This window comes from Trujillonella endophytica, from assembly GCF_900110555.1.
In the GTDB taxonomy this organism is placed as follows: domain Bacteria; phylum Actinomycetota; class Actinomycetes; order Mycobacteriales; family Geodermatophilaceae; genus Trujillonella; species Trujillonella endophytica.
The window spans coordinates 57,672-115,040 of record NZ_FOEE01000011.1 but is presented as its reverse complement, the minus strand read 5'-3'; the positions used below and the strand labels follow the sequence as shown (position 1 = coordinate 115,040).

Below are 57,369 nucleotides of genomic sequence, written 5' to 3'. Positions count from 1 at the left end.
AGTAGAGGGAGCAGCCCGCGTCCGGCTCGTCGACGTAGACGCCGAAGGGCCCGATCGGCCGGTAGCCCGCGCTCTCGTACAGCCCGATCGCCTCCGGCTGGAGCGGACCGGTCTCGAGCCGCAGCGTCGTCCAGCCGCGCTCGCGCGCCGCGGCCTCCAGCGCCGTCAGCACCGCGCGGGAGATGCCGCGGCCCCGCGCACCGGGCACGACGTACATCCGCTTGACCTCGGCGGCCCCGGGCTCCAGTCGGCGCAGGGCGCCGCAGCCGACCGGCGTCCCGTCCGCGTCCCGCGCGACCAGCAGGACCGCGACGTCGGCCGCCGACGGCGGGGTGCCCGGCTCGGTGTCGCCCTCGTACCGGGCCCGCAGCTCCTCCTGCTGGGCGGCGACAAGGGCCTGCACCTCCGGCTCGTCCCAGGCGGCGGGGACCAGCGCACACGTCGATGAGGTCACCGCGTGATCATCACAGGCTGATCCCGTGCAGCAGCAGGGCGGCCAGCTCTCGATAGGCGGCGGCGTCGGACAGCCCGGTGGCGCGCCCGGTCTCGCCCCGGCCGATCCGGAACATCAGCGTGGTGACCGTGTCGGCGACCAGCGCCGGGTGCACCTGCCGGAAGCGGCCGGCCGCCACACCCTCGGCGACGAGCTCGCGGATCCGCTCGGCGGCCAGCGCGGTGTGCCGCTCGTACACCTCCCGGCCGGGTGCGAAGCGCTCCAGGTCCCGGCGGAACGCGGGGCCGGCCGGGGCCAGCGCCCGCGCGACCGCGGTCAGGTAGGCGGTCACCCGCAGCGCCGGGTCGTCCTCGTCGACGGCCTGCGCCTCCACCGTCGCGGCGGCCTTGCGGAAGAAGTGCCGCACCACCCGCGCGGCCAGCTGCTCCTTGCTCCCGGCGAGCGTGTAGAGCGTGCTCTTCGAGCAGCGCAGGCGGACGACGAGGTCGTCGAGGGTGAAACCGGTGAACCCCTCGGCGAGGAAGAGGGCCTCCAGCTGGTCGAGCAGCTCGGCCTGGCGCGCGGTCAGCACCCGCTCGCCCGCCGCCTCGGCCTCCGCCGACATGCCCACCTCCCGGATCGGCGTGCCAGCATCCTCCAGAACGAGAAGCAGTACTGGCGTACCGTTGCCAGTACTGTCGCCCTGCCTGGAGGTCCCGTGCCCGTCGACCGCGAGCTGCCCACGACCGAGGCGGCCGACCTGATCGCCCTCACCCGCGAGATCGCCGACGCCGAGCTCGCCCCCAAGGCCGCCGCGTACGAGCGGGAGGAGCGTTTCCCCCGCGAGGTGTTCACGCTGCTGGGCGAGGCCGGCCTGCTCGGCCTGCCCTTCGGCGAGGACGTCGGCGGCGGCGGCCAGCCGTACGAGGTCTACCTACAGGTCGTCGAGGAGCTGGCGGCCCGCTGGGCCAGCGTCGCGCTCGGGGTCAGCGTGCACACCCTGGCCTGCTTCCCGATCGACAACTTCGGCACGGCGGCGCAGCGGCGCGACCGGCTGCCGGAGATGGTCGGCGGCCGGCTGCTGGGCGCCTACTGCCTCTCCGAGGCCCACGCCGGCTCCGACCCCGCCGCGATGCGGGCGTCGGCCAAGGCCGACGACGCCGGCTGGACGGCGTCCGGGGAGAAGGCCTGGGTGACCCACGGCGGGCATGCCGACTTCTACTCGACGTTCCTGCGGACGCCGGACGACGGCGGTCGGGCGATCTCCTGCTTCCACCTCACCCCCGACCTGGCCGGCCTCTCCGCCGCCCGCCCCGAGGAGAAGATGGGGATGACCGGCTCCACCACCGCGGCGATCCGGCTCGACGACGTCCCCGTGCCGGCCGACCGGCTGGTGGGCGAGCGCGGCCGCGGGCTGGGCATCGCGCTGGCCGCGCTGGACTCCGGCCGCCTCGGCGTCAGCGCCGTCGCCGTCGGCCTGGCCCAGTCCGCCCTCGACCTGGCCGTCGCCTACGCCCTGGAGCGGGAGGCGTTCGGCAGGCGGATCGTCGACCACCAGGGCGTGGCGTTCCTCCTCGCCGACATGGCGGCCGCGGTCGAGTCCGCCCGCGCCACCTACCTGGTCGCGGCCCGCCGCAAGGACGCCGGCAAGCCCTACGCGCGGCAGGCGAGCATCGCCAAGTTGATCGCGACCGACGCCGCCATGAAGGTGACCACCGACGCCGTCCAGGTGCTCGGCGGCGCCGGCTACACCCGCGACCACCCCGCCGAGCGCTACATGCGCGAGGCCAAGGTCATGCAGATCTTCGAGGGCACCAACCAGATCCAGCGCATGGTCATCGGCAAGCACCTCGCCCGGGAGGCGTCCCCCGCCGCCGGCTGACCCCGGGGCAGGAGCGCGGAATTGCCCGGGGGCAGAAGCGCGGAATTGCCCGGGGCAGAAGCGCGGGATTGCACGGTCGGTGGATGCGGGACGGCGATCCCGGCGGTCACACTGGTCGCATGCCCGAGCCGCACCTGCGCGCCGCCGACGCCGACCGCGCCGCGGTGGCCGACCTCCTCGGCCGGCACATGACCGCCGGGCGCCTCACGGTCGCCGAGTACGAGGAGCGCCTCAGCGGCGCCTACGCCGCGAAGACCTACGGCGAGCTCGACGAGCTGACCACCGACCTGCCGGCGCTGCCGGCGGCCCCCGCGGTACCTGCGGCGTCCGCGCCCGCCGGCCCGGCCGCCGGGAAGGCGGCCCCCGCGAGCGGCTGGGCCTGGGCGGCCTGGGGCGGGAGCCGCGCCGCCGCGTGGGCGAGCTGGCTGTCGACCGCGGTGCTCGTCACCGCCATCTGGCTCATCACCTGCCTGGTCTCCGGCGAGTGGCTGTACCCGTGGCCGATCTGGGTGGTCGGGCCGTGGGGGGCGGTCCTGCTCGCGCAGACGCTGTCCGAGGGCCGCGCGGACCCCGGCGGACCCCGGCAGCTGCCCTCCTGACCACCGCGTCGGTGCGTGCGACGGGGCCGGGTGGTCCCTAGGCTCCGGCCATGACCGTGGTCGTCGGCTACGTACCGGGCCCCATCGGGGAGGCGGCGCTGCAGGCCGCGCTGGCCGAGGCCGACCGGCGCCGCGAGCCGCTGCTCGTCGTCAACGTCGGGCAGCCCGATGCCGCGAACGACCCACGGTTCCTCGACGAGGGCGAGCGGATCCGGCTGGCCGACCGCCTGTTGTTCGAGGGCGCCGCCTTCGAGATCGAGCAGCTGGTCCGCGGCAGGGAGGCCGCCGAGGAGCTGGTGGCGGAGGCCGAGCGTGTCGACGCCAGCCTCATCGTCGTCGGGCTGCGGCGCCGCAGCCCCACGGGAAAGCTGCTGTTCGGCAGCCAGGCGCAGCGGGTGCTGCTCGACGCCGACCGCCCGGTCCTGGCGGTGAAGGCGCCGCACTGAGGCCGGGCGGGCGGAACACCCGAACGGGGCGGACACCGGCGGGGGAACGCCGACGGTGACGCAGGTCATCCCTATGCTGCGCCGCATGACCGTCGTCGTCGGCTACGTGCCGAGTGCTGAAGGACGGGCCGCGCTGGACGCGGCCATCGAGGAGGCCGCCCGCCGGGGCGAGACGCTCCACCTGGTGAACGTCGGCCAGAGCGACGCCAGCAACGACCCGAAGTTCCTCGACGAGGGCGAGGTCGAGCGGCTGCGCGGCCGGCTGGCCGAGGCCGGGGTCCCGTTCGAGATCGAGCAGCTGGTGCGCGGGCGCGACGCGGCCGAGGAGGTCGTGGACGCCGCCGAGCGGATCGGCGCCACCCTCGTCGTCATCGGCATGCGGCGCCGCAGCCCCACCGGGAAGCTGCTGTTCGGCAGCCAGGCCCAGCGGATCCTGCTCGACGCCGACTGCCCCGTGCTGGCCGTCAAGGCCACCCGCTGACCTCTGCGCACCCCGCACCGACCCCCACAACGACGACGAGCCGGCCCCTCGAGGGGCCGGCTCGTCGTGCTGGTGGGCAAGGGGGGACTTGAACCCCCACGTCCTTTCGGACACACGGACCTGAACCGTGCGCGTCTGCCATTCCGCCACTTGCCCGGACGCACGACGACATTAGCAGCCACCTGGGGAGACCCCGGCAACGGGTCGGGCGGCGAGGTCGCTCCCGGGGAGTCGCGCCTTCCTGACCGGTCGCGCCGCTCGTGCCCGGCTACGATCACGGTTGGCCGGACGTCGGCGCCGAACGAGCCTGGAGGAGCGACTGTGGGCGTGCTGCAGCGCTTCGAGCGGCGACTCGAGGGGATGGTCGGGCTGGCCTTCGCCCGGCTGTTCAAGGGCAAGGTCCACCCCGCCGAGATCGCCAAGGCCCTGACCCGCGAGGCGGACGAGCAGCGCTCGGTCCTGGGCGAGGGGCGGGTGCTCGCGCCGAACGTCTACGACGTGCGACTGGGGCGCGCCGACTTCGACAACCTCGCCGAGTGGTCCGAGCAGCTGGCCGCCGAGCTCGCCGACATGGTCGCCGAGCACGTCGGGGCCGAGGGCTACCAGCTGTTCGGCGAGGTGCAGGTCCGCCTGGAGCTCGACGAGTCGCTGCCCACCGGTGTCTTCGAGGTGGGCTCGCACGTCGCCGATCCGGCGCGCCCGGGCTCGCGCGTCGACGCCGTCCCCGTCGGGACGGGCATGCCGCCGCCCCCCGGCGAGGGGGTGCCGCCGCTGCCGCCGCTGCGCGCGCGGATGGCCACCGACACCGGCCGCCAGCACCCGTCGTCCGTCGTCGGGCGGGCCGGCTCCAACCCCGGCGTCACGCACGTGCTGGTCGTCGACGGCCCCGGCACCCGGCACGAGCTGACCACGGGCCGCAACGTGATCGGCCGCGGCACCGACGCCGACATCCGGCTGCCCGACACCGGCGTCAGCCGCAAGCACGTCGACGTCGTGCTCGACGGCGGGATCGCCCACGTCGAGGACCTGGGCTCCACCAACGGCACGCTGGTCAACGGCCGCCGGATCACCCGGCAGGCCCTCGCCGACGGCGACGTCATCCGCATCGGCCACTCCGTGCTGGTCTACCGACAGGACGGCACGTGAGTGAGCTTGCGAGCTCACCCCGGGGCCACAGCAGTGAGCTCGACACCCCACGCAGGACGGCGACCCGGTGACCGCCGAGATCGTCCTGCAGATCTTCCGGTTCGGGTTCCTCCTGCTGCTCTGGCTGTTCATCTTCGCCGCGTTCCGGGTGGTCCGCGCCGACCTGTTCGGGGGGCGGACGGGGCGGGTGGCCTCGGTCCCGCCGCGCGCGGCCGCGCCCGGGCGGCGCAAGAGCAAGGGCCCCAAGATGCTCGTGGTGACCGCCGGACCGCTCGCGGGCACGCGGATCACCCTGGGCGACCAGCCGATCCTCATCGGCCGGGCCGACGACTCCACGCTCGTGCTCACCGACGACTTCGCCAGTTCCCGGCATGCCCGGCTGACCAACAGGGGCGGCCAGTGGTACGTCGAGGACCTGGGTTCGACCAACGGCACCTTCCTGGACCAGCAGCGGGTGCAGGGGCCGCTGCTGGTGGCGCCGGGCCAGCCGATCCGCATCGGCCAGACGGCGCTGGAGCTGCGTTCGTGAGCGGACGGAGACGTGGGCACCGCAGCGAGGGACGATCGAGGAGCGGGCCATCCCGCGGGAGCGAACCGTCGAGCAGAGTGAGCTCCGACCCCGAGAGGATCCGGCTCCCATGACCCTCGCGCTGCGCTATGCGGCCAGGTCCGACCGCGGCCTGGTCCGCGGCAACAACCAGGACTCCGTCTACGCGGGTCCCCGCCTGCTCGCCGTCGCCGACGGCATGGGCGGGCACGCCGCCGGCGACGTCGCCAGCAAGGTCGTCATCGCGGCGCTGGAGCACCTCGACGAGGACGCCCCGCCCAGCGACATGCTGCAGGCGCTGCGCGCCGCCGTCTTCGACGGCAGCGAGCACCTGCGCGAGGTGATCCGCGAGTCGCCGCAGCTGGAGGGGATGGGCACGACGCTCACCGCCGTCCTGTTCGCCGGCGGCCGGCTGGCGCTGTGCCACGTCGGCGACTCCCGGGCCTACCTGGTGCGCGACGGCGAGCTGAGCCAGATCACCCACGACGACACGTTCGTGCAGACGCTGATCGACGACGGCCGCATCACGCAGGAGGAGGCCAACCACCACCCGCAGCGCTCGCTGCTGCTGCGGGCGCTGAACGGCCAGGACGTCGACCCCGACCTCTCGATGCGCGAGGCCCGCGCCGGCGACCGCTACCTGCTGTGCTCCGACGGCCTGTCCGGCGTGGTCAGCGAGGAGACGATCGCCACCACCCTCCAGGAGCCGGACCCGCAGTCCTGCGCGGACCGGCTGATCGAGCTCGCGCTGCGCAGCGGTGGCCCGGACAACATCACCGTCATCGTCGCCGACGTCATCGAGGACGACGGCTCCGGCGTCCTCATCGAGCCGGTCGTCGACGGCGCCGCGGGCGCGAACATCGGGCAGCGGGCCGTCGACCCCGGCTCGGCCGCCGGCCGGGCCGCCCTGGCCGACCCGCCGCCGCCCCCGCCGCCGGCCGCCGCCTCACCGCCGGTCGTGGCCCCGCGGAACCGCAAGCGCACCCGCCGCCGCTGGTGGTCGGCCCTGCTGGCGCTCGTGGTGCTGGCCGGAGCCGCCGTCGGCGCCTACGCGTGGGTGCTCGACCACTGGTTCGTCGGCGTCGACGAGGGAACCGAGACCGTCGCGGTCTACCGCGGCATCAACGCGTCGATCCTGGGGTTCGACCTCTACCGCGAGGAGTCCGACAGCGGGATCGCCGTCGCCGACCTCAGCCAGGACCTGCGCGGCAAGGTGACCGACGGCATCGAGGTCGACGACGAGCAGGCCGCCGAGGAGCGCGTCGACATGCTCCGCGAGCAGTCGCTGCCGGTGTGCGAGGAGGAGCGGGAGGAGCCCCCGCTCACCGAGACGCCGGCGACGGAGTCCCCGCTCGAACCGGGCGCCCCGCTGCCGCCCGTGACGGGGGACCCCCTCGGGACGACCCCCAAGTCCTCGGCGCCCGCGCCGTCCACCGGCGCGTCGTCCTCCGGCGAGCCCGCATCGTCGTCCGGCTCGGGACGGGACTGCCGGGAGGCGGAGTGATGTCCGGCCCCTCCACCGACCCCCGGTCGGCCGGAGCGGGCCCGGCGGCGGCGCCCGCGCCGACCAGGCGCGGCACCGAGCTGGTCATGCTGGGCTTCGCGATCGTCATCACCCTGGCGGCGCAGGCGATCGTCGACATCACCCTGACGCAGTCGCTGCGCCCGGAGCTGGCCACGTTCGGCGGCTGGTTCACGGCGCTGTGGGTGGTCATGCACCTGGTGGTTCGCCGGTTCGCGCCCTACGCCGACCCGTTGCTGCTGCCGGCGGTCGCGCTGCTGACCGGCCTGGGGCTCACCATGATCCACCGGCTGGACCTCGCCGGGGACCAGGTCGGCGCCGCGGCCACCCGCGAGGACGCCCCCGTCCAGCTGGTCTGGGCCACCCTCGGGGTGGCGCTGTTCGTCGCCGTCCTGCTGGTCGTGCGCGACCACCGGATGCTGTCCCGCTTCGCGTACACCCTGGCCCTCGTCGGCCTGTCGCTGCTGGCGCTGCCGGCGCTGCTGCCGGCGTCCATCTCGTCGGTGAACGGCGCCAAGATCTGGATCCGCCTCGCCGGCTTCAGCATCCAGCCCGGCGAGTTCGCCAAGATCTGCCTGATCATCTTCTTCGCGGCCTACCTGGTCGACAAGCGCGACGTCCTCGCGCTGGCCAGCCGGCGGGTGATGGGGCTGGAGCTGCCCCGGGGGCGCGACCTCGGGCCGGTCGTCGTCGCCTGGATGCTGTCGATCCTCGTGCTGGTGTTCGAGCGCGACCTCGGCAGCTCGCTGCTGCTGTTCGGCATCTTCGTCGTGATGCTCTACATCGCCACGGAGCGGGCGAGCTGGCTGGTCATCGGCGTCGGCCTCTTCGGCGCGGGGGCGTTCCTGGCCTACCAGCTGTTCGGCCACGTCCAGGTGCGCGTCGACACCTGGCTCGACCCGTTCGCCTACCGCGACACCGGCGGCTACCAGCTGGTCCAGTCGCTGTTCGGCCTGGGCACCGGCGGGCTCTTCGGCGCCGGCCTCGGCGGCGGGCGCCCCGACGAGGTCCCGGTGGCCAAGAGCGACTTCATCGCGGCCGCCCTCGGCGAGGAGCTCGGGCTGTTCGGCCTGGTCGCGATCATCGTCGTCTACCTGGTGCTGGTCGAGCGTGGGCTGCGCAGCTCCCTGATCGTCCGGGACGCCTTCGGCAAGCTCCTCGCCGCCGGCCTGGCCTTCGCCATCGCGTGGCAGGTGTTCGTGGTCCTCGGCGGCGTCACCGGGCTCCTCCCGCTGACCGGCCTGACGACGCCGTTCGTCGCCTACGGCGGCTCGTCGCTGGTCGCCAACTTCGCGCTGCTGGCCATCCTGGTCCGGATCAGCGACGCCGCCCGCCGGCCCGCCGCCGTGCCCGCGCCGCCGGGGACCCCGCCGCGGGCGACGCTCGGAGAGGCCCCGACCGAGGTGGTGCGGCCGTGAACGCACCCCTGCGCCGGGTGGCCATCAGCGTGCTCGTGCTGTTCACGCTGCTGATCGTCAACGTCAACTACATCCAGGTGGTCCGCTCCGAGGAGCTGCGCGGCGACGCGGGGAACCGCCGGGTGATCATCGAGGAGTACGAGCGGCAGCGCGGCTCGATCGTCGTCGACGGCACCGAGGTCGCCCTGTCCACGGAGACCGACGGCGACCTGACGTTCCTGCGGCAGTACCCCGCCGGACCGCTCTACGCCGCGGTGACCGGCTACTACTCCTACCTCTACGGCGCCAGCGGCATCGAGCGGGCCGAGAACGACGTGCTCACCGGGGACGACGCCCGGCTGTTCACCCAGCGGCTCAGCGACATCCTCACCGGGCGCAACCCCTCCGGCGGCGACGTCGTCCTCACCCTCGACGCCGAGGTGCAGGAGGCCGCGATGGCCGGCCTGGAGGGCGTCACCGGTGCCGTCGTGGCGCTGGACCCGGACAACGGCGCGATCCTGGCCATGGCCAGCACCCCCACCTACGACCCGAACCTGCTGTCCAGCCACGACAGCGCGGCCATCCGCGACTACGCCGCGGAGCTCGAGGCCGCCGACCGCGATCCGCGGCTCAACCGGGCGATCAGCGACAACTACCCGCCCGGCTCGGTCTTCAAGGTCGTCGTGTCCGCGGCCGCGCTGGCCAGCGGCGACTACACGCCCGACACCGTGATCCCCGCGCCCGACCTGCTCACGCTGCCCGGCACCTCCACCACCCTGGAGAACTTCGGCGGCTCCCGGTGCGCCGCCGGAGAGGCGCAGCCGCTGATCGACGCGCTGACCATCTCCTGCAACACCGCCTTCGCCCTGCTGGGCATCGAGGTCGGCGAGGACGCGCTGCGGGAGATGGCCGAGGCGTTCGGCATGGACGGCGAGGGCCTGGAGATCCCGCTGGAGACGGCGGGGAGCAGCATCGGCGACATCGAGAGCGACGCCGCCCTGGGCCAGTCCTCGATCGGCCAGCGCGACGTCCGGATGACCCCGCTGCAGGCGGCCATGGTCGCGGCGGCGGTCGCCAACGACGGCACGCTCATGACGCCCTACCTCGTCGACCAGCTCCGCGCCCCGGACCTCACCGTCCTCGAGCAGACCAACCCGGAGGAGTTCTCCCAGCCGGTCTCCCCCGAGGTCGCGGCGCAGCTCACCGAGATGATGGTCAGCGTCGTCGCCGAGGGCAGCGGCCGAGCCGCCCGCATCCCCGGGATCGAGGTCGCGGGCAAGACCGGCACCGCCCAGGTGTCGGAGGACGTCGCCGACCACACCTGGTTCATCGGTTTCGCGCCGGCCGACGACCCGCAGATCGCCGTGGCGGTCTTCGTCGCCAACGGCGGGGGTACCGGGGGCGACGTGTCGGCGCCCATCGCTCGTTCGGTGATGCAGGCCTACCTCGAGGGACAGGGCGACTGATGGCGCTGTCGACGGGCACCGTCCTCGCCGGGCGGTACGAGATCACCAGCCCCATCGCGACCGGCGGCATGGGCGAGGTGTGGCGCGCGCGCGACCGCGTCCTGGACCGCGTGGTGGCCGCGAAGGTGCTGCGCAGCGAGTACACCGGCGACCCGAGCTTCGTCGCCCGGTTCCGGAACGAGGCCCGGCACACCGCGGCCCTGTCCCACCCCAACATCGCCTCGGTCTACGACTACGGCGAGACCGACGACGAGCGGAACCCGGGGCAGCGCCTGGCGTTCCTCGTGATGGAGCTCGTCGAGGGCCAGCCGCTGGTGACGATCCTGCACGAGGAGGGGCGCCTCCCCGTCGACTGGACGCTGCACGTCCTCGGCCAGTCCGCCGACGGCCTGTCCGCCGCGCACGCCGCCGGGGTGGTCCACCGCGACATCAAGCCGGGCAACCTCATCGTGCGGCCCGACGGCGTCGTCAAGCTGACGGACTTCGGCATCGCCCGCGCCCGCGACGCCACCCCGCTCACCAAGACCGGCATGGTCGTGGGCACCGCCCAGTACCTGTCCCCCGAGCAGGCGCAGGGGTTCGCGGTCACCGCCGCCTCCGACGTCTACTCCCTCGGCGTCGTCGGCTACGAGTGCCTCACCGGCTCCCGCCCCTTCGACGGCACCTCGCAGGTGGCGATCGCGCTGGCGCACATCAACCGGCCGCCGCCGCCGCTGCCCGCCGACGTCCCCCTCGCCGTCCGCCAGTTGCTGGAGCGGGCGCTGGAGAAGGACCCCGAGAGCCGCTTCGACGACGGCGCGGCCTTCGCCGCGGCGATCCGCGCGGTGGCCGCCGCCGTCGGCAGCCGGGCGCCGGCCGGCACCACCGCGGGGGCGGCCGCGGCCGCCACCACGCAGGTCGTGACCATGCCGGTCGACCAGGGGCCTGCCGACGAGCCGAGCACCCAGGTCCTCGACGCGATGCCGGCGTCGGCGGGCGCGAACACCTCCGGCCGCCCGCTGCCGCCGCTGCACGGCCCCCCCACCGGCGGGGACCGCCGCTTCGACGCCGAGCCGGCCCGGCCCGCGCCCCGGAGCCGGCGCTGGGTGTGGCTCGTCGCCGCTCTGCTGGCGATCGCCCTGCTCGCCGGACTGGCGTGGATCGTGTTCGGCGGAGGGGACGGCGACGGCGGCGGGGACACCCGCAGCAGCGGCGCGTCGACGTCCGCTCCCTCCACCTCCGCCCCGGCGGGCACCCTGTTGCTGGACACCGGCGCGCTCCTCGGGGAGGACGTCGACGACGCCACCGACCTGCTGACCGGTCAGGGCTTCACGAACGTCACCCGGCAGGAGGCCACCGAGCAGCAGCTGCTCGGCTACGGGCAGCAGCTGGCGGCCGGCGAGGTCGCCGCCGTCAGCCCGCCCGGCGGCCAGGTCGCCGCCGACACGCAGGTCGTCCTCTTCTTCGCGGCCGAGGCCTGGTCCCCGCCGGAGACCGGCGGCGGCGAGGAGACCGACGACGGGAGCGAGCCGACGGACGACGGCCCCGCGGACCCGGGGACGCCGACGACGACGTCCCGTTCCTCGACCTCCTCGACCGCGGTCGAGTCCTCGGCGTCGTCCGCGCCGAGCTCCTCCTCGTCGCCGCCCGCCGGCTCCACGGAGCCGGGCACGACCCTGCCCCCGGCGACCTCCACGGCGCCGCTCCCGCCGGCCGAGCCCGAGGCTGCCGGGTCCGCTGGGGCGGAGGGTGCGGCCGGGTGACCAGCACCTCTCGCGTCACGGCCGGAGCCTCCGTACCGGTCGATACCCTGGCCGACGGCGCCGCCCCCGGCCGCCCGAACCGCCCCCACCCCGTCCGAGAGGACCCGCGATGACCACCCCCCCGGTGCTCGGTGAGCGCTACGAGATCGGCGGGGTGCTCGGCCGCGGTGGCATGGCGGAGGTGCACCGCGGCCGCGACACCCGGCTCGGTCGCGAGGTCGCCGTCAAGGTGCTGCGCAGTGACCTCGCCCGTGACCCGTCGTTCCAGGTCCGGTTCCGCCGGGAGGCGCAGGCCGCCGCCTCGCTGAACCACCCGGCGATCGTGGCCGTGTACGACACCGGCGAGGACCGCACGCCCACGGGCAACACTCCCTACATCGTCATGGAGTACGTCGAGGGCGAGACGCTGCGCGACGTGCTCCGCCGGGAGGGCGTGCTGCCCCCCGAGCGGGCCATGAGCCTGGCCGCCGACATCTGCGGCGCCCTGGACTTCAGCCACCGCAACGGCATCGTGCACCGGGACGTGAAGCCCGGGAACGTGATGATCACGCCGGCCGGCGCGGTCAAGGTCATGGACTTCGGGATCGCCCGCGCGGTCTCCGACTCGGCCGCCACGATGACCTCCACGGCGGCCGTCATCGGCACCGCCCAGTACCTCTCCCCCGAGCAGGCCCGCGGCGAGGGCGTCGACGCCCGCTCCGACGTCTACTCCCTCGGCTGCCTGCTGTACGAGCTCGTGACCGGGGCGCCGCCGTTCACCGGTGACTCACCCGTGTCGGTGGCCTACCAGCACGTCCGCGAGGACCCGCGGCTGCCGTCGTCGATCAACCCGGCCATCGCGCCGGAGCTGGACTCGATCCTGCTCAAGGCGATGAGCAAGAACCCGGCCAACCGCTACCAGTCGGCCGCGGAGATGCGCAACGACCTGCTGCGGGCCCTGGCCGGCCAGCGGGTCGAGGCCACCCCGGTGCTGGGCGAGGCGGAGCGGACCGCCGTCATCGGCGCCGTCCCCTCCGGGCCCGGCCGCCGAGGGGACGACTGGGACGACGAGGACGCCGCGGCCCGCCGCAGGCGCAACCGGATCATCGCCGCCGTCGTCGGGGTGCTCGTGCTGATCGCCGCCGTCGTCGGCATCGCCCTGGCCCTCGGCTCCGGCGACGACGAGGATCCCCCCGCAGCCGCGACGACGGTGACCGTCCCGGCGGGTCTGGTCGGCATGCCGCAGGCCGACGCCGAGGACGCGATCGAGGCCGTCGGCCTGGTCGTCGGCGAGCCGGTGCCCCAGGAGGTCGCCGACGAGGAGCGGGTCGGCGTCGTGCTCGACAGCAACCCGGCCAGCGGCGCCGAGGTCGACGAGGGCAGCGAGGTCGTGCTGACCGTCGGCGTCGCCCCGGACACGGTCCCCGTGCCGTCCGTGGTCGGACTCGACCAGGTGCGCGCGCAGAGCGCCCTCGAGGACGCCGGCTTCAGCCGCATCAACACGACCCAGGCCGACTCCCTCGAGGACGAGGGCACCGTCATCGGGGTCGACCCGGCGGAGGACACCCCGGTGACCCCGGACACGCCGATCACCCTCTCCGTCTCCGACGGCGACGCTCCGATCCCCTCGGTGTCCGGCGACCAGGCCGCGGCCACGCAGGCGCTGCGCACGGCCGGGTTCAGCATCATCACCATCGAGGAGGTCGAGGACGCGGCGGCGGCCGGCACCGTGCTCGGCACCACTCCCCCGGCCGGCCAGCAGGCCACCGCGCAGAGCGAGATCGTCATCCGGGTGTCCACGGGTCCCGCGGAGCCCGAGACGATCGCCGTCCCCTCGATCACGGCCGGGTCGCCGGCGGCCGCCGCGCTCACGACCCTGCGCAACGCCGGCTTCACCAACATCGCCGTCGTCGACACGGACGGCGACGAGACCTCGCCGGAGGGCGCGACGTTCGTCCGGACCGAGCCCGCCGCGGGCAGTCAGGCGGCTGCCGACGACCGGATCCGGCTCGTGGTCCAGCCGCCGACCAGCAGCGGGCCGACGGGCTGACCCGACACGTGCGCCGGGATCAGGGAACCTGATCCCGCGGCGTCCTCCCTCACGTCCCACGGTGAGGGAGGACGCTCGATGATCAGGGGACCTGATCCCCGACGCGGGGACTAGGCGCTGACGGTCGACAGCCTGCGGGCGCCGGCGGACGCGGCCTCCACGAGGGCCGGGTCGGGAGCCTGACCGCAGGTGGCCAGCCAGGTGGCGAGCATCTGGTGGCCGCCCTGGGTGAGCACCGACTCCGGGTGGAACTGCACGCCCTCGATCGGCAGCTCCCGGTGGCGCAGGGCCATGACGATGCCGGACGGCGTGCGCCCGGTGACCTCGAGCTCGTCGGGCACGGAGGCGAGGTCCACGGCCAGCGAGTGGTACCGGGTGGCGGTGAAGGGCGAGGGCAGCCCGGCGAGGACGCCGACGCCGTCGTGCACCACCTCGCTGGTCTTGCCGTGGAGCAGCTCGGGCGCCCGGACGACGTCGCCGCCGAAGGCCTCGGCGATGGCCTGGTGGCCCAGGCAGACACCGAGGACCGGCGTGCCCGCCTCCGCGGCGGCCCGCACCATCGGCACGGTGACCCCGGCGTCGGCGGGCGTGCCGGGGCCGGGGGAGAGCAGGACGCCGGCGACGTCGAGGTCCGGCAGCTCGTCGACGGTCACGGCGTCGTTGCGCCGCACGATGCAGCGCACCCCCAGCTGCCCCAGGTACTGGACGAGGTTGTAGACGAAGCTGTCGAAGTTGTCGACGACGAGGACGGGCCTGCTCACGGCACCTGTGTACCAGGGGTACCCGGTCCGGTCCCCGCGCTCATCCGCCGACGGGGGTGGCGTACTGCATCGCCGGGGTGCCGCTGTGGGCCGGGAGGTCTACGGCGACCAGGCCGCGGACCGAGAAGCCGAGGCCGAACGCGGCCACGGCGTCCTGGAAGACCGCGACCTGCGGCGAGGCGGCCAGCTGGTCGACGAAGGTCTCGACGTCGCCGATGGCGGTGACCACGAACGGCGGGGAGTACGTGCGCCCCTCCAGCAGCAGGACGTTGCCGACGCAGCGGACGGCGCTGGTGGCGATCAGCCGCTGGTCCATGATCGCCACGCCGTCGGCCCCTCCGGCCCACAGGGCGTTCACGACCGCCTGGACGTCGGACTGGTGGATGACGACGTCGTCCGGCCGGGCCCCGCGGGGGAGGGAGCCGTCGGGCAGCCGGGGGGCGTCGTCGAGGGTGATCCGCACGCCCGGGCCGGTGAGCGCCTCCATGCCGGCCGAGAGGGTGAGCGACCGCCCCTCCTCCTGGGCGGCGGCGACCGCCCCGTTCTGCGTCGCCGTCTCGTCGGTGAGCCGCTCGACCTGCGCCTGGAGCTCCCGCGCCTCCGCGCTCTGCTCGGCGAGCGCGGCCCTGCGCTGGGTGATCAGGCCGGACAGCTCGAGGACCTCCCCGCCGCGCAGGTCGGTCCCGCGCGCGGTCTGTCCCGACGTCGCGAACAGCAGGCCCGCCGCCAGGGCCACGATCGGCACCAGGGCGGCCCAGGCCGACCGCGGGCGCCGTGTCAGGCGCCGCAGCAGGGCCGGCACGGCGCGCAGGCGGTTCGCGAACACGCCGGGCACCTCCTCGCGGGTGGCGGCGGACTCCCCGAAGGGGCGGTCGACCGGCGTCGGTGACCCACCGACGGCACCCCGCAGCTTAGGCTGGGGACAGAGCCGGCCGGCGGAGGCCGACCGGCGTCCGGAGGGAGCAGCAGCGGTGCCGAAGTCCAAGGTGCGCAAGAAGTCGGCCTACACGCCTCCCCCGAGCACCCTCCAGCCCGGCGCCGCCCGCGCACTGGCCCCCAGCCCGCGGTGGTACGCGCCGCTGATGGTCGGCCTCATGCTGATCGGCCTGCTGTGGATCGTCGTCTACTACGTCGCCGGCGACGACATCGCCTTCATGGCCGACCTCTCCGCGTGGAACTTCGCGATCGGCTTCGGTGCGATGGTGGCCGGCCTGGTCATGTCGATGCGCTGGCGGTAGCGGCTCGCGCTGCCGGCTCCGAGGCCCTCGTTCCCCCTGGGGACGGGGGCCTCGTGCGTTCCTGCCCGGGGATCTGTGCACAGCCACCCCTGTTGTCCACAGGTCGACTCGGCGCTGGATACCCAGGGTTGTCCACCGGATGTGGAGAACGCATGTTCGAACGCACTGCTCTGACCTGCGAGTTCGCGGTCGCTGAGACGGGTGTGACGGGGAGGACGGCCGAGTAACTACACCCCTGTGCTTCTGTCCCCAGCTGTGTACCCACCTGTGGAGAAGTCGACTTGACGCCGCCGACAGGCCGCTGACCTGCGACGGAGCGTCACGCCACGACCCCGCTCCGGTCACCCCGGTGGACGTGGACGACCCGGGGTCGTCCACCCTGGGGACATGCAGTGGTCGGCACGGCCGGGGACCGCCCTGGCGCTCGCCGGTGCCGGCGTGGCCCTGGGGACGGCGGCGCTGCTGCTCGAACCCGTCGGCCGCGTGCTCGTCGGCGCTGCCGCGGCCCTGCTGCTCGTCCTGGCCGCGCGGTCGGCGCTGCTGCGGCCGCGGCTGTCCGCCGAGGCGGGCGGGGTCGTCGTCCGCAGGCTGACGGGCCGGGTCCGGCTCCCCTGGGCGCAGCTGCGCGTGCGGGTGCGCGAGACCCGCCGCGCCGGCCTCCGGTCGCAGCTGCTGGAACTGGACACCGCCGCGGGCTCCGACGACGCCGGCGTCCTCGTGCTGCTGGGGCGCTGGGAGCTCGGCGCCGATCCCGCCGACGTCGCCCGCGCGCTGGAGGCGCGGCGCCCGGCCTGAGTCGTCAGAAGTCGAGGACGGCCAGCGTCGGCACGGTGAGGGCGGTGACGCACAGGACGGCGGTGAGCAGCAGCAGGCAGAGCCCTTGCCACTCGGTGCGCCGGCGGGCCAGCACGACGATCCCCGCCGCCACCACCCCGACGACCAGTCCACCGAGGTGGCCCAGCAGCGAGATGCCGGGGACCAGGATGCTGACGGCGAGGTTGAGCACCAGCAGCGTGACGATGCCGCGGACGTCGCCCCGCGAGGTGACCGCGAGCACCCCGAAGGCGCCCATCAGGCCCCAGATCGCCCCGGAGGCGCCGGCCACGGGGACCCAGGGGTCGCCGAACAGCGAGACCGCCACGGAGCCGCCAAGGGCGGAGAGCAGGTACACGGCCAGGTAGCGCCAGCGCCCCAGCGCCCGCTCGAGCTCGGAGCCGAACAGCAGCAGGGCCAGCATGTTGAGCGCGAGATGGGTGATCCCGATGTGCAGGAACGCGGCGGTGAGCAGGCGCCAGTCCTCGCCGCCCTCCTGCACCAGGGCCGGGGCCAGCTGGAGGTCGAGGAACAGCGACGAGCGGTGGTTGTCGAGGGGGCGCTCGCCATCGGCGTACGCCGAGACGGCCGTGGCGACGAACATCGCCACGTTGACCGCGATGAGCGTGAGGGTGACGACGCCCCACTGCCGGCCCGCTGCGCGCACGGGGGGCGTGCCGCGCGGCGCGGGCACCGACGCCCGGCCGGCCCGGATGCACTCCGGGCACTGGAAGCCGACCGACGCCGAGGTCATGCACTCCGGGCAGATCGGCCGGCCGCAGCGCACGCACGCCACCCCGGTGGCCCGGTCGGGGTGCCGGTAGCAGGTGGACGGCGGCGGCGCGGGCCGGAACTCCTCGTCCCGGCCCGCACCCCCGGCGACGGGTGGCTGGGTCAGCTGCGCTGCACCTCGACCGACTGGATCACGACGTCCTCCACCGGCCGGTCCTGCCGGCCGGTGCGCACCGCGGCGATCGCGTCGACGACGTCGCGGCTGGCCTGGTCGGCCACCTCGCCGAAGATCGTGTGCTTGCGGTTCAGGTGCGGCGTCGGGCCGACGGTGATGAAGAACTGCGAGCCGTTGGTGCCCGGGCCGGCGTTGGCCATGGCCAGCAGGTAGGGCTTGCTGAAGGTGAGCTCGGGGTGGAACTCGTCGCCGAACTGGTAGCCGGGGCCACCTATGCCCTGCCCGAGCGGGTCGCCGCCCTGGATCATGAAGCCGGCGATGATCCGGTGGAAGATCGTGCCGTCGTACAGGCGGTCTGTGGTCTTCTCGCGGGTCGCCGGGTGGGTCCACTCGCGGCGGCCCTCGGCCAGGTCCGCGAAGTTGGCCACGGTCTTGGGCGCGTGGTCGGGGAACAGGTCGACGGTGATGTCGCCGTGGTTGGTGCGCAGGACGGCACGCCGGGCGGGAGAGGTCGCTTCGGTCACGACCTCCACTCTCCCACCGCGGTGGCGGGGCGGGGCATCCGGGCGCCGTCGCCGAAGCCCGGCCCGGGGCGGAGCCGCTGGTCGAGCTCGCCCTCGTGTGCGACGAACTGTTTCGTCTCGGAAGTCTCCGGAACCGTGTCGGCCGTGCTAGACAGCGCGTCGCACCTGCCGAGGGGGAACTCGAAGGGAATTCCATGCACACGCGTTCCGCGACGACCCGGCGGTGGGCGAGCCTCCTCGTCCTGACGGTGACCGCCGCCCTGACCGTCGCCGGTTTGGGCCCCGCCCCGGCCGCCGCGGCCGGCGAGGCCTCGATCACGGTGTCGGACGTGACCGTCGTCGAGGGCGACTCCGGAGAGCAGGAGGTCCCCGTCACCGTCGCCGGCACCTGCCCGGTGGCGGAGGGCTGCGTGGTGACGCTGACGGGCGTTCCCCAGACCGCGACGGACGGCAACAACGGCTGGGTGCCGGACGTGGACTACGTCGTCGAACTGCTCTCCCAGTCGGGCACCACCGTCGGGCCGGGAGCGTTCACGCTGCCCCTCTCCCTCTACGTGATCGGGGACGAGCGCCCCGAGGCGGACGAGACGATCACGCTCGTCGCCAGCCTCCTGAACCTCCTGCCGGGGCCCTTCGGCTGGACCGAGTTCGCCACGGCGGCGTCGTCGACCGGCACGATCGTGAACGACGACGGACCGCGGGCCCCGGCCACGGCGACGATCGAGGCGGTCTCCGGCGGCGGGCAGGCGATCACGTCGAACGCGGCCTTCCCGCAGCCGCTGGTCGTCCGGGTCACCGATGCGGCCGGGCTGCCGCTCGCCGGCGTCCCGGTCCTGTTCAACGTGACGTCGGGTCCGGCGTACTGGATCTCCATCACCCTCCCCCAGCGGTCCGCCGTGGCCGTCACCGGCGCCGACGGCACGGCCACCGCACCGGAACTGGCGGCCGGATACGTCCGCGAGGCCGGTGTCCTCTCCGCGCCGGTGACCGTCACGGCCATGGCCGAGGTCGCCGCCGCTGCGGCGACGTTCACCGCGACGGTGGCGAACGTCAACCTCTACGCGGCCGCCGGCGACGGGCAGACGGCCGTCGTCGGGAGCTCGTTCACCCACCCCCTCGCCGTCTCCGTCAGCAGTGGCCAGGGGTACCGGTTTCCCGGCGTCGAGGTCGAATTCGCCGTGACCAGCGGATCGGCCTCCTTCGGCGGGGGCACGCCCGGCACGACGGTCACGGTCGTCAGCGGCACCGACGGCGTGGCCACCGCGCCTCCGCTCGTCGCCGGAGCCACGCCGGGGCCCGTCACGGTCCGCGCCTCCGCCGTCGGTTCGCTGCAGACCGTCGACTTCACCGCGACCGTGGAGGCGGCACCCGTGCCCGATCCGGTGGCGGACATCCGGACCACGATCAGCGTGCCGACCACCGCCGCCCCCGGAACTCCGGTCACCGTGCGGCTGACGGTGACCAACGACGGCCCGATCGCCGCCACCGCGCTCGGCGCCGCCATCCGCCTGCCCGGCGGGGTGTTCCCGCTGCACCTCGGTGGCGGGCTCCCGCTCCAGGGGGGCTACGTCCTGTTCGGCCGCCCGTCGCTGGCTCCGAACCAGTCCGTCACGTTCACCGTGGCCGTCCGCGTCAACCCCGGCACCCGCGGCACCCTCGCGTTCTCCGGGGGCGCGACGTCGTGGTTCGTGCCGGACCCGGATCTGACCGACAACAACGCCTCCGCCTCGGTGACGGTGAGCGCGCCCCGCTGATCGGCACGCGTCCTCCGGCCCCGCATCCGACCGGCGCCAGAGGACGCACCGCGAGGGACGCGGGGTCCACCCCGTCGTATGTTGCCCGGCATGAGCGCCGTTCCCGGAGCAGAGGTCAGCGGACCTGTCCTCGGCGAGCGCCCCCCGCACGGAGCGCCGCCCGCCGAGGTCCTCGCGGCGCACGCCTACGTGTGCGAGGAGTTCCTCATCGCCGGCGAGGCGACCGCGTACGCGCACCCCGACGACGCCCCGCCCACGGCCGACGGGCTGTGGACCGCCGTACCGGTCGCGACGGCGCCCTACCGGACCCGCATCCTCGTGATCCGCCCCGCCGACCCGGCGGCCTTCACCGGCACCGTCTTCCTGGAGTGGCGCAACGTCTCCGTCGGTGCGGAGCGGCCGGCACCCGATGCCGGCGAGCTCTACCGCGGCCACGCCTGGGTGGGGGTGAGCGCCCAGGTCGCCGGGATCTACGGCTCGCCGAGCCGCCGGGCCCGGGCGTCGCGTCAGGCGCCGCTGCTGGACGCCGATCCCGAGCGGTACGGAGGCCTCGTCCACCCCGGCGAACCGGCGAGCTTCGACATCTTCTCCGCCGCTGCCGCGGCCGTGGGACCCCGGCGGTCGGCGGACGTCGACCCGCTGGGCGGACTGCCGGTGGCCCGCGTGGTCGCCATGGGGGGCTCGCAGTCGGCGATGCGGCTGTGCGCCTACGCCAACGCCGTCCACCCGCGGCACCGCGTGGTCGACGGCTTCCTGCTGTCGGTCTGGGAGGGCCGCGCCCCGCAGCTGGACGCCGACACCGATCCCCTCTACCGCCGGACGACGGTGCGCGCGGACCTCGACGTGCCCGTGCTGGTGGTCAACAGCGAGTTCGAGGTGTCGGCGACGGCGGACCTGGAGCTGCAGGACACCCCGCTGCGCCGGGTCTGGGAGATCGCCGGGGCCCCGCACGGGATCAGCCGCGCGATCCCGCCGACCGCGGACGGGGCGTGGGGGCCGAACCCCGTGAGCTGGGTGCCCGTGCGCGACGCCGCCCTGCGCGCCCTCCACCGGTGGCTGACCGTAGGGGAGCCGCCCGCACCCCAGCCGCGGATCACGCTGGCCGGCCGGCCCACTCCGCGCATCGTGCGGGGCGAGGGCGGCAACGCGTGGGGAGGGATCCGGCTGCCCGAGGTCGCGGTTCCCGTGGCGGAGTACCGGGGGCGCAAGGGCGGCACCGGGAGCGCGCCGGTCCTCGGCGGGCGGCGGGCCTACTCCGACGCGCTCGTCGCCCAGCTGTACCGCTCCCGCACGGAGTACGCGACGCTGTGGGAGCAGGCGGTGGAGGACCTGGTCGACGCGGGCGTCGTCCTCCCCGAGGACGCGCCGGCGATGCGGGCCCGGGGCGTGGAGGTGGCGGCGACCCTGCCGCTGACGTGACCGGGGGCGCCCATCCGGGCCCTCGGCCGGCAACCTCAGGGCCGCTTGGCCACGTAGTAGTTGTTGAGGATGTCCCCCTCGACGTGCCGGACCTCGATGTCGGTGAACCCGGCCTCGCGCAGCATCGTCAGGGCGAGTTCCTCCCCCCACGCCGCGCCGAGACCGTCACCGTCCAGCGCCAGGGACACCGTCATGCAGTGCATGCACGACACCGTGTAGAGGAACGGGCCGAGCGGGTGGTCCAGGTTGTCGGCGACGTGGCTGGCGGCCTGGATGTCCACGCACAGGAAGGTTCCGCCCGGCCGCAGCAGGTCGTGGATCCCCCGGAGCACCCGCGCCGGGTGGGCCTGGTCGTGCACCGCGTCGAAGGCCGTGACGAGGTCGAACGCCGAGGGACCGGTGAGCGTGGCCGCGTCGCGGACCTCGAAGCGGACGTTGGACAGCCCCTTGGATGCGGCCTCCGCGGTACCGACGGCGACGCCCTCGGCCGAGAAGTCGAAGCCGACGCACCGGCTCCTGGGATAGGCCTCCGCGAGGAGGTTGAGGGCGTGGCCCGAGCCACAACCGACGTCGGCGACGTCGATGCCGGCGGTCAGCCGCTCGGGTAGCCCCTCGACCAGCCGGACGGTGACGTCGAGCAGCGTGGCGTCGAACACCGCCGCGCTCTCCTCTGCCATGAGGCGCTGGAACTCCGGGTAGGCGCTGTAGGGCACGCCTCCGCCCGACTCGAAGCTGTGCACGACGTCGTCCTCGACCTTGCCCAGCAGGGAGACGAACTGCGCGAACGACGCCAGGTTGTCCGGGCCGGCGGCCCGGGTCAGAACCGCAGCCCGCTCCGGCGGCAGGTGGAAGGTGCCGCTCTCGCGGTCGTGGTCGACGATCCTGCCGGTCGCCATGGCACCGAGCCACTCCCGGACGTACCTCTCGTGCAGGCCGGCCGCGGCCGCGATGGTGGCGCTGTCGGCCGGCTCGAGGCCGCTCATCGTGTCGAACAGCCGGGTCCGGTGACCGATGCTGATCATCAGAGCCAGCATGCTCGAGTTGAGGACACCGAGGACATCCCCGGCGAAGGACTCGGTGGGGCCGACCTCGGAGGCGGCCGGCTGCGAGGCCACCTGGCCGACCAGATCGGGCGTGGACGCGGACGTGGCGGACATGGGGAACCCCCTCGGGCGATGACCCCCCGCAGCAGCGTCCACGCTCCTCCGGCGCCCTCGCCGGCACAAGCACTCCCACCCGTCGAGGAGGAGGGGTGGAGACGAGGGGAATCGAACCCCTAACCCCCGCCTTGCAAAGGCGGTGCTCTGCCAATTGAGCTACGTCCCCTGGATCCGGCGAGGAACCGCCGGACGGGATTCAGCGGGTGGTGGGGGTGCTGACCGCCTGGGGGCCGGTCGTCGCCTCCGACCACAGGTCGGCCTCGCTCTTGCCGGTCGACCGCTTGCGGACGGCGGCGACGGCGGCCGCGACGACCGCGACCAGGGCGATTCTCTTGATCACTCGGCTCCTCCTCGAAGGACGCCGCGGCCCCTGTCCAGCAGGGGCCGCGGGTACCGGTGGACGCCGGTGGACCGGCACACGGGTGGGCCTGGGAGGACTTGAACCTCCGGCCTCATCCTTATCAGGGATGCGCTCTAACCGCCTGAGCTACAGGCCCGTGGACCTCGAACAGCGTACCTGGCCGGGCGCGGCCATCCGGGAGGGGGGTCCTCCTCAGTCGCGCTCGGAGAGGGTGACCTCGAGGCCGCCGACCAGGTCCGAGCACATGTTGTAGATGAACGCCGCCACCGTGCACAGCGCGGTCATGAGCACGATGTTGATCGCGCCGATGACGGCCGCCCCGCCGAAGACGATGCCGGGCGTGATCGCCTGGCCCCCGCCGGAGTCGTCGCCGGACTCGCTGCCCAGCTGACCGAACAGGTCGTTGAGGGTGTCGAAGACGCCGAGCCCGGACAGGACGCCGTAGAGGATGCCGACGGCGACCATCCAGATGAAGAACAGCGCGATCGACAGCACCAGCGAGATCTTCAGCGCCGACCACGTGTCGATGTGCCGCAACTGCAGGCGGGCCCGGCGGGGACCGCGCGCCTTGCCCTTGCCGGCCGGCCGCGTGGCGCCGTTGCGCCCCGCCGCTGCGACGCCGGCACCGGTCGCGGGGGCGACCGGGGCGCCGGCGAGCGGAGCGCCCCCGGTGGCCGGGGCGTCGGCGGGCCGACCGGCGGTCGGGGCGTCGGTGGCCTCACCGGGCCGGGCGCCGGTCTGCACCGCACCCTGCGTCCGGTCGCTCATGCTGGTCTCCGCTCCCCAGCGGCTGTCGCCGCCGCTCCGCGCCTGAGCATCCTCCGGTGGACGCCCGGAGGCGCCTCGAGCGCCGGTCACTACGTGGTCATCGGGCCGGCCGCCCCCGGGTGGCCCCTCGGGACCCCCGGGGCCTGCTGCCCTGCCTCCCACCCTAGGCGGCGGGCTCGTCGTTGTCCGTCGTACGCGCGATAGCCACGATCGACACGTCCTCCGGCAAGTTCATGAGCTTGACGCCCATCGTGGCCCGGTCCTTGTTGTGCCGCACCCCGTTGACCGGGGTGCGGATCACGCCGCCGCCGGAGGTGATGGCGTAGAGCTCGTCGCCGAGCTGCACCGCGAGCGCCCCGACCAGCGACCCCTTGCGCGCCTTGGGGTCGGCCGTGAGCACGCCCTTCCCGCCCCGCCCCTGGTTGGGGTAGTTCTCGATGCCGGTGCGCTTGGCGAAGCCGCGCTCGGTCGCGACGAGGACGTCGACGCCCTCCTCGACCACCATCATCGAGAGCAGGGTGTCGTCGGCGGACAGCGAGATGCCACGGACGCCCTCGGTGGCGCGGCCCATCGGGCGCAGCGCGACGTCGTCGGCGGTGAACCGGATCGACATGGCCTTGCGGGTGACCAGGAGGAGGTCCTGGTCCTGCTCGATGAGGACGGCCCCGACGAGCTCGTCGCCGTCGCGCAGGTTGACGGCGATGACGCCGCCCTGGCGCGGGGAGTCGAAGTCGGTCAGCCGGGTCTTCTTGACCTGACCGCGGGCCGTGGCCAGCGCCAGGTACGGGGCGACCGAGTAGTCCTTGATCTGCATGACCTGGGCGATCTTCTCGTCCGGCTGGAACGCCAGGATGTTCGCCACGTGCTGGCCGCGGGCCGTGCGGTTGGCCTCGGGCAGCTCGTAGGCCTTCGCGCGGTACACCCGGCCCTTGTTGGTGAAGAACAGGATCCAGTCGTGGGTGGAGCCCACGAAGAAGTGGTCGACGATGTCGTCCTGCTTCAGCTGGGCGCCCATGACGCCCTTGCCCCCGCGCCGCTGGGACCGGTAGAGGTCGCTCTTCGTCCGCTTGGCGTATCCGGTGCGGGTGATGGTGACGACGACCTCCTCCTCCGCGATGAGGTCCTCCATGGAGACGTCGCCCTCGTTCGCCACGAACTGGGTGCGCCGGTCGTCGCCGTACTTCTCCACGATCTCGGTGAGCTCGTCGCGGACGATCTGCCGCTGCCGCTCGGGCGAGTCGAGGATCGCCTGCAGTTCGGCGATCCGGGCCTCGATCTCGGCGAGCTCGTCCATGATCCGCTGGCGCTCGAGGGCGGCCAGGCGGCGCAGCTGCAGGTCCAGGATGGCGACGGCCTGGATCTCGTCGACCTCGAGCAGGTCCATCAGGCCGGTGCGCGCGGCGTCGGCCGACGGGCTGCTGCGGATGAGGGCGATGACCGCGTCCAGCTGGTCGAGGGCCTTGGCGTAGCCGCGCAGGATGTGCGCGCGCTCCTCGGCCTTGCGCAGGCGGTAGCGGGTCCGCCGCTGGATGACCTCGATCTGGTGGTTGACCCACTGGCGCACCAGCTCGTCGAGCCGCAGCGTCCGCGGGACGCCGTCGACGATCGAGAGCATGTTGCAGCCGAACGAGGTCTGCAGCTGGGTGTGCTTGTAGAGGTTGTTCAGCACGACCTTGGCGACGGCGTCGCGGCGCAGCGTGATGACCAGCCGGCGGCCCACGCGGTCGGAGGACTCGTCGGCGATCTCGCTGATGCCCTGGAGGCGCCCCTCCTTGACCGACTCGGCGATCGACTCGGCGAGGTTGTCGGGGTTGACCTGGTAGGGCAGCTCGGTGACGACCAGCTGGACCCGCCCCCGGGAGTCCTCCTCGACGGTGACGACGGCGCGCATGCGCACCGAGCCGCGGCCGGTCCGGTAGGCGTCGTCGATGCCGTCGCGGCCGACGATCAGGCCGTGCGTCGGGAAGTCGGGCCCCTTGACCCGCTCCATGCAGGCGGTGAGCGCTTCCTCGGCCTCGGCCTCGGGGTGCTCGAGCATCCAGAAGACGGCGTCGGCGACCTCGCGCAGGTTGTGCGGCGGCATGTTGGTCGCCATCCCGACCGCGATCCCGGCCGAGCCGTTGACCAGCAGGTTCGGGATCCGGGCCGGCAGGACGAGCGGCTCCTGGGTACGGCCGTCGTAGTTGGCCTGGAAGTCGACGGTCTCCTCGTCGATGCCGGAGAGGATCTCCATGGCCAGGGGCGTCAGGCGGCACTCGGTGTAGCGCATGGCGGCCGCCGGGTCGTTGCCGGGCGAACCGAAGTTCCCCTGGCCGTCGATCAGCGGGTAGCGCATGGACCAGGGCTGGGCCAGCCGCACGAGGGCGTCGTAGATCGCCGAGTCACCGTGCGGGTGGTAGTTACCCATGACCTCGGCGACCGGGCGGGCGCACTTGACGTACCCGCGGTCCGGGCGGAAGCCCTGGTCGTACATCGCGAACAGCACGCGCCGGTGCACCGGCTTGAGGCCGTCGCGGACCTCCGGCAGGGCGCGGCCCACGATCACGCTCATCGCGTAGTCGATGTAGCTGCGCTGCATCTCCTGCTGGAGGTCGACCGGCTCGACGCGGTCGCGGGCAGGTGTCTCCGTCACGGTTCAGATCTCTCGGTTCGGTGGCACAGGAGTGGGGGTCCGCCGGCTCAGACGTCGAGGAAGCGGACGTCCTTGGCGTTGCGGGTGATGAAGCTGCGGCGGGCCTCGACGTCCTCGCCCATGAGGATGCTGAAGATCTCGTCGGCCGCGGCGGCGTCCTCCAGGGTGACCTGGCGCAGGATCCGGGTCTCCGGGTTCATCGTGGTCTCCCACAGCTCGCTGGCGTTCATCTCGCCGAGCCCCTTGAACCGCTGGATCATCTCGTCCTTGACCTTGCGGCCACCCTCGGCGCCGGCCTTGACGACGGCGTCGCGCTCCTTGTCGCTGTAGGCGTACTCGTCGCCGACCTTGCCGCCCCACTTGATCTTGTACAGCGGCGGCTTGGCCAGGTAGACGTACTGCCCCTCGACCAGCGGGCGCATGAAGCGGAACAGCAGGGTCAGCAGCAGCGTGCTGATGTGCTGGCCGTCGACGTCGGCGTCCGCCATGAGGACGATCTTGTGGTAGCGGAGCTTCGAGATGTCGAACTCGTCGTGGATGCCGGTGCCGAAGGCCGTGATCATCGACTGGACCTCGGTGTTCTTGAGGACCCGGTCGATGCGCGCCTTCTCGACGTTGATGATCTTGCCGCGGATGGGCAGGATCGCCTGGTACATCGAGTCGCGCCCGGACTTGGCCGAGCCGCCGGCCGAGTCGCCCTCGACGATGTAGACCTCGGAGTTGCGCGGGTCGGTGGAGCGGCAGTCGGCCAGCTTGCCCGGCAGCCCGCTGACGGTGAGCAGGCTCTTGCGGGCGAGCTTGCGGGCGTCCTGCGCGGCGCGGCGGGCCCGCGCGGCGGACGACGCCTTGGTGATGATCGTCTTGGCCTCGGTGGGGTTGGCCTCGAACCAGTGCCCGATCTGCTCGTTGCAGACCCGCTGCACGAAGCCCTTGACCTCGGTGTTGCCGAGCTTGGTCTTGGTCTGGCCCTCGAACTGGGGGTCCCCGAGCTTCACCGAGACGATGGCCGCCAGGCCCTCCCGGATGTCGTCGCCGGTGAGCTTCTCGTCCTTCTCCTTGAGCAGCTTCTTCTCGACGGCGTACCGGTTGACGATCGAGGTCAGCGCCGCGCGGAAGCCCTCCTCGTGGGTGCCGCCCTCGTGCGTGTTGATGATGTTGGCGAAGGTGTGCACCGACTCGGAGTAGGCGTCCGACCACTGCATCGCGACCTCGAGCGACATCGCCGTGTCGTTCTTGCCGGTGCCCTCGGCCGAGAAGCTGATCACCGAGCGGTGGATCGCCGTCCGGCGCCGGTTGATGTGCGCGACGTAGTCGACCAGGCCGCTGTCGTAGCGGTAGGTGATCTCGGTCGGCTCGAACGCCTCGGCCTCGTGGCCGGGCTGCGGCGCCGCCTCGGCGAGGGTCACCTCGTCGGACAGGCCGGTCTCGGCTTTGCTGTGCCCTGGTCGCTCGTCGCGCAGGACGATGGTCAGGCCCTTGTTGAGGAAGGCCATCTCCTGCAGGCGGCGGTTGATCGTGTCGAACGAGTACGTGGTGGTCTCGAAGATGTCGCCGTCGGCCCAGAACGTGATCGCGGTGCCGCGCTTGTCGGTCGGCGCGACCTCCTCGAGCGGGCCGGGCTTCGCGTAGGCGTAGCTCTGCTTCCACTCGGTCCCGCGCGTCCAGACGTTGACGTCCAGGCGGGTGGACAGGGCGTTGACCACCGTGACGCCGACCCCGTGCAGGCCGCCGGAGACGCCGTAGCTCTTGCCGTCGAACTTCCCGCCCGCGTGCAGGACGGTCATGATCACCTCGACGGTGGGCCGCTTCTCGACCGGGTGCATGTCGACCGGGATGCCACGACCGTTGTCCTCGACCCGGACCCCGCCGTCGGCCAGCAGCGTGACCCGGACCGTGTCGCAGTAGCCGGCCAGCGCCTCGTCGACCGCGTTGTCGACGACCTCCCACACCATGTGGTGCAGACCGCGCTCACCGGTGGACCCGATGTACATGCCGGGGCGCTTGCGCACGGCCTCCAGGCCCTCGAGGACCGTGATGGAGGAGCCGGAGTAGTCGTTCTCGGTCGTGCTGTCGGTCTTCGGTCGAGCGACCACGTGGGACCCTTCTGTCGCGCAACCGGCGGCACGGGCGACCCACTGCGGTGGGGCACTCCGGGGGCACACGGGGGCACTGAGCCGGTTGCTGGCGGTGTTCACCCTCCAGACTACCGGGTCCTATGACAGGAACGACGCCGTCCACGCCCTCAGCGCGTTCCTGCGCCACTCGCGACCCTCGCTCCACCACGGGACCACCCCCCGGGGGGAGCGGGACCTCCGGGGGCCGCTGGGCCCGCCGCCGCGTCAGTTGCGCGGGCCGTGCGGCGCCTCGCCGCCCAGGTGCGCCGGGTCGAACCCCGACGGGCCGCCGCCCGTGCGCTTGTTGACGAACACGGTCACCAGCCACAGGAGGACGCCGATCGCCAGGAGGACACCGGCGATGCGGTACTGCTCGCCCTCCCGCCCGGAGAAGGGGGTGGCCAGGAAACCGCAGGCCAGGGCGCCCACCACGGGAAGGACGGTCGGGGTGCGGAAGTGGTCGGCGTCGACCGGGTCCCGGCGCAGCACCAGGACGGCGACGTTCACGACGGTGAAGACGATCAGCAGCAGCAGCGCCGTCGTCCCGCCGAGGGCGGGGACCTCGCCGACGAAGGTGATCAGGCCGAACGCGAGCGCGGTGGTGAACAGGATCGCGGTCCAGGGCGTCCGCCGGTGGGGCAGGACGCGACCGAGTTGCGGCGGCAGGACCCGCTCCTTGGCCAGGCCGTAGACGAGCCGGCTGGCCATCAGCATGTTGATCAGCGCCGTGTTGGCGACGGCGAACATCGTGATGACGCCGAAGAGGCTGAGCGGGAAGTCCGGCGCCCCCGCCTCCACGACCCGCAGCAGCGGCGGGGTGTCGGGGTCCGACAGCTGGTCGGCGGGGACCAGGGCGATCGCCGAGATGGAGACCAGCACGTAGATCAGGCCGGTGATGAGCAGCCCGGTCAGCAGCACCTTGGGGAAGATCCGCCGCGGTTCCTTGCACTCCTCGGCCATGTTCACCGAGTCCTCGAAGCCGACCATGGCGAAGAACGCGAGGCCGGTCGCGGCGATGACGCCGGCCAGCACCCCCTTGTCGCCGGTGTCGAACTCGGTCACCCGGCCGAAGTCGCCGTCCCCGCCGAACAGCGCCCAGGCGCCGACGCCGATGACGATCAGCAGGCCCGAGAGCTCCACGCAGGTGAGCACGACGTTGCTCTTCACGCTCTCGCCGACCCCGCGCAGGTTCACCGCCGCGACGAGCGTCATGAAGCCGAGGCCGATGAACGTGATGCCCCAGCCGTTGATGTCGACCTCGAACACCTCGGCGGCGTTCTCGCTGAAGGCCCGGGCGGCCGTCGAGGCGGAGGTGATGCCGGAGCTCATGACCGCGAAGGCCACGAGGAACGTGACGAAGTGGATGCCGAACGCCTTGTGCGTGTACAGCGCGGCGCCGGCGGCCTGCGGGTACTTGGTGACCAGCTCCAGGTAGCTGAACGCGGTGATGAGCGCGACCAGGAACGCGACGAGGAACGGCAGCCACACCACGCCACCGACCTCGGCGGCCACCGTGCCGGTGAGCGCGTAGATGCCCGTGCCCAGCACGTCGCCGACGATGAACAGCAGGAGCAGGCCCGGGCCCATCACGCGCTTGAGCGCCGGCTGCCCGCCGGTGGTCTCCTCGTCGGTCGTCCTCGTGCTCGCCATGTGCCGCCTCCTGCGCGGGTCGGTGCCGGGCGACCGCCGTTGGCCGTGATCGAGATGATCAGTGCCCGGCGCGGGTGCCGCGACTCGAACGCCGGACGGCGCCGGGGCGCACGGACGCCGACACTCGGGCGCATGGCCGAGCCCACCCCCGCACCGCCCGCCGCGACCCCCGTCGTCCCGAAGACCTGCCTCGTCACCGGGGCCACCGGCTACATCGGGGGCCGGCTGGTGCCCGAGCTGCTCGCCGCCGGTCACCGGGTCCGGGTGCTGACCCGGTCGCCGGAGAAGCTGCGCGACCACCCGTGGGCGGGTCGCGTGGAGATCAGCCGGGGGGACGCGACGGATCCCGACGCCGTCGCCGCCGCGTGCACCGGCGCCGACGTCGTCTACTACCTGATCCACAGCCTGGGCAGCGGCCCGCGGTTCGAGGAGACCGACCGCCGGACGGCGCAGGTGATGGCCGACGCGGTCGGGCCGGCGGGCGTCGGCCGGCTGGTCTACCTCGGCGGCCTGGAGCCCGACGACGAGGAGCTCTCCCCGCACCTGCGCTCGCGCGCCGAGGTCGCCGCGATCCTGCTCGGGTCGGGCGTGCCCACCGTGGTGCTGCGCGCGGCCGTCGTCCTCGGGTCGGGCTCGGCGTCGTTCGAGATGCTGCGCCACCTGACCGAGCGGCTGCCGGTGATGGTGACCCCGCGCTGGGTGCACAGCCGGATCCAGCCGATCGCCATCCGGGACGTGCTGCGCTACCTCGTCGCCTGCGCCGACCTGCCGCCCGACGTGCACCGCTGCTTCGACATCGGCGGCCCCGACGTCATGGACTACGCGGAGATGATGCACCGCTACGCCGAGGTCGCCGACCTGCCGCGGCGGCGGATCCTGCCGGTGCCGTTCTTCACCCCGTCGCTGTCGAGCCACTGGGTCGGGCTCATCACGCCCGTGCCGGCGTCCATCGCGCGGCCGCTCGTGGAGTCGCTGCGCAACACCGTCGTCGTCTCCGAGCGGGACATCACCCGCTACGTCCCCGATCCGCCCGAGGGCCTGCTCGGCTTCGACGACGCCGTCCGGCTGGCGATCCAGCGGATCCGCGACCACCAGGTCACGACCCGCTGGACCTCCGCGTCGGTGCCCGGCGTGCCCTCCGACCCGCTGCCCACCGATCCGGACTGGTCGGGCGGCAGCCTCTACCTCGACGAGCGGACCCGGGAGACCGACGCCACGCCCGAGGCGCTCTGGCGGGTGGTCGAGGGCATCGGCGGGGAGACCGGCTGGTACTCGTTCCCGCTGGCCTGGGAGGTGCGCGGGCTGCTGGACCGGGCGGTCGGTGGCGTCGGGCTGCGACGCGGGCGGCGGCACCCCACCGACCTCTACGTCGGCGACGCCCTGGACTTCTGGCGGGTGGAGGAGCTGGACGAGGGCCGGCTGCTGCGGCTGCGGGCCGAGATGCGCGTGCCCGGCCTCGCCTGGCTCGAGTTCCACGTGGAACGAGCCGCGGCCGTGGACGGGCGACCGAGTGGCACCCGGCTGCGGCAGAAGGCCACGTTCCACCCCCGCGGCCTGGCCGGGCACGCCTACTGGTGGTCGGTGGCGCCGTTCCACGGGTTCGTGTTCGGCAGCATGATCCGCAACATCTGCCGCGCTGCCGAGAGCGGGAGGCCCTACGCGGCCAGGCCGCGGGAGGAGGCGGCGTGACTCGCGCCGGAACGCCGTCCTCCCGCACCGCGGCGCGTCCTCCCGCACCGCACACCGTGAGGGAGGTAGCTCCGGGATCAGGTCCCTGATCCCGGAGCAGCGGCGTCAGACCAGCAGCTGGGCCGTGGCGAGCTCGCGGTAGAGCGGACTGGCGTCGAGCAGCTCGTCGTGGGTGCCCGAGGCGAGCACGCGGCCGCCGTCCAGGACGACGATCAGGTCGCTGTCGACGACGGTGGACAGCCGGTGGGCCACCACCAGCAGCGCCCGGTCGGCGGCGGCCGCGGCCAGGGTGCGGCGCAGCAGCTCCTCGTTGCGGGCGTCGAGGCTGGCCGTCGGCTCGTCCAGCAGCAGCAGCGCCGGCCGGGCCAGCAGCGAGCGGGCGATGGCCAGCCGCTGCCGCTCCCCACCGGACAGCAGCACCCCGTCGTCACCGACGGCGACGTCCAGGCCGCGCGGGGAGCGCTGCACCACCCCGGTCAGGCCGACGTCGGCGAGCACCGCCCACAGCTCGTCGTCGGACGCGGTGGGGGCGGCCAGCAGCAGGTTCTCGCGGATCGTGCCGGCCAGCACCGGCGCCTCCTGCTCGACGTAGCCCAGCCGGCCGCGCAGCGCCGCCCGCGGCAGGTCGCGGACGTCGGTGCCCGCCCAGCGGATCGCGCCGCCGGTGAGCGGGTAGAACCCCTCGACCAGGGCCAGCACCGTGGACTTCCCGGCGCCCGAGGGCCCGACCAGCGCCACCCGCGACCCGGCGGGCACGGTCAGGGAGACCCGGTCCAGCACCGGCGTCCCGTCGGGATAGGCGAAGGAGACCTCGTCCAGCTCCAGCAGGGGTGTGCCGGCCGGCGGCACCCGGGGGACCGTGACCACCACCCCGCCGCGCTCGGGCCGGGCGTCGTCCTCCGGCTCGAGCGCGAGCACCTCCTGGATCCGGGCCAGCGCGCCCAGGCCGGTCTGCAGCTGCGTGTAGGCCGAGATCGCCTGTCCCAGCGGCATGACCAGCAGGAACAGGTAGAGCACGAACGCGACCAGGTCGCCGACGGCGATCGAGCCCGACGCCACCCGGTACCCGCCGAGGCCGAGCACCGCGAGGAAGGCCCCCTGGACGGCGATCGAGCCCGCGGGCTGGACCAGGGCCTGCAGCCGCGCGACCGCCACGCCGGCCCGGTAGGCGCGGGTCGCGCTGGCGTCCACCACCTCGACCTCGCGGGCGGTGGCGCCGCTGGCGCGGATGGTGCGCACCGCCGACAGCGCCCGCTCGACGGCGGCGCTCATCGCGCCGACCTCCTCCTGGGCCTGCCGCGACAGCCGACGCACCCGGCGGCTGGTGGTGACGGCGACGGCGAGACCCACCGACACCGCGGCCACGGTCACCAGCAGCAGCCAGGGGTCGACGATCGCCATCGCCACGAGCGCGCCGACCCCGACGACGGCGGAGCCGGCCACCTCGACGATTCCGGAGGTGACCGTCGCGCGCAGCAGCGTCGTGTCGGCGCCGACCCGCGACATGAGGTCGCCGGTGCGGCGGCGGTCGTACTCCGCCACGGGCAGCCGCAGCAGCCGGTCGGCCAGGGCGCGCCGCGTCGTGAGGACGACGCCCTCGGCGGCGCGCTGCAGCACGAAGGACTGCAGCGCGCCCAGCACCGACGCCGCGACCAGCACCAGGACCAGCGCGGAGACGACCGGCAGCAGCGTCTCCCCGCCTCCGACGGCGGAGATGACCCGGCTCACCAGCGCCGGCTGCGCCAGCGACGCCGCCGCTCCGACCAGCGACAGGCCGGCGGCCAGCGTCAGCGCGCGCCGGTGCGGCCGCAGCAGGGGCAGCAGTTGCCGCAGCCCCGTCCGCTCCCGGCGGGCGGGGGGCGCCTCGGGCTCCAGGACGGTGCCTAGCTCGCCGCGGCGAGCGCGCCGACGACGGCGGTCAGCAGCCGCGCGTGGTGCTCGATCAGCTGCGGCCGGTGGCCGTCGGGCCGGATGGCGGCGACGTACCCGCCGGCCAGGTCGCCGCCGGCCCCCGCGGGCGCCGACCAGAACTCGTCGCCGTCGTCGCTGCCCAGCAGCAGGCCGCGCACGGTGGGGTCCTCGACGAGCCGGCGCACCACCGGGGTGTCGGCCTCGGCCAGCAGCACCCACCGGGCGTCGAACTCCGGGTCGCCGCTGGGAACGGGCACCAGCCCGCCGGTGCGGTGCTTCCAGAACCGGGCGGGCGACAGCCGCAGCCCCGGGAGCGTCGCCAGCACCGGGGCGGCGGTGACCGCGTACTCCGGGACGACCCGGCGCTTGTCGGCGTACACGACGTCGAAGGCGACCAGGTCCAACGCGCCGTAGCGGCCGCGCATGACCCCGGCCGGGCGGTGGTCGCGGGTGAGGCGCGTCGGCGCGGTGGCGAGGAGGACGGCGAGCCCGGCGTCCCCCGGCCCGGTCCCGTCGGAGATCTCCCAGCCCTGCTGCAGCGCCCAGCCCTGCGCCCCGACGGGATCGCCCTGGTAGGCGAACACCTGCTCGAACTCGCCCGGCCGACGCGGCGGGCGGGGAGCGAACGGCCCCCCGCCGCCGGGGGACTCATCCTGCGGCGGGGCCGCCGGTCCGGGCCGCTCCTGCTGCCAGGGACGGTGACCGGCCTCGCGCGAGCGGTCGGGCTCGGCGGCGGGCAGGTCCCAGCCCGGCGGCTGCCAGCCCCGGTCGCCGGCGGGCGGGTCCTGCGGCGGATCGGCCGGCGGCGGGGTGCCGCCGCCCTGCGCCGAGCCGTCGCCGAGGTGCTCCGGCTCGCGCCAGCCGCTGCCGTCGCGGTCGTCGAACCCGTCCCGGTCGCGGTCCTGCGGGCCGCTCATCGCCGCTCCCCCGTCGTCTCGCGGGTCATCTCGCCGTCCTCCCGGGCCGGACCCCTGCGGATCCGCCTCATCCGTACGTGTCGCGCGGGCCCCGCCCGCGCACCGACCGCGGGCCCTTCTTCCAGCTGGGGGCCGTCGGTCCGACAACGCGCAACCGGGTGACGACGTCCCCGCCCACCCCGTCGCGCAGCCGCCCGAGGATGGTCGGCGCCAGCAGCCGGAGCTGGGTGGCCCACGCCGTGGACTCGGCGACCACCAGCAGCTCGCCCTCGCTCAGGGACTGCGGCCGGCAGTGCGCGGCGATGTCGGGGCCGACCAGGGCGTCCCACCGCCCGAAGACCGAGCCGACGCGGGTGTGCGCCGTCCAGTCCTGGTCGCTGACCAGGGAGTCGACCAGCCGACCCAGCGGCTGCGGGTCGTCGGCGCTGGGCCCGGCCCCGGTCCACCGGCGCCGCGGGCCGGCGATCCGCCGCCGCGTCGGCTGCGGCCGGGCCGCGGCCGCGGCGCGCGCCGCGGCCAGCGCCGCGCGGGCCACGTCGCTCGGCCGTCCGGGCCGCTCCTCGCTCACGACACCTCCTCGACAGCCGGGTCCACGACGAACGCCGCCCCGCCGGCGACCTGGACGCGGGTGCCCCGCAGCTCCGCAGGCACGTCGTCGAGCACCGCCGCGGTGATCAGGGTCTGCTCCGCCGACCGGGCGACCGCGGCCAGCGCCGCCCGCCGCTCGGTGTCCAGGGTGGCGAACACGTCGTCCAGCACGAGGATCGGCTCCTCGCCGTCGGCGCGGAAGAGCTCCAGGCAGCCCAGCTTGAGGGCCAGCGCCAGCGACCACGACTCCCCGTGGCTGGCGAAGCCCTTGGCCGGCACCGGACCGAGGGAGATCACCAGGTCGTCGCGGTGGGGGCCGACGAGGGTCATGCCGCGGTCCACCTCGTCGGTGCGGCGCTCGGCCACCCGCTCGCGCAGCGCGGCGGCGAGCTCGGCGACGTCGGGCAGCGCCGTCCCGGCCGGGAGCGGGGTGCCGTCGCCGGCCAGCGGCACCGTGCTCGTGTAGCCGAGCCCGGCGACCGGTGCGTCCGGGCCGGCGACCTGGGCGTGCGCGGCGGCGACGTGCGGCACCAGGTCGGCGACGAGGCGCAGCCGGGCCGACAGCAGCTGGCTGCCCAGGTCGACGAGGTGGCCGTCCCACACGTCCAAGGTCGCGAGCGCCCCGCCCCGGGCCAGGCGGGCGGTCTTGAGCAGGGCGTTGCGCTGCTTGAGCACCCGCTCGTAGTCGCTGCGCACCGCGGCCAGCCGCGGCGTGCGGCTGACCAGCAGGTCGTCGAGGAAGCGGCGCCGGTCGGAGGGGTCGCCCCGCACCAGCACCAGGTCCTCGGGCGCGAACAGGACCGTCTTCACCAGCCCGAGCAGCTCGCGGGGACGGGGCAGCGGCGCGCGGTTGACCCGGACCCGGTTGGCCCGGCCCGGGTTGATCTCGATCTCGACGAGCAGCTCGCGGTCCTCGCGCCGCAGTGCCGCCCGCACCACCGCCTGCTCGGCACCGTGCCGCACCAGCGGGGCGTCGGAGCTGACCCGGTGGCTGCTCATCGTCGCCAGGTAGCCGACCGCCTCCACGAGGTTCGTCTTGCCCTCCCCGTTGCGGCCGACGAAGACCGTCGGCCCGGGGGTCAGCGCGACGTCGACGCGCTCCCAGTTCCGGAACGAGCCCAGCTGGAGGTGCCGGACGTACAAGTCAGACCTGGTGAGGCGCTGGAACGGCCACGGTGCAGGGACCCGGACCGGGCACCGGCGAGGGGTGGGGGGCGACGAGGTCCTCGTTCACGCGGGGCGCTCGACCTCCTGGTCGCGGACGGCCTGCACCGCGTGCCCGCCGAACTGGTTCCGCAGCGCCGCGACCGCCTTCATCGTCGGCGAGTCCTCCTGCCGGGAGGAGAACCGCGCGAACAGCGACGCGGCGATCGTCGGCATGGGCACCGAGTTCTCGATCGCCTGCTCGACGGTCCACCGGCCCTCGCCGGAGTCCTCCGCGTAGCCGCGGATCCGGTCCAGGGCGGGGTCCTCGTCCAGCGCGCGGACCAGCAGGTCGAGCAGCCAGGAGCGGATGACCGTGCCCTGGGTCCAGGAGCGGATGACGCCCGGGACGTCCTCGATCAGGTCGACGGCCGCGAGCAGTTCGTAGCCCTCGCCGTAGGCCTGCATGAGGGCGTACTCGATGCCGTTGTGGACCATCTTGCTGAAGTGCCCGGCGCCGACGGGGCCGGCGTGCACGAACCCGGCACCGGGCATCGCCTGGCCCGACGCGTCCTCGGGCTCCGGCGGCCGCAGCGCGTCGAAGATCGGCTGGACCTTGGCGACGTCGTCCTTCGTGCCGCCGACCATGAGCGCGTAGCCGTTCTCCAGGCCCCACACCCCGCCCGAGACGCCGGCGTCGACGTAGCCGATGCCCTTCTCGCGGCACAGGACGTCGTGGATCTGGTCGTCGGTGTACTTGGAGTTGCCGCCGTCGACGATGACGTCGCCCGGCTCCAGCAGCCCGGCCAGCTTCTCGACGGTGGACCGCGTCGCGTCGCCCGAGGGCACCATCACCCAGACCACGCGGGGGGCCTGCAGCGCCCCGATCAGGTCCTCGAGGCTGGTCACGTCCCGCTTCTCGGAGTGCCGGTCGTAGCCGACGACCTCGTGGCCGGCCCGGCGGATCCGCTCCGCCATGTTGCCGCCCATCTTGCCCAGCCCTACCAGTCCCAGCTGCACGAGCGTGTCCTCCCTGTCGCTGTCGGCCAGACGTGTCCCGCGGCGGTGCGGTGCTGAGGCCTGTCTACGGCACCGGTCGGCGGGCGGCCACCCTTCGCCGGCCCCGCCGCGAGGTCGCGAGGCACGGGGGAAGGGTGGTGGGCCCCGTCCTCCCCGGCGCGGGGGCCGATCAGCCGGGCAGGCGCACCGGCATGATCAGGTAGCGGTAGTCCGGGCCCTTCTGCACGGCCCGGGCGGCGGCCCCGTCGTCGTCCGCGGCCGGCTCGGCCACGCCCGACAGGACGGCGGGCTTGAGCGGGCTCGTGAAGTCCATCCGCGCGCGTGGCGTGTGCACCGCCGCGAGACCGTCCAGCAGGAACGACGGGTTGAAGCCGATGGTCAGCGGCTCCCCGTCGAACTCGACGTCGCACCGCTCCTCGGCCTGGCCCTCGTCGTCGGTGCCGCCCGCGCGGAGCGTGACCTGGCCGGGGGTGAACTCGCAGCGCAGCGGCGTCCCGCGCTCGGCGACCAGCGCCACACGCTTGGCCGCGTCGGTGAACAGCCCGACCGGGAGCGTCGCGAACGCGTGCGACTCCGTCGGCATGATCGCCCGGTACTTGACGAACTCGGCGTCGAGCAGGCGCGTCGTCGTCTGCCGGTCCTTGCCCGACAGGCCGAGGATGCCCTCGCCGGTGCCGCTGGAGGAGAGCGAGACGACGATCTCCGGGCCGCTGGTGAGCGTCTTGGCGGCGTCGGCGAGCGTGCGGGCCGGCACGAGCACTGCGGCCGACAGGCCCGGGGTCTCCGGGCGCCAGGCGAACTCGCGCACGGCCAGCCGGTAGCGGTCGGTGGCCGCGAGGGTCACCCGGTCGTCGTCGATCTCCAGCCGGACGCCGGTGAGCATCGGCAGCGTGTCGTCCCGGCCGGCGGCCACGGCCACCTGGCCGACGGCCTCGGCGAACACGTCGCTCTCCACGACACCGGCGGACGAGGGCATCGACGGCAGGGACGGGTAGTCCTCGACCGGCAGCGTCGGCAGGCTGAAGCGCGCGTTGCCGCAGGTGATCGCCAGGCGCGGCCCCTCGGCGCGGATGTCGACCGGATGCGGCGGCAGCGCCCGGGTGATCTCGGCCAGCAGCCGGCCCGGCACCAGGGTGCGGCCGCTCTCCGTCGCCTGGACGTCGACCTCCGCGCGGGCGGACACCTCGTAGTCGAAGCCCGACACCGACAGCTGGCTGCCGTCCACCTCCAGCAGGATCCCGGCGAGCACCGGCACCGACGGCCGGGGCGGCAGGCTCCGCGCCGTCCACGCGACGGCATCGGAGAGGACCTCTCGCGCCACCCGGAACTCCATGACCGTGACCCACCCCTGCTCGTCGTCCACTGCGATGGCACCGCGGCGCCGGAACGGGCCGGACTGCGGTGCGGTCCCCCATCGTGCCGTGCGCACCGCGTCGGGGGGAAACCGCTGTCCCGCGAACGGGGTGCGACGGGATCTGTCGGACCCCTCTGCTCTGCTGCTCTCGACGGCCCGCGGGCACCTGCCAGCGGGCCGTCCCCACCCAGAGTGTGGTTCAAGGATTCCTCGAGATAACCAACTCATCCTCGTCATCACAGGTGTGGAAGCTGGGGATCGAGGCCGTCCGCGCAGGTCACCGCCCGAGTCGACTTGTGGGCCCGCTGTGTGCGCAGACCCCCTCGGCCGTGTCGACACGTGGACAACTCCGCGGTTGTTCACCGGTCGGCCCGTCCGTCCACCCCCTGTCCCCCCTCTCTCCCGGGTCCGTCCCCAGGCCGGCGGGCACCGGGCGGCGACGAGCCGTCGGACAGGTGGACGGGAGATGTCGAAGCCGCTGGTCAACAGGCTTATCCACCCCGGTGGACAGCCGGGACGGCGGACGGCCCCGGCATCACCCGGACGGGTGGCCGGCGGCCCCGGGTCGACCGCATTCCCCAGCCTGTGCACATCTCTGGGGACAACTGATCGACGAGTCGACCGAGGTCACCGCCCCGGAGCCGCCGATGACCGCGCGGAAAGCGGTCGGTGAGCGCACGGCCGCCGTCCCGTCCCTGTGGACGAACGTCGGCGCGGCCCTCCGGATCGCCCGTCGTGGCGACGATCCGGCGTCAGCTCCGGGCGCGGCTCTTGATGCGGGCGGTCAGCTCCGTGACCTGCGTGTACGTGGCCCGGCGCTCGCTCATCAGGTTGGTGATCTTCTTGACGGCGTGCATGACCGTGGTGTGGTCCTTGCCGCCGAAGGAGGCGCCGATCCGCGGCAGGGACAGCTCGGTGAGCTCCCGGCACAGGTACATCGCGATCTGCCGGGCGTTGACCAGGGTGCGGCTGCGGTTCGCGCCCTGCAGCTCCTCCATCGTCACGGAGAAGTACTCCGCGGTCGCGGCCATGATGATCGCCGCGGTGATCTGCGGCCCCTGCTCGTCGCTGATCAGGTCCTTCAGCACCAGCTCGGCCAGCGGCAGGTCCACCTGCTGCTTGTTGAGGCTGGCGAAAGCCGTGACCCGGATCAGCGCGCCCTCGAGCTCGCGGATGTTGGTCTGGACCTTGCTGGCGATGAACTCCAGCACCTGGTCGGGCGCCTGGAGTCGCTCCCCGTAGGCCTTCTTCCGCAGGATCGCGATGCGGGTCTCCAGGTCCGGCGCCTGGACGTCGGTGATGAGGCCCCACTCGAAGCGGGTCCGCAGCCGGTCCTCCAGCGTCGTCAGCTTCTTCGGCGCCCGGTCGGAGGTGATGACGATCTGCTTGCTGGCGTTGTGCAGCGTGTTGAACGTGTGGAAGAACTCCTCCTGCGTGCGCTCGGCCCGCTCGAGGAACTGGATGTCGTCGATCAGCAGGAAGTCGATGTCGCGGAAGCGGCGACGGAACTCCTCGGCCCGGCCGGAGTGCACCAGGTTGATGAACTCGTTGGTGAACTCCTCGGTGCTGACGTAACGCACCCGCACGTTGGGGAACATCCGCGCCGCGTAGTGCCCGATCGCGTGCAGCAGGTGGGTCTTGCCCAGGCCGGAGTCGCCGTAGATGAACAGCGGGTTGTAGGCCCGCGCCGGCGCCTCCGCGACCGCCACGGCCGCGGCGTGGGCGAACCGGTTGCTGTTGCCGATGACGAAGCTGTCGAAGACGTACTTGGAGTTCAGCCCGGGGTCCGAGCCGGCGGGACGGCGGTCGCCGCCGAACAGCTGGACCGCCTCGCCCCCGCCCCGCGCTGCACGGCGGGCGCGTCCCGAGGCCTCGTCGACCCCGTCGTCCGGGGCCTCGGCGGGCTCGTCGAACTCGAAGGGGAGGACGGCGGCCTCGTCGCCGCCGCCCCAGTCGCGCTCGGCCGCGCGCCGACGGCGGGCCGGCGGGCGAGGGGGCTCCGTGGGCGGGGTCCACTCCCGCCCACCGGGCTCGCGCTCCCAGGCGGGCGGGGCGTCGGCCCGGACGCCGAACGCGCTCCGGCCGTCGTCGGCGCGGTCACGGGTCTGCTGGTCCTCCTCGAGGCGCGAGGCCTCGACCGCGGACCAGGGGCGGCGCGTCGGCAGGTCGTCCCGCTCGGGCTCGCGCGGGCTCTCCGCCGGCGCGTCCTCCAGCTGGACGGCGACGCGGATGTCGCGGCCGAGCTGCTCGGACAGCGCCTCGGCCAGCACCCGGCGCATGCGCGACTCGAGCACCGCCTGCGTGAACCCGTTCGGCGCGGCCAGCACCATGGTGTCCTCGAACAGCCCCAGCGGGCGGGTGAGGTTGAGCATCGCGTTCTGCTGCGGGGACAGGCTGGCGGCCAGTCGCTCGCGGATCTGGTCCCAGACCGTGGCCAGGTCCACCGTGGCATCGGCCATGGCCGTGTCCTCCTCGAGCTGGGTCGTCCGCCGGTCGCTCCTGCGGCCCGGAAGCGGTTCCGGTGTCACACGTCCCGGACGGGAGACCCGCCGTGCCCCGGTGTCCGCTCGGAACTTTCGGACACAACGGTTCCACACCGGTGTCCACAGGGTGTGCACAACCGGCGGCGGAGGCCGGCCGCGCTTCCGGAGGACGTCCGGCGACAGGCTTTTCCGCTGGTCGGGGCTGGGAAGAGGGGCGGGCGGACGGGTGTGGCGGTCGACGGACCGAAGGTCGGCCCGTCGCGGCCGGACCCGGAGAACCGGGCCGGAGCGACGGCGACGCTAACAGCTTCATCCACAGGCGGGCAACGACGGGACGGGGCCCTTTCGGCGCGTCGGTGGGCGTGTCGCGTCCCGGCGACGGCGCGTCGTCGCGGTCGGCTGCCGGCCGGGGGTGACCATGGTCAGTCGGGGTACGACCGGCCGCTCGGCCGGTCGCCGCCCTCGGCTATGCTGGTCCGAGTCCGTGGCTCCTCCGCGGCACCTCGGCGCGCTCGCGCGCCGGGTGTGCACCGTGGACGGCCCCGGTCGACCAGCTTCCGGGGGGCATCCGGAGCGGCAACAGCCGCGCAGGTGTCGCCCCGCGCGTGCCCGCCCACCGGCGGGTGTGCACCGCCGATGCCGTGTAGTAGGAGTCCTCCGTGAGCAAGCGCACGTTCCAGCCGAACAACCGTCGTCGGTCCAAGACCCACGGCTTCCGGCTGCGTATGCGCACCCGCGCGGGCCGGGCGATCATCGCCGGCCGTCGGCGCAAGGGTCGCGAGAAGCTCTCCGCCTGAGGTGTTGCCCGCGCAGGCACGCCTGCGCCGGCGTCCGGAGTTCACCGCGGTCGTCCGGTCGGGCCGACGTGTCGGGCGGTCGACCATGGTGCTCCACTTCCTCCCCGAACGCCCGGGGCCCGCGCCCGAGGGGGCCGGCCCACGGGCGGGATTCGTCGTGGGCAAGGCGGTGGGCAACTCGGTCGTCCGTTCGCGGGTGACCCGTCGCCTGCGCGCCGTCGTCCGCGGCGAGCTGCACCGGGTCCCACCGAGCGCCGACCTCGTCGTCCGGGCCCGGCCGGAGGCGGCGCAGGCCTCGTCCGAGCAGCTGCGCGCGGACCTCGTGTCCGGCCTCGACCGGGTCCTCGGCCCGCGGGCGGGCGCTCGATGACCGCCCCCGGTCGTGGACCGGTCGCCCGGGCCCTGCTGGCCGTCGTCGCCTTCTACTCCCGGGCGATCAGCCCGGCGCTCCCGCCCCGCTGCCGCTTCGCGCCGACCTGCTCGGCGTACGCGGCCGAGGCCATCGCGGTGCACGGTGCCGCGCGCGGCAGCTGGCTGGCACTCCGCCGGCTGCTGAAGTGCGCGCCGTGGCACCCCGGCGGGTTCGACCCGGTGCCGCCGTGCGGAACCACGCACGACCACCACTCGTCGGGGAGTGCGGTGCCCTCAGGGGCGCGCGCCGCCGGCTCCGACCGGTCGCGCCGCGACCCGACGTCCACGCCGGCCCACGGCCGGTCAGCGCAGCAGGAGGCTCGCGTTGCTTGACTGGCTGTACACCGCGATCGCGTGGGTGATGAAGCAGTGGCACGCGCTGTTCTCCACGTTCCTCGACCCCGCCGCCGGCATCACCTGGGCGCTGTCGATCGTGATGCTCGTGGTCACGATCCGCGTGCTGCTGTTCCGCCTGTTCATCAAGCAGGTCAAGAGCCAGCGGGCGATGCAGGAGATCCAGCCGGAGATCCAGAAGCTGCGCAAGCAGTTCGGGTCGGACCGGCAGGGCTTCAGCGAGGCCATGATGAAGCTCCAGAAGGAGCGCGGGGTCAACCCGCTGGCCGGCTGCCTGCCGATCCTGCCGCAGATCCCCATCTTCATCGCGCTCTTCCACGTGCTGCGCCGCCTGCAGCCCGGCGCGGACGGGCTGTACAGCTGGAGCGACGAGCTCACGGACCAGGCGGCCAAGGCCGAGCTGTTCGGGGCGCCGATCTCGTCGTCGTTCAACATGGCCGGCGAGAAGGCGGACGCGCTCCTCGCGCTGCCGGGCGTGACGATGATGAACATCCGCATCGTCGCGCTGACGCTCATGATCATCATGTGCGCGACGACCTTCTTCACGCAGAAGCAGATCATGCGCCGCTCCGGGCCCGTCGAGGGCCAGGCCGCCATGGTGCAGAAGCTGATGCTCTACGGGATGCCGATCAGCCTCTTCGTCACGGGGTTCTTCTTCCCGATCGGCGTGCTGCTCTACTGGTTCACCAACAACCTGTGGACGCTGGGCCAGCAGTTCTACATCCTGCGCAAGCTGCCCCCGCCGAACTCGCCCGCCGCGCTGGCCAAGAAGGCCGCCGAGAAGCCGGCCGTCGACCCGAAGGCGCTCGCCCCCAAGCCCGGGGCCAAGCCCGTCCGCGGCAAGGGCGGCCGCCCGGTGGTCGCGCTGGAGAAGAGCACCCCGGCGCCGGATCCCGCCCCGGCCGGCGGCACCAACGGCGCCCCGCCGTCGACCGCCGGTGACGGCGGCCCCGGTGACGGCGCCTCCGGTGCCAGTGCCTCCGGCGCCGGGACCAAGGGTTCCTCGCCGGCGAACCGCGGCAAGCGCAAGCGCCGATGAGCGGCCGGCGCCGCTCGTCCGGCGCCGCCGCATCCAGACCACCGGGGACGCCCCGGCCGCCCGCACCCACAGGAGGAGAGCCCTCATGAGCGCCCCGAACCCCTCGGCCACGGACACCTCCGCGACCGCGACCGACACCGAGCTGCCGGACTCCGGCGCGGCGGACGCCGACGCGCTGGTCGACGACGCGGACACCGACACAGACACCGACGAGGCCGGAGCCGACGACGCCGGCTCCGGCGCGGCCGGAGGTGCCCGCTCGGCCGACGACCTGCTGGTCCGCGAGGGCGACGTCGCCGGTGACTACCTGGAGCGGCTGCTCGACATCCTCGACGTGGACGGTGACATCGACCTCGACGTGGAGGGCGACCGCGCGTCGGTGGCCATCGTCGGCGGCCAGCTGACGGACCTCGTCGGGACCGACGGCACGGTGCTCGAGGCCCTGCAGGAGCTGACCCGGCTGGCCGTGGCCCAGTCCACGGGTGTCCGCAGCCGGCTGATGCTCGACATCGGCGGCTACCGCGCCCGCCGCCGCGCCGACCTGACCACCCTCGCGGGCGAGACCGCTGCCCGGGTGAGCCAGAGTGGCCAGCCCGAGCGCATGGCCCCGATGAACCCGTTCGAGCGCAAGGTCGTGCACGACGTCGTCGCCGGTGTGACCGGTGTGCACAGCGAGTCGGAGGGCGAGGAGCCCAACCGCCGGGTCGTGGTCCTGCCGGACCGCTGAGCGGTGCGGCGCCCGGGAGCGAAGCGATGACATCGAGCGATCAGGACGCCTCGCAGGCCACTCCCGCCCCGGGCGCCACCCCGCCCCCGCCGCCGCTGGCCGCGGAGGTCTTCGGGGCGGCCCTCCCCCGGGCGATCGCCTACGTCGACCGCCTGGCCGGCGACGGGGTGACCCGCGGCCTGATCGGGCCGCGCGAGGTCCCGCGCCTGTGGGAGCGGCACGTGCTCAACAGCGCGGCGGTGGCCGAGGCGGTGCCCGCCGGCGCGCGGGTCGTCGACGTCGGCAGCGGCGCGGGGCTGCCGGGCATCCCGCTCGGGTTGGCCCGCCCCGACGTCGTCCTCACGCTCGTCGAGCCCATGGCCCGCCGGGTCGACTTCCTCACCGAGGCGGTGGCGGAGCTCGGCACCGGATGGCGGGTCGTCCGCGGCCGCGCCGAGGAGCGGTCGGTCGTCACCGCCGTCGGACCGGTCGACGTGGTCACCGCGCGGGCGGTCGCGCCGCTGCCCCGGCTGGTGTCGTGGTGCCGCGGCCTGCTTCGGCCCGGCGCCTCGCTCGTCGCCCTGGTGGGCGCCCGGGCGCTCGCGGAACTGCCCGGGATGCTCGCGGAACTCGAGGCCGCGGGGATGCAGGACGTCCACCCCCGGGCTGTCGGTGCGGAGTGGGGAGACGCTGCCACTACCGTGGTGGTGATGACGCGCGGCCGACGGTGACGACGGACGCTCGGAGACCCACCGTTCCACGTGGAACGCGCTGCGTGAGGACGCGCGTGTTCCACGTGGAACGGCACGCAGGAAGGACCCGTGATGAGTGACCCGGGCCAACGGCTGCGGAGCAGTCTCGCCGCCGATCAGGCGGCCATGGCCCAGTTCTCCTCCTCCGGTGAGGAGTTCGACAGCCCGATCGCCATGGAGGCGCTGCGCGCCACCCGGGTGCTGCACGCGGCCAACCAGGATCCCTTCCCCCGGCCCGGACGCATCCGGGTCATCACCATCGCCAACCAGAAGGGCGGCGTCGGGAAGACCACCTCGACGGTGAACCTGGGCGTGGCCCTGGCCCTCTACGGGCTGCGGGTGCTCGTCATCGACCTCGATCCGCAGGGGAACGCGAGCACGGCCCTCGGGGTCGAGCACAGCGTGGGGACGCCGTCGATCTACGACGCCCTCGTCGGCGACCGGGAGATGTCGGAGGTGGTCCACCCGACGTCGGCCAGCCCGAACCTCCGGTGCGTGCCCGCCACCATCGACCTCGCCGGCGCGGAGATCGAGCTCGTCTCGGTCGTGGCCCGCGAGTACCGGCTGCGCCGCGCGATCGAGGGGTACCTGCAGGGGCTCCCAGAGCACGAGCGGCCGGACTACGTCCTCATCGACTGCCCGCCGTCCCTCGGGCTGCTGACGCTGAACGCACTCGTGGCCGGCGACGAGGTGCTCATCCCGATCCAGTGCGAGTACTACGCGCTGGAGGGCCTGGGGCAGCTGCTCAACAACATCGAGCTGGTGCGTGCGCACCTCAACCCGGGGATCTCCGTGCGCAGCATCCTGCTGACGATGTACGACGCGCGCACCAAGCTCGCCGACCAGGTGGCCGACGAGGTCCGCAACCACTTCAAGGACCTCGTGCTCCCCACCGTCATCCCCCGCAACGTGCGTGTCTCCGAGGCGCCGGGTTACGGGCAGTCGGTGGTCACCTACGACCCGGGCTCGCGCGGCTCGACGAGCTACGTGGACGCCGCTCGGGAGATCGCCGAGCGCGGCGTCGCGCTCACCCCGCTCACCGACGTCCGCCCCGGCGGGGCCCGTGGCGCCTATCCCCCGCCGCTGCCGCCGCGTGCCTTCCCCGACACCGATTCCGCCACCGTGGATGCCGGCACCGTGCCGGCCCCGTCCTCCGAGGAGTCCTCCCGATGAACAAGCGTGGCGGTCTGGGCCGGGGCCTCGCGGCGCTCATCCCGACGAGTGCACCGCCGGTGGAGCAGCCTCTGCCGGTCGGCGACGAGCGGTTCGCGGACGGCGGAGCGGTCGAGGCCCCGGCCGTGCACCTGCTGCCCAAGGCCGCGCAGGCCGCGGACAGCGTCGCCGAGACCGTCGCCCGGCAGGTCGAGGAGACCGTCGGGGTCCCCGGCGCGCAGCTGCGCGAGGTGGTCGTCGGCGACATCGTCCCCAACCCCAAGCAGCCCCGGCAGGTGTTCGACGACGAGGCGCTGGAGGAGCTCACCCATTCGGTGCGCGAGTTCGGCCTGCTCCAGCCGATCGTCGTCCGCGAGAGCGTCCTGGACGACGGCCGCACCGGCTACGAGCTGATCATGGGCGAGCGGCGGCTGCGGGCCGCCCGCGCCGCGGGGCTCGAGAGCGTTCCGGCCATCGTCCGGGACACCGAGGACGACGCGCTGCTGCGCGACGCCCTGCTGGAGAACATCCACCGCGTCCAGCTCAACCCGCTGGAGGAGGCCGCCGCCTACCAGCAGCTGCTGGAGGAGTTCGGCGCCACCCACGAGGAGCTGGCGCAGCGGATCGGCCGCAGCCGGTCCCAGGTCACGAACACCATCCGGCTGCTGAAGCTGCCGGTGAAGGTCCAGACCCGCGTGGCGGCCGGCATCATCTCCGCCGGCCACGCCCGTGCCCTGCTCGGCCTGGCCGACGCCGAGGCGCAGGAGGCGCTGGCCACCCGGATCGTCGCCGAGGGGATGTCGGTGCGGGCCACCGAGGAGGCGGTCGCGATGGCCGCCGCCGAGCGGCCCGCCGCCACCCGGCGCACCCGCCGGATCATGGCCCCCGGCGTCGAGGACCTCGCCGGGCGGCTCTCCGATGCGTTCGAGACCAAGGTCAAGATCCAGATCGGCCGGGCGAAGGGCCGCATCGTCGTCGAGTTCGGCTCGGTCGACGACCTGCAGCGCATCATCGGCCAGATGGCCCCGGACATCACCGGCCGGCGCAGCGAGTCCTGACGCAGGACCCACCCGTCCCACCCGTCGCACACCCGGCCGAGGAGTGCGTCGCGACGATCACGCGTGGGCCTCACCGGGGATTCCGTCACAGCGGAATCCCCGGTGAGGTGCCGGCTACCGGCTGGTGTGCGCGCGGCGGGTGAGGAGCTCGGCGAGCAGCTCGCCGAGGTCGCGCCCGGCGGCCTCGACGGCCATGGGGAACATGGACGTCTCGGTCAGTCCCGGGGAGACGTTGACCTCCAGGAAGTGCACCGCCCCGTCGGCGTCGACGATCGCGTCGGTCCGGGAGAGGTCGGCCAGGCCGAGCTCGCGGTGCACGGTGACGGCGAGCTCGGCCGCACGCTGGGCGACGTCGTCCGGGATCCGCGCCGGGGTGTGGTACTCGGTGAGCCCCGGCGTGTATCGCGCGGTGTAATCGAAGACGCCGGACGCCGGAGCCAGCTCGACCGCGGGCAGCGCCTGCGGACCGTCGCCCAGGTCGACGACGGCGAGCGCGAGCTCGGTGCCCTCGACGAAGCGCTCCACCATCACGGTGTCGCCGTAGGCGAAGCAGCTGACCATGGCCGCGGGCAGGTCCTCGACGCGGCTCACCTTCTGCACGCCCAGGGACGACCCGCCCGAGGCGGGCTTCACCATGAGGGGCAGGCCGAGCCGCGCGACGATCAGGTCGAGGACGGCGCCGGCGCCCAGCTCGCGGAACGTGCTGTGCGGGAGGGCGACCCAGTCCGGCGTCGTCCCACCGACGGACCGGACGACGGACTTCGCGGCGGGCTTGTCCCAGGCCAGCCGGCACGCCGCGGCCGGCGATCCCACGTAGGGGACGCCGGCGAGGTCGAGGACGGCCCGCAGGGATCCGTCCTCCCCCGTGGCGCCGTGCAGGGCGATGAACACCGCGTCCGCGGGCGCTGCGGCGAGCCCGGGCAGCAGCTCGGCGTCGGCGTCGCGCAGTTCGGCGTCGACCCCGGCGCGGGTCAGCTCCTCGGCGACCTGCGTGCCGGAGGAGAGGCTGACCTCCCGCTCGAACGTCAGGCCACCGGCGAGCACGACGACGCGCAGCGGGTCGGCGGCCGCCGTGGGGGCGGGAGCCGGGGCGGAGTCCGTGGTCATGCTCGGCCGTCCTCGAAGTGGTCGCTGTTGGCGGGCCCGACGAGGTTCTCCGCCGTGTGGTTGGGGACCGCGCGGGGCACGGCGCGGAAGGTGCCGGTGTCCACGGAGTCGAAGGTGGAGTGCAGGTCCAGCTCGGCCTCGATGACGCGGGCCAACCGGCGCACCCCCTCGCGGATCTGGTCGGGCTCGGGGTAGCAGTAGGACAGCCGCATGTACTCGCGGCCGCCGCCGTCGGCGTAGAAGCCGATGCCCGGCACGTAGGCGACGTGCGCGTTCACCGCGCGCGGCTGCATGAGCTTGCTGTCCAGCCCGTGCGGCAGCTTGAGCCACACGTAGAAGCCGCCCTCGGGCCGGGTCCACGTCGTTCCGGCCGGCATCATGGCCTCGAGCGACTCCAGGCAGGCGTCGCGGCGCTCCCGGTAGAGCTCGGTGAACAGCTTGATCTGCTCGCGCCACGGCTGGGTGTCCAGGTAGCGGGCGACGGCGTACTGGGTGAGCGACGGCGGGCAGAGCACCTGCGCCTCGGTCGCCAGCACGAGCTTCTCGCGGACGGCGAGCGGAGCCAGCACCCAGCCCACCCGCAGGCCGGGCGAGAAGGTCTTGGAGAAGGAGCCGAGGTAGACGACCCGCTGGGAGTTGCGCGCCCGCAGCGCCCGCATCGGCTCCCGGTCGAAGCCGAGCAGGCCGTAGGGGTTGTCCTCGACGATGAGCAGGTCGTACCGGTCGGCGATCGCCATGATCTGCTCGCGGCGGGGCTCGGACAGCGTCACGCCGGCGGGGTTGTGGTAGTTCGGCACGGTGTAGAGGAACTTCACCCGGTCGCCGTTGGCGCGGCACTCCAGCAGCGCCTGCTCCAGCGCCTCGGGGATGAGGCCGTCGTCGTCCATCGGCACGTGCCGGACCCGGGCCTCGGAGGACTGGAAGACGCCCAGCGCGCCCACGTAGGACGGCCCCTCGGCGAGGACGACGTCACCGGGGTCGCAGAACACCCGGGTGACCAGGTCGAGCCCCTGCTGGGAGCCGACGGTCACGACGACCTCGCTGGGCGAGGCGTCGGTGATGCCCTCCAGCGCCATCACGTCGCAGATCCGCTCCCGCAGGCGCGGGTCGCCCTGGCCGGAGCCGTACTGCAGCGTCTGCGCGCCCATGCCGCTGACCAGGTCGCCGATCATCGAGCCGACCGCGTCCAGGGGGAGCGCGGTGACCGCGGGCATGCCACCGGCGAGCGAGACGACCTCGGGCCGGCTCACGACGGAGAACAGCGCGCGGATCTCCGACGTCTTCATCCCGTGCGTGCGTGCCGCGTACCGGTCCGCCAGCGGGTCGAGCCGCGGATGGCGCGGGACGACGGGGGAGTGCAGGTGCGCGTTCGCGCCGGGGCCCGGGGGCACACCGGGCGGGAGAGTGGCCACCCGTCGAGTGTAAGGAGCCGGATCCAGCGAGTTGTCCGACACGGCGGGATGTGACGGAAGGGTCCGGGGAGAGGGGGGCTCAGCTCGGCAGGGGGGCGGCGCGTGCCCGCGGTGTCATCCGGAGGATGACGATCGAGGGAGCACGAAGGTGCCGGTCGGCGGGTCGGCCTCGGCGGGCAGGAACAGCCGCTGGACGGCGGCCAGGACGGCGGAGGCGACGGTGCCCCGCAGCTTGGCGTCGAGCAGCAGGAGCCGGTCCACGGGGTGCGACAGGTAGCCGCAGTCCAGGCGGACGGCCGGCATCCGGGTCATCCGCAGCAGTTCCCACGTCCGCGGGTAGCCGCCGAGGTCGATGAGGCCGGTCCGCGCCACGATCTCGCGGCGCACGAGGTGTGCGAACTGCTCCCCCACCGTGGAGGAGGCTCCCGAGCCGGTGCCGTAGTAGTAGCTCGCGACCCCCCGGGCGTGCTCGGACCCGTGGGAGTCGGTGTGCAGGGAGAGGAACAGGTCGGCGCGGGCGTCGTTGGCGAACGTCGTCCGCTCGGCGGCGCTGGGGTTCTGCTCGCGGCCGCGCGTCAGGTAGACGGTCGCGCCGGCGGCGGCGAGCCGGCCCTCGATGCGCGACGCGAGGTCCAGCACGAGGTCGGCCTCGGTGGTCTCCCCCGCGGTGAAGCCGGTCTCGTCCCCGCCGTGCCCGGGGTCGATGACGATCCGGCGGCCGATCAGGTGCGGGCCGCTCTCCACCATGGAGGCGCTCTGCCGCAGCAGCTGGGGGCGGCCGCCGGTGACCTTGCGCCCGAGCTGCCGCAGCGCGCGGAGGGTCGCCGGGCCGCACGTGCCGTCGGCGGTGAGCCCGTAGTCGCGCTGGAAGGCGCGCAGGCCGGCCTCCGTCTCCGGCCCGAGGATGCCGTCGGCCCGGCCGGCGTCGTAGCCGAGCTCGAGCAGGCGCTCCTGGAGGCTCGTGACGTCGTCGCCGCGGACGGGGCGCTCGGGGTCGTGGTGCAGCAGCCGGTCACCGAGGGACCAGCGGGCCTCCGACAGCGCCCGGTAGGTCTCCTCGCCCACCTGGCCGTCGACGGTCAGCCCGCGCACCTGCTGGAAGTGGCGGACGGCGAGCTCGGTCGCGGAGTCGTAGACCGACTCGACGCCGGTGTTCCCCGTCTCCCCGGCGTCGCCGGCTCCCCCGGTCTCCCCCGCGTTCCCCGCGTTCCCGTCGTCCCCGGTGGCCGGCTGGAGCAGGTCCAGGCTGCGCAGCGCCGCCCGCACGTCCGCGACCGCGGCGCCGCGGTCCCCGGGTCTCAGGGGGTACATGCCGTCGTTGCTCGCCATCGTTCGTCGATTGTCGTCCCCGGTCCCGGCCGGGGCCCAACGGGGGGCCGGTTTCAGCACCCCGGACGCGCCGGGGCCCACCCGGCCGGGTGGGCGGGTGGGCCCTGGATCACGCTGCGTCCTGGTCTAGCGTGCGGCCCCCGTGCCGGGTCCCGCCGCGGGCGTGCGAGCGGCAGGGGGCACGGGGTCCTGGCTCAGATGTAGTCGGACAGGTCCGACAGGATCGCGCCCTTGGGCTTGGCGCCGATGATGCTCTTGACCGGCTTGCCGCCCTGGAAGACCGTCATGGTCGGGATCGACATGACCTGGTAGTCGCGGGCGATCTGCGGGTTCTCGTCGATGTTCAGCTTGGCGATCGTGAGCTTGTCGCCGTGCTCGGCGGCGATCTCCTCGAGCACCGGAGCGACCATCTTGCACGGTCCGCACCACTCCGCCCAGAAGTCGACGAGCACGGGCTTGTCGCTGCCCAGGACCTCGTCGGCGAAGCTCGCGTCGGTCACCGTCACGGTGTTGCCTGCCATGGTCGTTCTCCCTGTTCGGTTGCGCGAAGTCGCTGGTGGGTCAACCAGCGTGATGGGCGGTCTATGCCCGGGACCGCCTGTCGGCCCGTGTCGTTCGGCCACCCTCCGGGGTCCCGCGACGAGCGCGGGGCCGGGGGAAGGGCGGCCTTCGTCAGCGCTCGTCGAAGGTCTCGGCGAGCCAGCGCTCGGCGTCGATCGCCGCGGCGGCCCCGGTGCCGGCCGAGGTGATGGCCTGCCGGTAGATGCGGTCGACGACGTCGCCGCAGGCGAAGACACCGTCGATGTTCGTGCGGGTCGTCGGGTGCTCGACCAGGATGTAGCCCTCGTCGTCCAGCTTGAGCTGGCCGGCGAAGATCTCGCTGCGCGGGTCGTGGCCGATGGCGACGAACACGCCGGACACCGGGAGCTCCTCGGTGCTGCCGCTGGCGACGTCGGCGAGCCGGATGCCGGAGACGGTGTCCTGCCCGAGGACGTCGAGGACCTGCTTGCCGAGGGCCCAGCGGATCTTCTCGTTGTCCTGCGCGCGCTTCTGCATGATCTTCGAGGCGCGGAGCTCGTTGCGGCGGTGGACGACGGTCACGCTCTTGGCGAACCGGGTGAGGAAGGTCGCCTCCTCCATCGCCGAGTCGCCGCCGCCGACCACGACGATGTCCTGGTCGCGGAAGAAGAAGCCGTCACACGTGGCACAGGCGGAGACGCCGCGGCCGAGCAGCCGGGCCTCGTTGTCCAGGCCCAGGTACCGGTACTTGGAGCCGGTGGCGACGATGACGGCGTGGGCGCGGTGCACCTCGTCGCCGATCTTCACGATCTTCGGCGTCGCGGTGAGGTCGACCTCGGTGACGTCCCGCGCGACCAGTTCCGCACCGAAGCGCTCGGCCTGGGTGCGCATGTCGTCCATCAGCTGCGGACCCTGCACGCCCTCGGCGAAGCCGGGGAAGTTCTCGACCTCGGTGGTCGTCATGAGCGCGCCGCCGAACTGCGAGCCCTCGAAGACCAGCGGGTGGAGGTTGGCGCGGGCGGCGTAGACGGCCGCCGTGTACCCGGCCGGACCGGATCCGATGATGATCAGGTCGCGGACGCCGTCGTGCTCCGCCGGGGGGATCACGGGGTGCACGATCCCCTCGGTGGTGACCGCAGGGCCGGGGCTGGGCTGGTGGTCGTTCGTCACGGGCGGCACAACCTCGGATCGTAGGGGCCGCATTCCCGGAGGGGCGGGGTCGCTCACCCGGCCGGGCGGAGGGCGACCTCGGCGATGTCGGCGGAGAAGCCGCCCTCGGTCTCGGCCAGCGACGTCACCCACACGAGCAGGTAGCGGGTGGTGACCGGCTCGTCGAAGGCCAGCTCGGTGGAGCCGTCGACGGTCCCGGACGCGCCCACGGTCCACTCCGCGAGGTCCGCGCCGGGTCCGCCGCCGACGCGGACCTCCATGCTCGCGCCGGGGGTGTTCGTGGTGATCGTGACCGCGGCCAGGGCCTGGTCGCCGCCGAGGTCGTAGACGATGCCGACGCCGTCCTTCAGCCCGGAGAAGTCCGGCGAGCTGGAATAGGTCACCGTCGACCAGGCGGTTCCGGTGTCCCCGTCGTGGGTGAGCGGGACGTCGCCGTCGTTCTCCGGGTCGGAGTCCTGCGGGTTGAACAGGGTCGAGGAGGCGATCGTGGCCGCGGGGAGCTCGCCGGTCGGGGGCTCCTCGGCGGGGGCCGAGTCCTGCGGCACGGAGGACGACGGCGGGGCCGAGGTCCCGGAGCCGTCGTCCGTCCCGTCGGCGACCGACAGCACGTTGGTCCCGAACCACCACGCGAGCAGGACGACGACCACGAGCGCGATCAGCGGGAGCCCGATCATCACGAGCCTGCGCCGGGCCGGGCGCTCGCCGTCGGTGGTCTCGCCGAAGCCGTCGTCCCGCCGGTCGTCGAGGGCCTCGTCGAAGGCGTCGTCGTCCTCGTCCTCGTCGCCGAACGCGGCGTCCAGGCGCAGGTCGTCGTCGCGGTAGGCAGGTGCCGGGGGCAGCCCGCCGACGCCCAGCCGCTGCGGACCGCCGGCGTCGACGTCGTCGACGTCGTCCTCCTCGCGGCGCTCGCGCAGCCGGCGCAGCCAGCCGCTGTCGCTCTCCTCCGGATCGCGGATGAGGTGCATCGACTGGCTGGGGCGCGGCGGAGCGGCCAGCAACGCCGCCATGGCGGCCGCGCTGGACAGCCCGGCGCCGGGCTCGGTGGAGCGGGCGCGACGGACCAGCGCGGCCAGGTCGGGCTGGGCGACCAGCAAGGGACGCGGCGGGCGCCCGTCGGCGGCCGGTGCGTCGCTCTGCCGGCCGGTGAGGCAGTACTCCAGGAGCTCCCCCAGGGCGGCGATGTCGCCCTGCATGGTCCCGGAGGCGGCGGGGACCGCGCGCAGCCCGACGAGGCCGTTGGGGCGCAGCACGACGGTGTCGGGGCCGATGCCGCCGACCGCCAGGCCGACCCGGTGCGCCTCGGCGACGCCCTCGGCCAGCCGGCGGAGCACGGTGCGCACCTCGCGCTCGGGGATCGGGCCCTCGGCGAGCCGCTCCGCGAGCGTGCGGCCCTCGATCCACTCGTTCACGACGTAGGCGGCACCGCCCGGGGCGGCGGCATCCCCGCTGCCCTCCGCCGCGTCGTAGACCATCGCCAGCGCGGGGGTGGCCAGGCCGCCGGCGGTCAGCGCCCGGCCGATCCAGGCCCGGGCCGCGGGGCCGCCGGGAATGTGCACGCGGATGGCGACGTCGCGGTTGAGCACCCGGTCGCGCGCCCGCCAGCAGCGGATCACGCCCGTGGCGGTGGCCTCCTCGGGCCCGACCTCGTCGATCGGTCGGTAGCGGTCGGGAAGACCGGTGACGGTGGACGTCATCGCCACAGGCCCTCCGTCCAGTCGTCGCCTGCGGCGCACCCGCTCCGCTGCGGGAGTCGCGGCCCCGGGCCGCCGGTCACCCGCGCCTCCGGCGATCCAGGACCGCGTCGAGCGGTCCGGTCACCTCGGGGACCCGGGCGAGCAGCATGCCGCCGATGGCTGCGACTCCGATGACCACGGTACCGATGAGCAGGGTGCCGAGCGAACCCGCCACCGAGGTCCCGAGCGCGTCCCGAGACACAATCGTGACCCCCCAGCCCACCAGGGCAGCGCCGAGCGAAGCGGCCGTCACGCGGAGTACCGGAACCAGGCTGGACCGGGTGTCCAGGCCGCCGAGCCGGCGGGTGAGCGCCACGTGCCCCAGGACCCAGCCGGCGACGTACGTGAGGCTCGTGACGAGCATCAGCCCGGCGACGACGTGCTCGGGCTCGACCAGGGCCGGCACCAGCAGCAGCAGGGGAACGCGCACGGCCACCATGCCGACCTGGATCAGCGTCGGCGTCCGCGCGTCCTTCATGGCGTAGAACACCCGCAACTGCAGCAGGGTCACCGCCATCGGCAGCAGCCCGAAGGCGCCGATGGCCAGCGCGACCCCGATCGCGTGCGCCTCGGCCACGCTGGTGTTGCCGCGGGCGAAGGCGACCGTGGCCAGCGAGGGGCCCAGCACGGTGAGCGCGGCGGACACCGGCAGCAGCCCGAGGGCGGACAGGCGCGTGCCCAGCGACAGGTCCTGGACCACGCCGTCGACGTCGGAGCGGGCCGCGGCCCGGCTCATCCTCGGCACCAGGGCGGTCAGCAGCGCGACGCCGATGATCCCGTAGGGCATCTGGAACAGCAGGCTGGCGATGGCGAAGGCGCTGGACCCGAGCCCGCCCTCGCGTCCGGCGGCGTTCGCGATCCGGGTGGCGACGGCGACGCCGACCGCGCTGACCGCGGAGTACCCGATCACCCACAGCCCCAGCGAGCCGGCCTCGCGCAGGCCGGTCTGGCGCAGGTTCCAGCGCGGCCGCAGCGGCACCCCGGCCCGGGGCAGCAGGGGGAGCAGCACCAGCGCCTGCACGGCGATGCCCAGCGTGGTGCCCGCGCCCAGCAGCCACACCAGGCCGCTGCTGATGGTGTCCGGCTCGAGCTCGCCGTCGGCCACTGTCATGAACACCACCCCGGTGGCGATCACGACCACGTTGTTCAGCACCGGCGCCCACGCCGGGGGTCCGAAGACGCCGCGCGAGTTGAGCACCGCCTGGGCGAGCGCGCCGATGCCGTAGAAGACGATCTCCAGCAGCAGGATCCGGGCCAGCCAGTTGGCCAGCGCGACCTGGTCGGCGTCGCCGGAGATGCCGTACAGGCTGGTGAGCACGGGGGCGATGAGGACGGCCAGGAGCGTGACCACCGTCAGCCCGGCGATCGCGACGGTGGACAGCCGCTGCACGTAGGCGACACCGCCGTCGCGGTCGCGCTCCTGGGCGTGCACGAACAGCGGCACGATCACCGAGGTGAGCACCCCGCCCAGGAGCAGCTCGTAGACGATGTTGGGGAGCGTGTTCGCGGTGTTGTAGGCGTCGTTGACCAGCCCGACGCCGAGCGCCGCGGCCAGCACCATCGTGCGGAGAAGGCCGGTGACCCGGGAGACGAGGGTGGCCACGGCCATCGTGCCGGCGGCCCGGAGGATGCCGCGGCTGGCACCGGGGGCGCCCTCGCGGGCCGAGGCCTCCTCGTCGGTCTCGTCGACCGGCTGAGGCACCGCGGGCAGGACCGGGATGAGCTGCGTGTCGTCGGCGGCGGGGACGAAGCGGGGCCGCGGCGGGGGGACGGGGGGCAGGGGCCGGGCGGCGCGGGCGGGGCGCGGCGGAGGAACGGGGCGCAGTGGCGCGGACGCGGGGCCGCCGGCAGGGCGCACCGGGGCCGACGAGGGGGCCGTAACCGGGCCGGGCACGCCGCCGACCGGGAGGTCCTCGGGCACGACCGGGTACGGCGGCGGGGGCAGCGGCGTGGCAGGGGGCCGGGGCCGGCCGTCGCCGGCGGGGCGCCGCGGCGGCGCGGGCGGGACCGGGGGGAGCGGCAGCCGATCGCGCTCGCCGACCGGGTGCTCGTCGCTCACACGGGGCTCCGCGTCGGCGGCAGCGGCACGGCCGCCCCCTCGGGAGCGAGCAGCTGGTCGTCCTCGGCCTCGCCGCGGGCGGCGGCGGCCCGGCGGCGGAGCAGGAAGAGCACCAGCCGGCGCAGGAAGAGCAGCCCCAGCAGGGCGGCGGCGCCGATGGTGATGGCCAGGGAGATCGCGCCGTAGGCGGTGCTCGTGACCTGCAGCTCCACGGGGCTGCCCAGCTCGCCGCCGTCCGGGGTGACGAGCCGGGCGGTCACCGTGAACCGGCCGGACTGGCCCACCTCGGCAGGCACTTGCAGGGTGGTGCGCTCGCCGGGGGCGAGCAGCTGCACCCCGATGTCCTCCACCGACAGGCCCACCCCGCCGCGGGCGCGCACCTGGAGCCGCACCTGGACGGCGAACTCCAGGTCGTTGCGCACCGTCAGCACCAGCGGCGCGTCGCTGGAGGCGAGGCTGTAGGTGCCGTCGGCCGGGGAGAGCAGGGTGACCTCGTCGAGCAGCCCGTCCAGCGTGCGCCGGAGGTCGGCCGCGGCCGCCCGGGCGCGATCGGGGTCTGCGCGCCAGGCCACCGACGTGGCGCGGGCGGTCGCGGCGTCGTAGGGCGCCAGCGCGGCCGCCGGGTCGCCGACCACGGCCCCGGCGAGGTCGTCGCGCACCCCGACCGCCGCCTGGACGTCCGCGAGCACGGCGGGGTCGATCGCGACGGGATCCGACGGCGGGGTGAGCCCCCCGGTGTCGGCGACCGGGCCGGTGAGCAGCTCGTCGAGGGAGGCCGTCCGCACGCCGGGGACCAGCGCGGTGGAGGCGATCATCGCCGCCATCCCGTCGGCGTCGGCGTCGACCCCGCGGGCCGGCGCGACGAGGACGGTCCG

The 57,369-nt window shown here is 74.0% G+C and carries 51 protein-coding genes and 3 tRNA genes (2 of these 54 running past the window's edge); 24 read left to right on the top strand and 30 right to left on the bottom strand.

Annotation, left to right across the window (positions count from 1 at the left end; genetic code table 11):
- Together BMY88_RS17010 and BMY88_RS17005 are read right to left on the bottom strand one after the other, a co-directional pair.
- Positions 1–454, bottom strand: the 5' portion of a protein-coding gene (locus BMY88_RS17010) for a GNAT family N-acetyltransferase (RefSeq protein ID WP_244524743.1). It extends 23 nt beyond the left edge of the window; only the first 454 of its 477 coding nucleotides appear in the window; it begins with the start codon at positions 452–454; the stop codon falls past the left edge of the window.
- Positions 455–464: 10 nt separating this feature from the next.
- On the bottom strand, positions 465–1,058 hold the full coding sequence (locus tag BMY88_RS17005) for a TetR/AcrR family transcriptional regulator (protein WP_091946336.1): 594 nt from the start codon (positions 1,056–1,058) through the stop codon (positions 465–467).
- Between the two features lie 93 nt (positions 1,059–1,151).
- Between BMY88_RS17005 and BMY88_RS17000 the strand changes: the two genes are divergently transcribed.
- From BMY88_RS17000 to BMY88_RS16985, 4 genes are all read left to right on the top strand, one after another.
- The gene (locus BMY88_RS17000; protein WP_091946119.1) at positions 1,152–2,315 is read left to right on the top strand and encodes an acyl-CoA dehydrogenase family protein; all 1,164 of its coding nucleotides are present in this window, start codon (positions 1,152–1,154) and stop codon (positions 2,313–2,315) included.
- A 119-nt stretch (positions 2,316–2,434) separates the two neighbouring features.
- Entirely contained in the window at positions 2,435–2,914 is a 480-nt protein-coding gene (locus tag BMY88_RS16995) for a DUF1707 SHOCT-like domain-containing protein (protein ID WP_091946116.1), read from the top strand.
- 50 nt (positions 2,915–2,964) lie between these two features.
- The gene (locus BMY88_RS16990; protein WP_091946113.1) at positions 2,965–3,360 is read left to right on the top strand and encodes a universal stress protein; all 396 of its coding nucleotides are present in this window, start codon (positions 2,965–2,967) and stop codon (positions 3,358–3,360) included.
- A gap of 85 nt (positions 3,361–3,445) precedes the next feature.
- Positions 3,446–3,841: a universal stress protein gene (locus BMY88_RS16985; protein WP_091946333.1), complete on the top strand. Its 396-nt coding sequence runs from the start codon at positions 3,446–3,448 to the stop codon at positions 3,839–3,841.
- Positions 3,842–3,911: 70 nt separating this feature from the next.
- Here BMY88_RS16985 and BMY88_RS16980 read toward each other — a convergent pair.
- A tRNA-Leu gene (locus BMY88_RS16980) sits at positions 3,912–3,997 on the bottom strand.
- Between the two features lie 165 nt (positions 3,998–4,162).
- On the opposite strand from BMY88_RS16980, the gene BMY88_RS16975 reads away from it, so the two are divergent.
- The 7 genes from BMY88_RS16975 (at position 4,163) to pknB (ending at position 13,690) form a co-directional block, all read left to right on the top strand.
- A complete protein-coding gene (locus tag BMY88_RS16975; RefSeq protein WP_091946110.1) occupies positions 4,163–4,987 on the top strand; it encodes an FHA domain-containing protein in 825 nt (274 codons plus the stop codon).
- Positions 4,988–5,054: 67 nt separating this feature from the next.
- Positions 5,055–5,516: an FHA domain-containing protein FhaB/FipA gene (locus BMY88_RS16970; RefSeq protein WP_091946106.1), complete on the top strand. Its 462-nt coding sequence runs from the start codon at positions 5,055–5,057 to the stop codon at positions 5,514–5,516.
- A 109-nt stretch (positions 5,517–5,625) separates the two neighbouring features.
- Positions 5,626–7,038 (top strand): PP2C family protein-serine/threonine phosphatase, encoded by a 1,413-nt coding sequence (locus BMY88_RS16965; RefSeq protein WP_091946103.1) that lies wholly within the window; start codon positions 5,626–5,628, stop codon positions 7,036–7,038.
- A complete protein-coding gene (locus tag BMY88_RS16960) occupies positions 7,038–8,474 on the top strand; it encodes an FtsW/RodA/SpoVE family cell cycle protein (RefSeq protein ID WP_091946100.1) in 1,437 nt (478 codons plus the stop codon). The genes BMY88_RS16965 and BMY88_RS16960 overlap by 1 nt, the downstream gene beginning before the upstream one ends.
- A complete protein-coding gene (locus BMY88_RS16955) occupies positions 8,471–9,919 on the top strand; it encodes a peptidoglycan D,D-transpeptidase FtsI family protein (RefSeq protein ID WP_091946098.1) in 1,449 nt (482 codons plus the stop codon). The genes BMY88_RS16960 and BMY88_RS16955 overlap by 4 nt, the downstream gene beginning before the upstream one ends.
- Positions 9,919–11,661, top strand: a complete 1,743-nt coding sequence (locus tag BMY88_RS16950; RefSeq protein WP_091946095.1) for a serine/threonine-protein kinase — start codon at positions 9,919–9,921, stop codon at positions 11,659–11,661. Before BMY88_RS16955 ends, BMY88_RS16950 begins: the two co-directional genes overlap by 1 nt.
- A 109-nt stretch (positions 11,662–11,770) precedes the next feature.
- Complete coding sequence (pknB, locus tag BMY88_RS16945) at positions 11,771–13,690, top strand: Stk1 family PASTA domain-containing Ser/Thr kinase (RefSeq protein WP_091946092.1); 1,920 nt, start codon at positions 11,771–11,773, stop codon at positions 13,688–13,690.
- Positions 13,691–13,800: 110 nt separating this feature from the next.
- Here the strand turns inward: pknB and BMY88_RS16940 are convergent, their stop codons facing one another.
- Complete coding sequence (locus BMY88_RS16940) at positions 13,801–14,451, bottom strand: aminodeoxychorismate/anthranilate synthase component II (RefSeq protein WP_091946089.1); 651 nt, start codon at positions 14,449–14,451, stop codon at positions 13,801–13,803.
- 40 nt (positions 14,452–14,491) lie between these two features.
- A complete protein-coding gene (locus BMY88_RS16935) occupies positions 14,492–15,277 on the bottom strand; it encodes a DUF881 domain-containing protein (RefSeq protein WP_244524742.1) in 786 nt (261 codons plus the stop codon).
- Positions 15,278–15,422: 145 nt separating this feature from the next.
- On the opposite strand from BMY88_RS16935, the gene crgA reads away from it, so the two are divergent.
- Positions 15,423–15,689, top strand: coding sequence for a cell division protein CrgA (gene crgA / locus BMY88_RS16930; protein WP_091946086.1), 267 nt, complete (start codon positions 15,423–15,425; stop codon positions 15,687–15,689).
- Positions 15,690–16,076: 387 nt separating this feature from the next.
- Positions 16,077–16,484, top strand: a complete 408-nt coding sequence (locus BMY88_RS16925; RefSeq protein WP_091946083.1) for a PH domain-containing protein — start codon at positions 16,077–16,079, stop codon at positions 16,482–16,484.
- Between the two features lie 4 nt (positions 16,485–16,488).
- Here the strand turns inward: BMY88_RS16925 and BMY88_RS16920 are convergent, their stop codons facing one another.
- Positions 16,489–17,256 (bottom strand): rhomboid family intramembrane serine protease, encoded by a 768-nt coding sequence (locus tag BMY88_RS16920; protein WP_091946080.1) that lies wholly within the window; start codon positions 17,254–17,256, stop codon positions 16,489–16,491.
- 140 nt (positions 17,257–17,396) lie between these two features.
- Positions 17,397–17,933 carry a peptidylprolyl isomerase gene (locus BMY88_RS16915; RefSeq protein ID WP_091946327.1) on the bottom strand — a complete coding sequence of 179 codons (537 nt, stop codon included), beginning with the start codon at positions 17,931–17,933 and terminating at the stop codon, positions 17,397–17,399.
- A 194-nt stretch (positions 17,934–18,127) separates the two neighbouring features.
- Here BMY88_RS16915 and BMY88_RS16905 point away from each other — a divergent pair, with 194 nt between their 5' ends.
- Together BMY88_RS16905 and BMY88_RS16900 are read left to right on the top strand one after the other, a co-directional pair.
- On the top strand, positions 18,128–19,687 hold the full coding sequence (locus tag BMY88_RS16905; protein ID WP_091946074.1) for a DUF11 domain-containing protein: 1,560 nt from the start codon (positions 18,128–18,130) through the stop codon (positions 19,685–19,687).
- A 90-nt stretch (positions 19,688–19,777) separates the two neighbouring features.
- Positions 19,778–21,106 carry an alpha/beta hydrolase domain-containing protein gene (locus tag BMY88_RS16900; RefSeq protein ID WP_139220504.1) on the top strand — a complete coding sequence of 443 codons (1,329 nt, stop codon included), beginning with the start codon at positions 19,778–19,780 and terminating at the stop codon, positions 21,104–21,106.
- A 35-nt stretch (positions 21,107–21,141) separates the two neighbouring features.
- Here the strand turns inward: BMY88_RS16900 and BMY88_RS16895 are convergent, their stop codons facing one another.
- From BMY88_RS16895 to BMY88_RS16865, 8 genes are all read right to left on the bottom strand, one after another.
- The gene (locus BMY88_RS16895; protein WP_091946068.1) at positions 21,142–22,263 is read right to left on the bottom strand and encodes a class I SAM-dependent methyltransferase; all 1,122 of its coding nucleotides are present in this window, start codon (positions 22,261–22,263) and stop codon (positions 21,142–21,144) included.
- Between the two features lie 96 nt (positions 22,264–22,359).
- Positions 22,360–22,432 (bottom strand) — tRNA-Ala (locus BMY88_RS16890).
- A gap of 30 nt (positions 22,433–22,462) precedes the next feature.
- Positions 22,463–22,606, bottom strand: coding sequence for a DLW-39 family protein (locus tag BMY88_RS23915; RefSeq protein ID WP_170861148.1), 144 nt, complete (start codon positions 22,604–22,606; stop codon positions 22,463–22,465).
- An 83-nt stretch (positions 22,607–22,689) separates the two neighbouring features.
- A tRNA-Ile gene (locus BMY88_RS16885) sits at positions 22,690–22,763 on the bottom strand.
- A gap of 56 nt (positions 22,764–22,819) precedes the next feature.
- Complete coding sequence (locus BMY88_RS16880) at positions 22,820–23,395, bottom strand: DUF3566 domain-containing protein (RefSeq protein WP_091946065.1); 576 nt, start codon at positions 23,393–23,395, stop codon at positions 22,820–22,822.
- 163 nt (positions 23,396–23,558) lie between these two features.
- Positions 23,559–26,027 (bottom strand): DNA gyrase subunit A, encoded by a 2,469-nt coding sequence (gene gyrA, locus BMY88_RS16875; protein ID WP_091946062.1) that lies wholly within the window; start codon positions 26,025–26,027, stop codon positions 23,559–23,561.
- Between the two features lie 47 nt (positions 26,028–26,074).
- A complete protein-coding gene (gyrB, locus tag BMY88_RS16870) occupies positions 26,075–28,120 on the bottom strand; it encodes a DNA topoisomerase (ATP-hydrolyzing) subunit B (protein ID WP_091946059.1) in 2,046 nt (681 codons plus the stop codon).
- Positions 28,121–28,366: 246 nt separating this feature from the next.
- Positions 28,367–29,791, bottom strand: a complete 1,425-nt coding sequence (locus BMY88_RS16865; protein WP_091946056.1) for an APC family permease — start codon at positions 29,789–29,791, stop codon at positions 28,367–28,369.
- 132 nt (positions 29,792–29,923) lie between these two features.
- Here BMY88_RS16865 and BMY88_RS16860 point away from each other — a divergent pair, with 132 nt between their 5' ends.
- Positions 29,924–31,480: an SDR family oxidoreductase gene (locus tag BMY88_RS16860; protein ID WP_091946053.1), complete on the top strand. Its 1,557-nt coding sequence runs from the start codon at positions 29,924–29,926 to the stop codon at positions 31,478–31,480.
- A gap of 105 nt (positions 31,481–31,585) precedes the next feature.
- Here BMY88_RS16860 and BMY88_RS16855 read toward each other — a convergent pair whose 3' ends face one another.
- From BMY88_RS16855 to dnaA, 7 genes are all read right to left on the bottom strand, one after another.
- A complete protein-coding gene (locus BMY88_RS16855; RefSeq protein ID WP_280138738.1) occupies positions 31,586–33,253 on the bottom strand; it encodes an ABC transporter ATP-binding protein in 1,668 nt (555 codons plus the stop codon).
- 110 nt (positions 33,254–33,363) lie between these two features.
- Positions 33,364–34,308, bottom strand: a complete 945-nt coding sequence (locus BMY88_RS16850) for a hypothetical protein (RefSeq protein WP_091946325.1) — start codon at positions 34,306–34,308, stop codon at positions 33,364–33,366.
- 67 nt (positions 34,309–34,375) lie between these two features.
- Positions 34,376–34,876: a DciA family protein gene (locus BMY88_RS16845; protein WP_091946050.1), complete on the bottom strand. Its 501-nt coding sequence runs from the start codon at positions 34,874–34,876 to the stop codon at positions 34,376–34,378.
- Positions 34,873–36,039, bottom strand: coding sequence for a DNA replication/repair protein RecF (recF, locus tag BMY88_RS16840; RefSeq protein ID WP_091946047.1), 1,167 nt, complete (start codon positions 36,037–36,039; stop codon positions 34,873–34,875). Before recF ends, BMY88_RS16845 begins: the two co-directional genes overlap by 4 nt.
- 87 nt (positions 36,040–36,126) lie before the next feature.
- Positions 36,127–37,059: a phosphogluconate dehydrogenase (NAD(+)-dependent, decarboxylating) gene (gene gnd, locus BMY88_RS16835; RefSeq protein ID WP_091946043.1), complete on the bottom strand. Its 933-nt coding sequence runs from the start codon at positions 37,057–37,059 to the stop codon at positions 36,127–36,129.
- 169 nt (positions 37,060–37,228) lie between these two features.
- Entirely contained in the window at positions 37,229–38,422 is a 1,194-nt protein-coding gene (gene dnaN, locus BMY88_RS16830; protein WP_244524740.1) for a DNA polymerase III subunit beta, read from the bottom strand.
- Positions 38,423–39,165: 743 nt separating this feature from the next.
- Complete coding sequence (dnaA, locus tag BMY88_RS16825; RefSeq protein ID WP_091946040.1) at positions 39,166–40,872, bottom strand: chromosomal replication initiator protein DnaA; 1,707 nt, start codon at positions 40,870–40,872, stop codon at positions 39,166–39,168.
- 683 nt (positions 40,873–41,555) lie between these two features.
- Here dnaA and rpmH point away from each other — a divergent pair.
- The 8 genes from rpmH (at position 41,556) to BMY88_RS16785 (ending at position 47,165) form a co-directional block, all read left to right on the top strand.
- Positions 41,556–41,693, top strand: coding sequence for a 50S ribosomal protein L34 (gene rpmH, locus BMY88_RS16820; protein ID WP_089305879.1), 138 nt, complete (start codon positions 41,556–41,558; stop codon positions 41,691–41,693).
- 1 nt (position 41,694) lies between these two features.
- Entirely contained in the window at positions 41,695–42,063 is a 369-nt protein-coding gene (gene rnpA / locus BMY88_RS16815; protein WP_091946037.1) for a ribonuclease P protein component, read from the top strand.
- Positions 42,060–42,437 (top strand): membrane protein insertion efficiency factor YidD, encoded by a 378-nt coding sequence (gene yidD, locus BMY88_RS24805; RefSeq protein ID WP_091946034.1) that lies wholly within the window; start codon positions 42,060–42,062, stop codon positions 42,435–42,437. The genes rnpA and yidD overlap by 4 nt, the downstream gene beginning before the upstream one ends.
- Positions 42,430–43,497 carry a membrane protein insertase YidC gene (gene yidC / locus BMY88_RS16805; protein ID WP_091946032.1) on the top strand — a complete coding sequence of 356 codons (1,068 nt, stop codon included), beginning with the start codon at positions 42,430–42,432 and terminating at the stop codon, positions 43,495–43,497. Before yidD ends, yidC begins: the two co-directional genes overlap by 8 nt.
- An 85-nt stretch (positions 43,498–43,582) precedes the next feature.
- The gene (locus tag BMY88_RS16800; RefSeq protein ID WP_091946029.1) at positions 43,583–44,224 is read left to right on the top strand and encodes a Jag family protein; all 642 of its coding nucleotides are present in this window, start codon (positions 43,583–43,585) and stop codon (positions 44,222–44,224) included.
- 26 nt (positions 44,225–44,250) lie between these two features.
- Positions 44,251–44,934: a 16S rRNA (guanine(527)-N(7))-methyltransferase RsmG gene (gene rsmG, locus BMY88_RS16795; RefSeq protein WP_091946026.1), complete on the top strand. Its 684-nt coding sequence runs from the start codon at positions 44,251–44,253 to the stop codon at positions 44,932–44,934.
- A gap of 93 nt (positions 44,935–45,027) precedes the next feature.
- Positions 45,028–46,128, top strand: a complete 1,101-nt coding sequence (locus BMY88_RS16790) for a ParA family protein (protein ID WP_091946023.1) — start codon at positions 45,028–45,030, stop codon at positions 46,126–46,128.
- Positions 46,125–47,165, top strand: coding sequence for a ParB/RepB/Spo0J family partition protein (locus tag BMY88_RS16785; RefSeq protein WP_091946019.1), 1,041 nt, complete (start codon positions 46,125–46,127; stop codon positions 47,163–47,165). The genes BMY88_RS16790 and BMY88_RS16785 overlap by 4 nt, the downstream gene beginning before the upstream one ends.
- Positions 47,166–47,279: 114 nt before the next feature.
- On the opposite strand, the gene BMY88_RS16780 is transcribed toward BMY88_RS16785, so the two are convergent.
- The 8 genes from BMY88_RS16780 to BMY88_RS16745 form a co-directional block, all read right to left on the bottom strand.
- Positions 47,280–48,272 carry a D-alanine--D-alanine ligase family protein gene (locus tag BMY88_RS16780; RefSeq protein WP_091946016.1) on the bottom strand — a complete coding sequence of 331 codons (993 nt, stop codon included), beginning with the start codon at positions 48,270–48,272 and terminating at the stop codon, positions 47,280–47,282.
- The gene (locus BMY88_RS16775; protein ID WP_244524739.1) at positions 48,269–49,684 is read right to left on the bottom strand and encodes an aminotransferase-like domain-containing protein; all 1,416 of its coding nucleotides are present in this window, start codon (positions 49,682–49,684) and stop codon (positions 48,269–48,271) included. Before BMY88_RS16775 ends, BMY88_RS16780 begins: the two co-directional genes overlap by 4 nt.
- Positions 49,685–49,798: 114 nt before the next feature.
- On the bottom strand, positions 49,799–51,013 hold the full coding sequence (locus BMY88_RS16770) for an N-acetylmuramoyl-L-alanine amidase (protein ID WP_244524738.1): 1,215 nt from the start codon (positions 51,011–51,013) through the stop codon (positions 49,799–49,801).
- A gap of 194 nt (positions 51,014–51,207) precedes the next feature.
- A complete protein-coding gene (gene trxA / locus BMY88_RS16765; RefSeq protein WP_091946014.1) occupies positions 51,208–51,534 on the bottom strand; it encodes a thioredoxin in 327 nt (108 codons plus the stop codon).
- 151 nt (positions 51,535–51,685) lie between these two features.
- Positions 51,686–52,702, bottom strand: a complete 1,017-nt coding sequence (trxB, locus tag BMY88_RS16760; protein ID WP_091946011.1) for a thioredoxin-disulfide reductase — start codon at positions 52,700–52,702, stop codon at positions 51,686–51,688.
- Between the two features lie 53 nt (positions 52,703–52,755).
- Positions 52,756–54,396 carry a protein kinase family protein gene (locus BMY88_RS16755; RefSeq protein WP_091946310.1) on the bottom strand — a complete coding sequence of 547 codons (1,641 nt, stop codon included), beginning with the start codon at positions 54,394–54,396 and terminating at the stop codon, positions 52,756–52,758.
- A 76-nt stretch (positions 54,397–54,472) separates the two neighbouring features.
- A complete protein-coding gene (gene murJ, locus BMY88_RS16750) occupies positions 54,473–56,137 on the bottom strand; it encodes a murein biosynthesis integral membrane protein MurJ (protein WP_244524737.1) in 1,665 nt (554 codons plus the stop codon).
- Positions 56,138–56,490: 353 nt separating this feature from the next.
- Positions 56,491–57,369 carry the 3' end of a DUF6049 family protein gene (locus BMY88_RS16745; RefSeq protein WP_091946005.1) on the bottom strand. Its footprint extends 1,377 nt past the window's final position, so the window shows 879 of its 2,256 coding nt (coding positions 1,378–2,256); its start codon lies beyond the right edge, outside the window; the stop codon is at positions 56,491–56,493.

Bases quoted from the DNA above. Each gene is read 5' to 3' on its own strand.
- BMY88_RS16770 (WP_244524738.1), bottom strand. From the start codon at position 51,013: ATGGCGAGCAACGACGGCATGTACCCCCTGAGACCCGGGGACCGCGGC.
- BMY88_RS16790 (WP_091946023.1), top strand. From the start codon at position 45,028: ATGAGTGACCCGGGCCAACGGCTGCGGAGCAGTCTCGCCGCCGATCAG.
- yidD (WP_091946034.1), top strand. From the start codon at position 42,060: ATGACCGCCCCCGGTCGTGGACCGGTCGCCCGGGCCCTGCTGGCCGTC.
- BMY88_RS17005 (WP_091946336.1), bottom strand. From the start codon at position 1,058: ATGTCGGCGGAGGCCGAGGCGGCGGGCGAGCGGGTGCTGACCGCGCGC.
- BMY88_RS16960 (WP_091946100.1), top strand. From the start codon at position 7,038: ATGTCCGGCCCCTCCACCGACCCCCGGTCGGCCGGAGCGGGCCCGGCG.
- BMY88_RS16860 (WP_091946053.1), top strand. From the start codon at position 29,924: ATGGCCGAGCCCACCCCCGCACCGCCCGCCGCGACCCCCGTCGTCCCG.
- BMY88_RS16920 (WP_091946080.1), bottom strand. From the start codon at position 17,256: ATGACCTCGGCGTCGGTCGGCTTCCAGTGCCCGGAGTGCATCCGGGCC.
- trxA (WP_091946014.1), bottom strand. From the start codon at position 51,534: ATGGCAGGCAACACCGTGACGGTGACCGACGCGAGCTTCGCCGACGAG.
- BMY88_RS16850 (WP_091946325.1), bottom strand. From the start codon at position 34,308: ATGAGCGGCCCGCAGGACCGCGACCGGGACGGGTTCGACGACCGCGAC.
- BMY88_RS16990 (WP_091946113.1), top strand. From the start codon at position 2,965: ATGACCGTGGTCGTCGGCTACGTACCGGGCCCCATCGGGGAGGCGGCG.
- BMY88_RS16950 (WP_091946095.1), top strand. From the start codon at position 9,919: ATGGCGCTGTCGACGGGCACCGTCCTCGCCGGGCGGTACGAGATCACC.
- BMY88_RS16880 (WP_091946065.1), bottom strand. From the start codon at position 23,395: ATGAGCGACCGGACGCAGGGTGCGGTGCAGACCGGCGCCCGGCCCGGT.
- BMY88_RS16900 (WP_139220504.1), top strand. From the start codon at position 19,778: ATGAGCGCCGTTCCCGGAGCAGAGGTCAGCGGACCTGTCCTCGGCGAG.
- BMY88_RS16995 (WP_091946116.1), top strand. From the start codon at position 2,435: ATGCCCGAGCCGCACCTGCGCGCCGCCGACGCCGACCGCGCCGCGGTG.
- BMY88_RS16895 (WP_091946068.1), bottom strand. From the start codon at position 22,263: ATGTCCGCCACGTCCGCGTCCACGCCCGATCTGGTCGGCCAGGTGGCC.
- pknB (WP_091946092.1), top strand. From the start codon at position 11,771: ATGACCACCCCCCCGGTGCTCGGTGAGCGCTACGAGATCGGCGGGGTG.
- dnaA (WP_091946040.1), bottom strand. From the start codon at position 40,872: ATGGCCGATGCCACGGTGGACCTGGCCACGGTCTGGGACCAGATCCGC.
- BMY88_RS16985 (WP_091946333.1), top strand. From the start codon at position 3,446: ATGACCGTCGTCGTCGGCTACGTGCCGAGTGCTGAAGGACGGGCCGCG.
- BMY88_RS16965 (WP_091946103.1), top strand. From the start codon at position 5,626: ATGACCCTCGCGCTGCGCTATGCGGCCAGGTCCGACCGCGGCCTGGTC.
- BMY88_RS16800 (WP_091946029.1), top strand. From the start codon at position 43,583: ATGAGCGCCCCGAACCCCTCGGCCACGGACACCTCCGCGACCGCGACC.
- BMY88_RS16925 (WP_091946083.1), top strand. From the start codon at position 16,077: ATGCAGTGGTCGGCACGGCCGGGGACCGCCCTGGCGCTCGCCGGTGCC.
- BMY88_RS16785 (WP_091946019.1), top strand. From the start codon at position 46,125: ATGAACAAGCGTGGCGGTCTGGGCCGGGGCCTCGCGGCGCTCATCCCG.
- rsmG (WP_091946026.1), top strand. From the start codon at position 44,251: ATGACATCGAGCGATCAGGACGCCTCGCAGGCCACTCCCGCCCCGGGC.
- BMY88_RS16905 (WP_091946074.1), top strand. From the start codon at position 18,128: ATGCACACGCGTTCCGCGACGACCCGGCGGTGGGCGAGCCTCCTCGTC.
- BMY88_RS16865 (WP_091946056.1), bottom strand. From the start codon at position 29,791: ATGGCGAGCACGAGGACGACCGACGAGGAGACCACCGGCGGGCAGCCG.
- BMY88_RS16755 (WP_091946310.1), bottom strand. From the start codon at position 54,396: ATGACGTCCACCGTCACCGGTCTTCCCGACCGCTACCGACCGATCGAC.
- BMY88_RS16780 (WP_091946016.1), bottom strand. From the start codon at position 48,272: ATGACCACGGACTCCGCCCCGGCTCCCGCCCCCACGGCGGCCGCCGAC.